Below are 43893 nucleotides of genomic sequence, written 5' to 3' on the forward strand. Positions count from 1 at the left end.
TCATGACAAGCGCTTTATCACGGTCGCCGAAAAACACCCCGATGGCCTTGAAGCGCGCGGCCGCATTCGTATTCGCTATAAGGACGATTATTGGCAACGGCGCTGGCACGACGGAAGCACGTTATCCCTGGCCGATTTACTGCTGCCGTGGATTCTTAGCTTCGAGCGGGCTGATCCGAACAGTCCGTTGTACGACAGCGCCCATGTGCCCAATTTCGAATCCTTTCAGGGTCATTTCCGGGGATGGCGTATCGTCTCGAAACAACCTCTGATCATCGACATCTACAGCGATCAAATCCATCCCGACGCCGAGGTTACGGTTGCCGACAAGAGCCCTAGCGTCTTACCTTGGCATACCTTGGCTCTGGGCATTTTAGCCGAACAAAACGAGCGTCTGGCCTTTTCCTCGCACAAAGCCGACCATCTGCAAATCGACTGGTTGAGCCTGGTGTCCGGCCCTAGCTTGCCGATCATGCAACAATTGCTCGAGTCGGCTAGGCTTGAAGGTTTTATTCCTTTTACCTCGCTGCTGAAACACTACTTGAGTCCCGACGAAGTAGAAACGCGTTACAAAGCACTAAGCGACTGGTATGCCGAACGCGGTCATTTTTGGATCGGCAATGGGCCTTTTTATCTGCATTCGGTGCATCCCCTAGAAGGCAGCATCGTGCTGCGCCGTAACGAAGATTTTCCGGACCCCGCCGACAAATGGCTGCGCTTCGCTCAACCGGAAATCCCCGAATTAGTCATGGGAGGTCCGATCCTCGTCAAAGCCGGTCAGCCTGCGACATTCGACTTGCAAGTCACATATCAAGGAAAGCCCTATCCGAACGACGCCATCGACGAAGTCATCTTTTTATTGTTTGACGGCGATGGCAAGCTTTCGCTTAAAGGTAAGGCTGAACCGTCCGAGAACGGCATTTGGCGAGTGACTTTAACTGCAAGGCAAATTTCTCGACTCGGTGCCGGCGCCAATAGTCTGGAACTGGCGGTTAAATCCAACCGTATCGCGCTGCCGTCGTTCGCCTCTCACGGCTTCGCAACCTTACCCGCCGACGAGCCGATTCCCGAAGGTATCGAACCATGAACGGGTACTTACATAGCACAATGTTTATCATAGAAAAAGCATTTCACCATGAAGATCATGAATAATAGGAAGTTAATTCAATAGCTTATTACGCGTTTGTATAGAACTTTCGCTCACCAAAAAGGTTAGCGAGAAGGATTTGGTAAGTTTTTGGAATCCTTCATGAACTTCATGTGCTTCATGCTTAAACTGCCGAATTCAGGTTTATAGCTTGTTTTTTATTACCATGAAGGGCATGAAGATAATGAAGGAAAGAAAATTGAGTGCTTTATCAACTGTCCCAATACCGTAATATAGAATTTTCAAAACCAGTTAACCTAGAAAAAGTATTTCATCATGAAGAATAGGATATTAACTCAATAACTTATTATGCGTTTGAATAGAGCTTTCGCTCACCAAAAAGGTTAACGAGAAGATTTTGGTAATTTCTTGAAATCCTTCATGCACTTCATGTGCTTCATGGTAAAAAATTAAGTGACATATTTTGGAATCAACACCCCTCATGAACCCTAGTCAAGACCCAAGTATTCCGAAGAAAGCTGAGGGATTGCTTCGCGATCTCAAACTGATGCTGTTGTTGACCGGCAAACGCGTCATTGCGTTGATGCTAATGGTTTTGATCGGCGTCTATCTCACCATATTGATTGCCAACATGGGAGGGCGCGTGGACGAATTGCGCCTGGTGCAAATCCGTAGCGAAATTTCCGAAGCCGTGCGCGGCGACTTGTCTTTCCGCGAACTCGACAGCGAGGAGCGTAATCAACTGATACAACGCCGCGTAGACTTGGAAGTTCAAAGACTAAACCTGGACCGACCTTTTCTGCTGCGTAGTTTCAGTTATCTTTACCGCGCGATGCGCCTAGATCTAGGGCGTGCCGAACAGATGCACAGCGACAAGGGCTCGCGCGAAGTCCATGCCATCATCCTCGAGCGCTTGCCGGCCACCTTGCTTTTATTCGGCACGGCCAATCTGTTGATTTTTTTCTTGTCCGTCTATACCGCCTTATGGCTGTCCCGGCACTACGGCAGTTTCATGGATCGTATCGTCATCGTTTTGGCACCGACTTCAGCGGCACCGGCTTGGTTCTACGGTATTTTTTTGATTCTATGCTTCGCTTTCCTTTTGCCGATACTGCCTGCCGGCGGCATGGTGCGGGCGCCGCCGCCGGAAGACAATTGGAACTATACGCTCAGTGTTTTGAAACACATGGCTTTGCCGGTACTGGCCATGCTGGTGTCGCAAATTTTCATTTCGATCTATTCCTGGCGAACCTTCTTTTTGATTCACTCCAGCGAAGATTACGTGGAAATGGCCAGAGCAAAAGGCTTACCTTCGCGGATGATAGAGCGACGCTATATTTTAAGGCCGACGCTGGCGCCGGTCATTACCAGTTTCATGCTGATGCTGATCAGCATGTGGAGTGGTGCGATCATTTTAGAACGAACCTTCAGCTGGCCAGGCCTTGGCACTTTGATCTTTCAAGCTATCGGCCATCATGATACGCCGGTCATCATCGGCTCGGTGGTGATCTTCGCATATTTGCTGGCCTTCTCCATCCTGGTGCTGGACATCGTGTACGGCATCGTCGATCCGCGCGTACGTATTGGAGTCTCCCGATGAGATACTGGAGCGAACGACTGTGGGAACTGCGCCGTTATCCTTCCGCGTTACTCGGCATGGCGATCATTTTCTGTTTAGTCGGTTTATCGATTGTTACGGTTATCGCAATACCCTATGACGAGGCCCTCGATCGTTGGCGCGGAGGAGACTATTGGCGCATGCATCCGCGAAATGCCGAACCGGTATGGCTGGATCGACTGAAAGGCGGTAATAAGCCTAAAACGTTGATTATTTCCAGCCATGACGCCGAAACCGAATCGGTGACTTTCTCCGGCGGTAGACGCTTGAGAATACCCTTACATTTCGACTATGATTTTTCCGAGTTTCCGAGTGAAATCAACTTGTTTCTGAAGTCGGAAAAGCACACCCGGGAACCCTTTGCCCGACTGACTTGGCATACCCCCGACGGGCGCGAAATACCCTTAGGAGGACGTCGTATCACGGCCAACGACCGTTTTTCGCTATCCCAGGATTGGGCATTGGAACGCCGTCTGGGCCTACTCCCCCATGTGGGTTTGCTGGCGCGGCCCGGCACTGACTCGCCTGACGTTTTGCCCGGACGCTACACGCTGGTCTTGGATGCCGTATTATTCGACGAAGCCGCCGAAATCACCGCCGAACTGGTTGTTTATGGGCACGTTCACGGCCTCGCCGGTACCGATCATCAGCGCCGCGATTTGCTACTCGCGCTGCTGTGGGGTACGCCGATCGCGCTGGCTTTCGGCCTCTTGGCGGCTGTCGGCACGACGCTGACGACCTTAGTGATCGCAGCGGCCGGCGTCTGGTTCGGCGGGCGCCTCGATGCCACCATCCAACGACTCACCGAAATCAACATGATTTTACCGTTGCTGCCGATACTGGTCATGGTCGGAACGCTCTATTCAACCAGCATTTGGCTAATGCTGGGCGTCGTGGTGCTGCTCGGCATCTTCAGCGCCAGCGCCAAAATGTACCGAGCAATGCTGCTGCCGATACGCGAGTCTCCATACATTCAAGCCGCGCAAGCCTACGGCGCCAGCGATAGCCGCATCATTTTGCATTACTTGGTCCCGCGCATTCTGCCGGTGCTGATTCCTACCTTCGTTACGCTGATCCCGGCCTTCGTTTTTCTGGAGGCCTCGTTGGCGGTGCTAGGGCTCGGCGATCCGGTGCTGCCGACTTGGGGCAAGGTGCTCAATGACGCGCAAAACGAAAGCGCTCTGTACAATCACTATTATTATTGGGTGCTGGCTCCGGCTTTGCTGCTAATGCTGACAGGTCTGGGTTTTGCCTTGCTCGGTTTTGCGCTGGATCGCGTGTTCAACCCCAGGCTACGGCGGATCTAATGATGACAGAACCCCTGCTCAAAGTTGAAGATCTGAGGCTTGCCTATCAAACCGAACGCGGCGTCGTCACTGCAGTAGATGGCTTGAACTTCGAAATCCGGCGTAATGAAGCGCTAGTGTTGCTGGGCGAGTCGGGCTGCGGCAAAAGCTCGTTGGCCAAGGCCCTGTTGCGGGTACTGCCGCGCAATGTCTATCACTATTCGGGCCGAGTACTGCTCGACGGTGTCGACATCATGGCCCTAAATCCCGAGCACTTTCGCCGGGACGTTCAATGGCTGCGTATTTCTCTAGTGATGCAGGCTTCGATGAACGCCTTGAATCCTGTCGTGCGAGTCGGCGAGCAAGTTGCCGAGCCGTTGTGGGTGCATCGCGGCTGGTCCCGAAATAAAGCTATGGCCCGTGCCGGTGAAGTGTTCGAGCTGGTAGGCGTCTCCGACGATTTTCTGAAGCGCTATCCTTTCGAACTTTCCGGAGGCATGCGCCAACGGGTGGTACTGGCAATGGCCTTGGTCGCGGAGCCGGAACTGGTGATCATGGACGAGCCGACTTCGGCGTTGGACGTTCTGACGCAGGCCGGCATCATGAATCGATTGAAACGCATCAAGCGGGAATTGGGCACCAGCTTCATGCTGATTACTCACGACGTCGCCACATCCAGCGAAATCGCCGATCGTGTCGCGCTGATGTATGCGGGTCAAATCGTGGAACTTAGCAGTGCCGCACAGTTTTTTGCAAAACCGGCCCATCCTTACGGAAAGCTGTTGATGGATAGTGTCCCTCGCCTGCATCAGACCCGGCAACCCGATCACATTCCAGGTCAACCGCCGAACCTGATGCTGCTGCCTTCGGGCTGCCGTTTCGCCGATCGCTGTCCGGCCCGATTCGACCACTGCGATGAAAATCCTGTGCCGATAGCCTTATCGGAACGAAACGAAGTGCGTTGTTGGCTTTATGCGGACCGCACCGAAACCGACAAGCCGCGAGGATTACATAACACTCCGACTCCCGTTTTGGAAACACGGCCGTTAAGCAAAGAGGTTTTGGTTAGCGCCCAAGACTTGCATACCTGGTTCGAATTGAAGCAATGGGGATTTATCCGGGCGGGCTATGTGCGCGCGGTGAATAGCGTAAATTTCCATCTCTATCGCGGCGAGGCGGTTGCCTTCGTCGGCGAAAGCGGTTGCGGCAAAAGCTCCTTGGCGCGCACCTTACTCGGTCTACATAAGCCGACTCAAGGCGAAGTCGTCTTCGAAGGCCGCCATATGCATGACTTAAATAAGCATGAACTCAAGCAATACCGGGCGCGTGTCGGCTATGTGCAGCAAGACCCTTTCGGCGCGCTGCCGCCCTTCATGACAATCCGTCGCGCCTTGAGCGAGCCGCTGATCATTCACGGCGTAAGCGACTCGAAGGAACGTGAAGCACGCATTCGTGCTGCACTGGAGGAAGTGCGCCTGTCGCCGGCCGACGATTATTTGCCGAAGTTTCCTCACATGCTCAGCGGCGGTCAGCAACAGCGGGTCGTCATTGCCCGGTCGCTGATTTTACAACCGGCGATGATCATCGCCGACGAGCCGGTCTCGATGCTGGACGCCTCGGTACGCGTCGAGATCCTGCGCCTGCTGCGCACGATACAAAGCAAGCGCGAATTGACGCTGGCCTTCATCACGCACGATTTATCCACCGTGCGGCATTTCGCCGATCGCATTTTCGTGATGTACGGCGGTCGTATTGTCGAAGCGGCCGTTGTCGACGATCTACTCGACTTTCCGCAGCACCCCTATACGCAAGCCTTGCTGGCGGCCACCTCCGACCCCGATGCCGAGAATGCCTCTCAAGAACGCGAATTGCCGGGCGGCGAACCGCCCAGTCTGCTGCACCCGCCGCCGGGTTGCAACTTTCACCCGCGCTGCCCGCATGCCATCAAAGGGTTGTGCGATGTCGAAGAACCGCCGGAATTCGAACCGCGCACCGAGCATTATTCGGCGTGTTGGTTGCATGAAGAAAAATAATGCTGCAATACTGTTTGAGTTTAATTCCTCAAGCGAACACTAATGGCCTAACCCACCTTTAACATTTTCTAGTAAATATCTATCATTCGCAAAAATTATTAATTTTTTAACTAATTGATATCATTGGGCTATAAAAATCGACTTCCTCGAAAATGGCTAATGTAGTGCCATAAAATGCCTTAGGCATCTTGCGCCGCCTCGCGGTTTGCGCTAAGTTGACGGCATGTTTATTCGACGCACTCAAACCCGCTGCAGAGCCACCGGCGAACCTCATGAGACTTATCGACTGGTTCATTCCGAACGCATCGGTCAAAAAGTTAAACAGGTCACACTGCTGAATCTAGGCCGGCATTTTTCGATCCAGCCCACTTTTTGGCCGGCCTTATGTCGCCGTGTCCTGGAGTTGTTATCGTTGCAAACGAGTTTATTCGATCCGGACTTACCTCAGACGGTGGCCTTGGCCGCGGAACATATCGCCGCGCGCTTGTTGGCGGAAAGCGCGCCATTGCTCGTGAGGCTTTCGTTGATCCCGACCCCAGCCATGAGTGTCGTCAATGAAGCCGCACAGGCGGCTTCGGAATCGGTCTCGTCGGAGCCACCGGAGTCCCGGACTCCCGCTGAAATATATACCATTGATGCGAACTCGCTGGAATTAGCGAGGCCCCGTTCGATCGGTGTCGAGCAGGTCGGTTTGGCGGCGATGGACTTGGTCAATTTTACCTCGCTGCTGATGGGACTGGGTCTCTCCGGGCCGATACGGGCGGCGGTCGTGGGTTCGATCATCGGGCGCATGGCAGCGCCGGCTTCTGAGGCCGCCACGCACCGTTGGCTAGGTCAGCGCAGCGGTTTGGGCGAGCTGTTGGACGTCGATTTCGAACGCATGAAGCCGATCACGTTGTATCGGGCTTCAGACGCTTTGATGAAGCACCGGGACGTCATCGAACGCACGCTGTTCAACCGGGTGCACGATCTGTTCGGTTTCGAGACCACGGTTACCTTATACGACTTGACCAATACCTACTTCGAAGGCACGGCGGCCGCCAATCCGAAAGCGCAACGGGGCCGCTCCAAAGAAAAGCGCCGCGACTGTCCACTGGTCACGCTGGGCTTGGTGCTCGATGGCAGCGGCTTCGTCCGCCGTTCCCAGACCTTCGACGGCAATGCCTCGGAAGGCAAGACCTTGGCCGAGATGCTCAAAGACCTCGGTGCACCACCCGGCGCCTTGGTGGTCATGGACGCAGGCATCGCCACGGAAGCCAATCTCACCTGGCTGCGCGAACACGGTTACCGCTATCTGGTCGTCAGCCGCGAACGCGCTCGGCAATTCGAAGCCGACACCGCGATCCCGATCGAAACCGCCGCCGGCTCCGCCGTCCACATCCAGCGCATCGACGACAGCGAACACCAAGAAGTGCGCTTGTATTGCTACTCCGAACAGCGCGAACAAAAAGAGCGCGGCATCAATCAACACCTGTGCGAGCGCTTCGAAGCCGGATTACAAAAAATCGCCGACGGCCTCCACAAGCCTCGCGCCGAAAAGCGCCTCGACAAACTGCAACAGCGCATCGGTCGGCTCCAAGAAAAATACCACGGTATCGGCCAGCATTACACGATCGAACTGACCCCGGATGAGACCGGCGAAAAAGTCATCGGCCTGACCTGGTCGAAACAGCCCAAAGCCGGCAGCCGCCTGAGCCATCCCGGCGTCTATTGCCTCCGCAGTAACGAAACGCAATGGGATGCTGAAAAACTGTGGCGCACCTATATCATGCTCACCGACCTGGAAGCGGTGTTTCGTAGCCTTAAATCCGAACTCGGGCTTCGTCCGGTCTACCATCACAAAGAAGTCCGCGTCGACGGCCATTTGTTCATCACCGTCCTGGCCTATCAGTTCGTGCAAATCATCCGCCGGCAACTGAAAGAACACGGCATTCACGACCGCTGGTCCACACTGCGCGACATCTTGTCCGTTCAGCAGCGCGTCACCGCCTCCTTCCGGCGCGCCGACGGCGGTATTCTGCACATCCGCAAAAGCACACAACCGGAAGCGGAATTAGCACGGATTTACCACACATTGGGCCTTGACCCGCTTCCTGGAGGTGTACAAAAAACTCTACTATAGATCGAATTACGCTTAAAAAACGCCTATGTAGTGCCTTACGGTCATTTATGATCCAATAAAATATTGATTCATAAAGAGTTTTAAAGTTAGGTGTCAAACATGGGCTAAGCTATCGAAAAAACCATTTTTAGTTAATTGCTGTGTTTCCGGTTTTTAAACTCAAAATATTTCCTGATTAGCAAGATGCTTCAGCTTACCGAAGCCAAGTGTCCGAGCAGGAGCCAGTCGTAGTCGCAAAAACCAAAAATATGCTGTTACCCAAGCTCCGGCTTGGGTAACCTGTTCAGGAAGCTGGAGCTTCCGGGGGGGGGGGGCTTTCCCAAGCTGGAGCTTGGGAAAGAGCGTGATGTGGGTTGGCCGTTTTAGCTTGACGCGCATGGCTTGCGAACCCCGTCCTGCTATGGATATGCTGATCTTTGGGCTTTAGCTGAAGAAGCTTACTAATCAGTAAATATTTTTGAAATTATTGGTGTTCATAGGCTACTAATCGCCAGGTGTAGGGTGCGCATCGCGCACCTGAGTCGGGCTCTTGACGGCTCGGTACCGTGGAAAGATGCGCGATGCGCACCCTACCAGACTGCACTTACTCTTCCCAGGCCCGACCGTCACGCGCCAGCAATGCGACCGACGCGACCGGCCCCCAACTTCCTGCGGAATAGGGTTTTGGCGCGATTTTTCTACGCGCCCAAGCATCTTGTATCGAATCAACCCAAGCCCAAGCCTGTTCGATTTCCTGCCGACTCAGGAACAAGGTCGGATCGCCGCGCATCGCTTCCAAAATCAGCCGCTCGTAACCGCCGAAAAACGGACTGTTTTTGAACGTTTCAGAAAAGCTCAAATCGAGCTTATTCTGCTGTAATGTGATACTACCGCCGATACCGGGTACCTTATTGAGCATTTCAATTTCGACACCTTCCTTCGGCTGTAAATGAATGATCAACTTATTCGGCGGCAATTCGCGGTAACTGTCCTTAAAGATATTGTGCGGCAAGCGCTTGAAATAAACGACGATCTCGGTACGTTTGTTTTGCATGCGCTTGCCTGTGCGTAAATAAATCGGCACGCCGGCCCAGCGCCAATTATCGATATCGACACGCACCGCGACGAAGCTTTCGGTGGTACTCTCCTTATTGGCACCTTCCTCCTCGGTATAGCCAGGCACGGCTTGTCCTTTCATGTAACCGGCGGTGTATTGCCCACGCACGGTTACTTCTTCGACATTGTCGGCGGTAATCGGACGCAAGGCTTTCAACACCTTGATTTTTTCGCTATGAATGCTTTCGGCTTCCAGCGACGCGGGTGGTTCCATTGTGATAAAGGTCAAGATCTGCAATAAATGATTTTGCAGCATATCCCGTAGTTGACCGGTTTTATCAAAATATTCCCAACGGCCCTCGATTCCGACTTCCTCGCCAACGGTAATTTGAATGTGATCGATGGTATTGTGATTCCAATTAGTCGTGAAGATCGAATTGGCGAAACGCAAGGCCAACAAATTCAGTACCGTTTCCTTGCCTAAATAATGATCGATACGGAATACTTGATCCTCTTGGAAGACTTCGGCGACGGCATCGTTAATTTCCCGATTGGATTTCAGATCGTTACCGATCGGCTTTTCCATGACCACACGCGATTCCCGGGTCAAAATTTTCGCTTTATCGAGTCCCTGGCAAATATTTTTGAACAAAAACGGAGCAACGGCTAAATAATTGACCAGTACCCTGGATTTAGAATCGATGACCGCATTCAATTGTTTATATTGATCGAGCTGAGTTAGGTCGATCATGAGATATTGCATTCGAGCCGAGTAACGCTGCCAGACTTCATCGTCGATCGTTTCGTTCAGATAAGACTGTAAACTTTTCCTCGCGACTTTAACGAAACCGCCCTCTTCGAGAACATGCCGGTCAATACCGATGATACGAGTCTCGGGCTCGATCAATTCGGATTTTTCGAGCCGATATAACGAAATTAATAATTTGCGCGTCGATAAATCGCCTAACGCGCCATATATGACCAAGTCGCAAGGTTTGAATTTTTGATTTGATTTCATTGAATTTGATGAAGAATAAACCGATTTTCGGCTACTTAATTAGATTTGAAAAAATAAAAGAAAAACCGGAACCGCTTCCTTACGTTCATTAATCTTTCCATTTAATATTGCAGCCTATACTCGGTATTTGCTGCGGATCGATTGGTTTGTCCGCCAATAAGTTATCTAAGGCCGCGCGTAAATCGCTACCGGTCAGCGGCACTTCGTTTTTAGGGGTCGATCCGTCCAAGCGTCCGCGATAAACACAAGATAGGGTTGCATCGAATACATAGATATCCGGCGTGCAAGCAGCTTGATAGGCTTTCGCAACAGACTGGCTTTCATCGTAAAGATAAGCGGCGAAAGGGTTGCCCCATTCCCGCATCATTGTTTGCATTTTGTCCGGCGCGTCCTGCGGATAATTGACGATATCATTAGCGCTGATCGCAATCGTGCTAATGCCCTGTGCTCGATATTCCTCGGCAATGGCGATCAATTGATCTTTGACATGCAGAACATAAGGGCAATGATTACACATGAAGAGAATCACCGTACCTTTTTCTCCTTTCAATTCTTGAAGCGTTTTAGTCTTTCCGGTCATGGTATCGGGTAATTCGAAATCCGGCGCACGGGTTCCTAAAGGCATCATATTAGATTCGGTCGCTGCCATTCTATATACTCCTATGTCTTGCTTAGATAATCTTAAACCATCTCGAAAGCGGAATTATAAAGCCTTAGGCTAAGTATGGATAGTTAGGCCGCTTTTCAAATAACCGGTTTTACTTTATGAACCATTAGTCGGCATACTACTTGACTCATCTATGAAATATCTGGACTAATTGACTTTTAATCCCTTCCTTATGAGGGATCGTTCAACTTTGTTTGCTGTGGGGTATGCTTGTCAATGACTACTACCAATGGATAACTGACCCTTTCTGAGCTACCTTGGCGGCCGACGATTTCATCCCAATTCCAAATAATGACAGTAACGATGGACTATGACCCATACGAAACATTATGCCAAGACTGCAGGTTAGTCGAGCTATGTCTTCCATACGGCTTACCGAAAACCGAGCTGGAACAGTTCGAGACAATCGTAAAAAACAAAGCGCCACTGTTAACCGATCAATATATCTATCAACAGGACGACAAATGCCGAAGTTTATTCGTCGTTAAAACAGGGTCGTTCAGAAGTTTTATATACAGTGAGGATGGCGCCGAACAAACAATTGGATTTTATTTACCCGGGGAATTAATGGGGTTTGACGCTTTTCAGCATGGGCGCTTCACAAGCTCGAGCATAGCGCTTGAAACGAGCAAAGTATGCGAATTGCCATTATCGAAGCTTAATGAATTATGCCGGTTGTTTCCTAGTTTGCAATCTCAAATGCTGCGCGTTTTAGGTAAGGAAATCGAATCCGATCATAATCAGATTTTGTTATTAGGTCATCGTTCAGCCAAAGAAAAAATGGCGACCTTTCTATTAAGGCTATCGCATCGATACAATGCCTTAGGTTTTTCGAAAACCGAATTCAATTTGACGATGAAACGGCAAGATATCGCTAATTTTTTAGGTATCACTAACGAAACCGTTAGCCGCTTGCTTGCCGATTTGAACCATCAGGGAATCATTACCATCAATCGACGCAACGTCAAAATTAACAATATGGACTCTTTAAAAGTCATTGTCGAATAATTGTTATTGAACCGAAGCTACCGCATAATCCCTTAAAGAGTAGCGGAAACCTCGGTTAAACTCGCAACGGAAAGTCGTTATTTCAACATCATTTGCGCTGAATTTGCAGAGTCGGACGGTCGGCTGGGACCTTGACCGGATTCGCCGCAAGCGGCTAAGGCTGAAACTGCAATAATGGCTAAAAACAAACGGCTAATAATTTTCATAATAAACTTTTCTCAATTGTGAGTTAAAACGTATTGTTCTGTTGTTCGATCGAACAACAAAACTTAACACCCTTATGGGTGAAGCCATTATCACATTATTAGTTTATCGCTGATTGATATGGATCAATTGGTAACCGATTTGTCGATCGACATTTGCAATTCGGCAACAACACGTTCTACACGCGATCCCTGACCCTCTCTAAAATTTGACGGGCACTCCGAGGCCGAATTTTCATCTACGATGAACATACTTAAGTTGAAGCTTATTGGACACCCCGGCACCGAAATTTAATGAGCTAAAGGTATGAAAAAAATATTTTGAACATTCGGATAAAATACTTATCTCAAATATAAATAGATGAACATATGAGTAGATATTGATATGATTAATTCGCCTGGCCTAGGCGCTAAGGACTGCTGCGATGGGCAAGAGACGCATCCCGAGTTGTTGGCCAAGGCCATACCGGACTTGCCCAATGAGAGCGAAGCCGGTCGATTGGCCGACTTGTTTAAAGCTTTAGCCGATCCCACTAGGGTAAGGATCATTGCCGCACTCCTGCACACCGAGTTATGCGTGGACGATTTGGCCAACTTATTGGATATGAGCCAATCGGCTATTTCACACCAGCTGCGATTGCTGCGTAATCTGCATCTGGTACAGTTCCGTCGATCCGGAAAGCATGCTTTCTATCGACTAGTTGACGACCATGTTCGAGATTTGTTTCAACGCAGTCGAGAACATTTGGATTGTTAAAACAAGGCGTTATCGCTCTTTTAATTTAGGAGATTCCTCCATGAAACATCACATTCACACCGAACACAAGCACGTTCATAACGAACATTGCGGTCATATGCGTATCGAACATGACGGTCATGTGGATTATTTACACGACGGCCATTTGCATCATGCGCATCAAGACCATTACGACGAACACGTCATTGCTGTAACAGAAACCAACCCAGCCGTTTGTGCGCCGTTAGTCTGCGCTTGCGGTCATGAAGGGTGCGGGCACGCGGCCATTCCGCATGGCGATCACATCGATTACATCGTCAATGGACGTTTACATCACCCGCACGGTGATCACTGCGACGATCACGGCCCCATAACGATAATCAACTGACGATACTGAAAATTTCTGTCGAGGTTTCCAATTCACGCCAATCGTACCCGGCGCCAAGATGATTAAAGGAATTCAAATTTAGGTGCCGGGTAATCGAGGTTCGGTTTTCACACGCGATACAAAGGTTCCAACTCATTGTCTACCGGCTTATCGCCGAGTTGCTCCCTGGCTTTATGCTCGGAAAAGGCTTGAAATAACTTTTTACCTTGCCAGTCTAGCCGGTCCGCACTGTAAAGGCATGCATTCAGGTGCATAATCTCGTCTCGTAATCTGGCTTCGCAATGATTGGCCAAGTCGCCTAGACTGGCGACCTTGTATTTTTCCCGGCCCCAACCGATCAAGACATTCTTAGCCGCTTGAGAATCGTTTTCTGCACAGGCTTTTTTCAAGGATTTGGCATATTCAGACAAGGATTGTTGAGTCGGATCTTGCGCTTTTACTTCGGACTTTACCGGACGGCGCAAACCGAAATAAAGTCCGGTTGCTAGCCAGCCGACTGCACAAAACAGCGCCGCCCACATCCAATAATCGAATTGCCTGGATGACTGCGTTGGGCTCTTGGAACTAGCGGTTTCTGCTTGAACTTTAAACTCGGCATTCGATACTGGTGGCGGTAACTCTTGTGCCGTCATTGCGCCTTCCGCAATCAGCGTTGTTTCCGGTAATTTAGCGATTTCGACTTGTCCGGTGCGGGTATTGAACCACGGTATTTCGATCGCCGGCAGTGTGTATTGACCGGCTTTTCCGGTAATAAACGCGATTTTTTCTTCGCGTAGCGCCTTAATGCCTTTAGGATCTTTATTTTCATTCAACACCGGTTGATCCGGATAAGTTTTCAGATCGGTTTGTTTCGGCTGCTTATGCAACTCGGGCAATTGGCCAACCGTCGCGCCTTGAGCGGCAATGCGTAACGTTCGAGTGAGCGGTTCGCCGACTCTCATTCGAGCAATATTGCCGGACCACTCCTGACTCAGACTCAACTTTTCGGCAGCCAACCAATGAGCGCCGGTAAAAGTTTCCGGAACCGGTTTGATCTCGAGGGTAATGGGTTTTGAGTTAATACGTTTCAACTTTGTACTTTGCCGATTAAAAAAACCGTTGAATCGAGGCTGGCCTCCTGTAATCACTTCGGCATCGAGTTGCAAGGGGGCAATCGTCATCGTTCCGCTTTGCTGCGGAAAAATCGCATATTTACGCTCAGTGACTTGATAACCGATGCCGCCGATTTGAGTTGTGTAATTGCTGTCTTCGCCCAGTTTTTCGATAACGGCATTATCTAATTCCGGTTCGGATAACCGGGCTTGCGTGATCGACACTCGGCGATAGAAACGCAAGGTATAGAGAACTTGGGATTGGACATAAGGATTTTCCGGCGTGGCTTCGACTTCCAAAAACAGATCGTCATCAGCGGCCTGAATCTCACGGCTACCGGCTTCGGTCACCATCAAGGAAACTTCATTGCTACGATCTTTGCCGAAAGCAATGGCCGGTATCGTCAATTCGCCCTCGCGTTTAGCCATGACCGACAATTTCCATTGCTGCGTCTTACTGTATTGACCGTTAATGATCGATGTACTACTGCTTTGACTCCGGCCAAGTATCTCGAAATCTTTTTCGAGCGGTGCAAAGTCTGGCTGATCGTCCGGCGTTTCATCGGCAATAAAAGTAATCTGGAACGATTCGTTCAAGCCGACCGGGCTACGATCGACCGTTACATCGATGTTTGCGGCCTGTGCCTTGAAAGTCGCGAATAAGCTAAACACTATCAGCATCAAGAAGCTCTTTATCGAGAGCCTTTTTTTTGTCGCTATCCTCATCGTCGTCACCAAGCTTCGTCTTGTTGCTTTTGCCGGCCGCGGCGGCCGTATTGATATTGGAATTTACGTTTCAACAAGCCGGCCGGATCATCCGGAATACGTTTCAGCCATTGTTCGCTGGCTTGTTTAGCTTCATCGGCCGGCTCGGTTTCTTGGCTTACCGCTTCTTCTTTTCCTTGATCGTCGGGCGTTTCGTCGTTTTGCTCTTGAACTTGACCTTCATCCTGTTCCGGATCGTCTTGCCCTTCTTCAATGTCTTGAGGTTCAGGCGATGAACGTTGCCGGTCTTGACCGTCCTCTTGTTCTTTTTGATCTGGGGGTTCGCCTCCGGACTCTTCCGAAGGCTCGCCTTGTTCGTTTTGTTCGGACGATGGCTCGGAATCTTGCTGTTGATTCTTATCGTTTTGGCCTTGTTGCTGTTCTTGCTGTTGTTTTTCCAATTCTTTTTCGACAACGGATTTATTGAAAGCCGCGTCTTCGTGATCAGGATCGAGCTTCAACGCTTCGTCATAGGCCGTGACGGCATCGGCCAAACGTCCCGATTGCGCTAGTGCATTGCCTCGGTTGTAATGAGTGCGCGCGCTATCGCTATCTTTGAGTGTTTCAAGAACTTGTTCGTACGATCCTGACTTATATTCGGCGACGGCCTTCCATTCCGGATCATTAAACAAACCGGCCGCTCGTTCGTAGTCTCCGGCATCAAAAGCCTGTTGCGCTTGTTGATTCGGCGTTTTCCACAAACTTTGCCAATCCTGCGCCTCGGCCCGGTTCGAAAAAGGCAAAACCAGCAGCATGGCAATCGATAATACGCCTTTCCGGAAACTCAATGCCGCCAACGGCAAAATCAGTAACAGTAGCCAAGGGCCGCGTTCCGCCCATAATTCCAGTAATAAGTCATCGTCCCCGGCATCGCTTTGAACTTGCCGGTTTTCAAATGCACTCAGCAGGGTTTCTATATCGCTGTCGTTCGAGCTGATCGTCCGGTAGATGCCGTTACCGAGTACAGCTAATTTTTCCAATTCGCCGGCATTCAATTTCGGAACGACAATGCTGCCTTGTCCGTCCTTGACGAAACCGCCGCCCGGCGCACCGATCGGCGCGCCTTCGGACGTGCCGACTCCGAGTATCGATAAGGAATAAGCGCCCAGATTTTTTACCGCGGCTTCGGTTTTATCGACATCGGCGCCATCGGTTACCAAGAGAATATGGCCTTTTTGCATACCGGCTTGTTTCAGCAAATCGACCGCATGATTTAGCGCCGCAACGGAATTGCTGCCTTGTACCGGCATGATGTCGGTCGTCAATGCCGACAATTGACTGGCAATCGTTTGCGTATCGGCTGTCAACGGAGTCACGGTAAAGGCATCGCCGGCATAGACCAATAACGCGGTCTGGCCGTCCTTGCGTTGCTTCAGGATGTCCGCGATTTTGAAACGGGCGCGTTCGAGCCGGCTCGGTTTTAGGTCGGCCGCATCCATTGAGCGCGATAAATCCAAGCCGATCACCAACGCCGAATCGTCGCGGAAAACAGGGGAGGGTAAGCGTTCCCAGGTGGGTCCCGCTAAAGCGAAGATCGCAAGCAAAGCCGCCAATGCTCCGGCGGTCAAGGTCATTCTGCTGCGATTTTGTACTTTGTCCTGCAGGATATAAGGCAACAACGGCTCGTCGCAAACCGTCGACCAATTACCCCGATGTAGTTTATGTCTTAGCGTCAACAACAAAGCCGCAAACCAAGGTATTAGCGCCAACAGCCACCACGGCCGGATAAAATGAAAGTATTGCCAGTCGATCATGACATTCTCAATCTTGCCGTTGCGATGATGCCGGCCAAAACTAAGGAAATTGACAGAGGCCAATGGAATAATTCGCTACGAGGCCGAAAATACTGTTTGTCTTTCTCGACCGGTTCGAGTCGATCGAGAATATCGTAGATTTGCTCGAGCTCTTCGGTATTTCTAGCGCGAAAATAGCGTCCGCCGGTTTTTTCCGCAATCTCGGTCAAGGTCTTTTCGTCTAAGTCCATTGATGGATTGACTTTACGGGAACCGAAAAAACTGCGCACGATCATTTCGTCTGCGCCGATGCCGATGGCATAAATTTTAAGATCATGTTCGGCAGCCAATTCCGCTGCTTTCAACGGCGTGACTTCACCTGCGGTATTCGCGCCGTCGGTCAGCAAAATCAATACGCGGCTTGTATCATCTTGGTTTCTTAGTCTTTTAACCGCCAAACCGATCGCATCGCCGATCGCCGTCATTTCGCCGGCCAAACTAATCACCGATTCGTTTAATAAAGTCACGACCGTTTTACGGTCGAAGGTCAAAGGCACTTGTAGATAAGCCTGAGTTCCGAACAAAATTAAACCGATTCGATCGCCGGTTCGGCGCGCGATGAAATCGCCGGCGACCCATTTCGTCGCCGTGAGCCGGTCGACTCGTTGTTTGTTGATGATAAAGTCCTGTTCTTCCATGCTCCCCGATAAATCGACCGCAAGCATCAAATCACGTCCGCTGATCGTTTGTTCGACCGGTTCGCCGAGCCATTGCGGACGCATGCCGGCAAATACCAACAAGATCCAAGCTATTACCGCGATCACCAGCGGCCAGCGCGCCGACTTCATCGATGCCTGCGCCGCGCACACCGAAAAATCTTCCAAAAAAGGGACTTTGAGCGCGGCTTGCTGTTGCGGCGAATCTTGCGGCAGCAACCAACGGACCAACAAAGGCAAGGGTAGTGCTGCAATTAACCAGGGCCATTCAAAATGTATCATCGTTTATTTCGTTTTTGAGCCTTCAGCCAACGCTCGCACAATTCGAATAATTCCGAGACATCGGTTTCCGGCGGTAATTCATTACGGTACGGAATTTCGATCAATTGTCGGCCAATGCCGGTACTAAAGGGTTGGTCCGGCAGCGAAGCGTCCAGGTGGTTCAACCAAGCTTGTCCTGTTAAACCCGCGCTTTGCTCTCGCGGTGCCAGGCTGATCGTTACTCGGCGAAGCAATATCGACAGACGGACGACCTTTTCGGCCGAATCGAGACTCGGGTCTTGCTTTAATTCCGCCAATAATCGGCGCGCCGATTTCAGCGCGGTTTTACGGGTTAAACGACGAATCAACCAAACCATCGAAACCAGTAATACCAAAATACCCAAAGCCGCCAGCCACCAACCGATCGCGGGCGGCCAAAAACCGATCGGTTCCGGCAGATGAATGTCGCGTAACGGAAGCGGCTGCGGATTCATTAACGTAAACTCTGCACCGGATCTTGTACGGTGCTGCATTGAATAAAGGTCATTCGAAATTTTTTTGCGAGGCTTTCCAAATAGCGGCATCGCGCATTGAAACGTTGATGATAATCGCTCAGGCGATCCCGGTCCCGAGTATCGATAACCACATCGCGACGACTATCGGTCAATCGAAATTGTCCGCCCGAAGGCAAACTGCTTTCCAACGGATCGTAGACTTGAATCAACACGACATCGTTATGTTGGGCAAGCCGTCTTAAATGATGTTCTGCGTTGCTTTCAAAGCCTCGAAAATCGCTGATGATATAAATCAAGCTGCCGGGCCGTGCATGTTGCGACAATCTTGCCAAACCGAGTTCGAAATTAAATTCGACCGGATGACCTTCGCCGATTTGCACCAAGCTATGAAAAAACCGCAAAACCGCATGCCTTCCATGTTGCGGCTTCATCTCCATACAGGTGTTATCGGAAAAGACTTGCCCGCCGATGCGGTCGCCGTGTTGCTGCGCAGTCCAAGCCAAGAGCCCCGCCAATTTGGCGGCCTGTACCGATTTGAACACGCCTCGTGTGGCAAATTGCATCGCCATGCGTTTATCGACCGCAATAAATACCGGCCGTTCCCGTTCTTCGCGAAACAACTTGGTATGGGTTTTTCCGGTACGGGCCGTCACCCGCCAGTCTATGCTGCGAATATCGTCTCCGGGTTGATAAAGCCGCGCTTCATCGAATTCCATACCGCGTCCCTTCGAGCGCGATACATAGCCGCCGGTTTGCCGACTGCGGATCGACCAACGATGCAACTTAAGCGACCCAGCCGTTTGTGCAAGATCGACCAAACTTTTCAAACTTACTGCGACTCGATCGTCGGTAGCTGAAGAGGGAGTGTCGGTTTTGTTCGATAGCATCAAGGAACAGCGATCCGGTTGATCAATTCGCGAATGAAATAATCAGGTGTGATGCCTTCGGCTTCAGCCTCATAGGATAGAATCAGACGATGCCGCAAGACATCGAAAGCAATATCCTGGATATCCTCGGGGCCGACGAAATCGCGTTGGGCCAGCCAAGCCTTAGCCCTGGCGCATCGGTCCAATGCAATACTGGCCCTTGGACTTGCGCCGTATTGCAGCCATGATGCCAAATCCTTGCCGTAGGCGCCGGGATTGCGGGTCGCCAAAACGATTTGCAGCAAATAATCTTCGAGATTATCGGCCATGTAGATAGCCAAGACTTCCTGACGGGCTGCAAGTAAATTATGTTGCGTCAAAGGCGTGAATGATTCTGTTGTGCCGTTCTTAGCGTTTTTTGCTTCGTTTCTTGCGAGATGCAAAATACTTTTTTCGTGTTCGGCTTCAGGATAATCGATTTTGATATGCAATAAGAACCGGTCTAATTGCGCTTCCGGCAAGGGATAAGTGCCTTCCTGCTCGATCGGGTTTTGCGTGGCCATGACCATGAACAAGGCGGGTAGGGGATATGTCGCGCCACCGACCGTAATCTGCCGTTCGGCCATCGCTTCGAGTAATGCCGCCTGTACCTTGGCCGGCGAACGATTGATCTCATCGGCCAAAATCAAATTATGAAACAACGGCCCTTTTTGAAATTCGAATGTGCCTTGTTGAGGGCGGTAAATTTCGGTACCGGTTAAATCGGCAGGCAATAAATCCGGCGTGAATTGCACGCGATGAAAATCGCCTTCGATACCCTTGCTGAGTACATTGATCGCTCGTGTCTTGGCTAAGCCCGGCGCGCCTTCGACAAGAATATGACCGTCGCACAACAACGCAATCAGCATTCTTTCTATCAATACATCCTGTCCGATAATTTGCTTACTGATAAAGCTTTTTAGCTTTTGCATCGCACTTTGATTAGTAATGTCTACGCTCATGATCCTGAATGAATGAAATTTAAAATCCTAAATTTTATACTTCGCGCGGCCACATTTGCGGCTTTCTGACGCGTTCTTTTGTCCGGTAGCGGTGTTAACTACATGGATGTAGGTAAGGGGCGTGAGCAGGAGCGGAAGCTTTGCGAAAACAGTTACATAGCTTGCTATGCGCCTGTTTTCGCGCCTTGCTACCGAACAAAATAGCATTGCCATAAAATCCGCAAACATGACCGCACGAAGTATACAAGGCATGCAATTAATACCTTGCCGAATTGCTTTAACAACTTTTACGCCGAAAGGTTCCCATTGTATCCGGATGAGGACTAGCATAGAAGTGTGTAACTTTGCGAATAAACAGTGAGTTTCTTGTGTATTGCTGTGTATAAATTGACCGGGTCGATTTTATCCACAAGCCCTCCACATCTTGAACCGAAGTTTACAGGCAGTTTAGTCATGGAACTAAAGTATTGATAAAAAATATTAAAAATGGTTTATCCACAGATTTCAGCTTGATTAATAGTAACAGTAATTTTAAATCTTTTAATTTGTTATGATTATAGGCAACCGATTCTTCTAAAATCATGTCCCAATATCGCAAAAATCCGCTCAAAACAACCGAACTGCCCTCCGGTATTCCCTTCATCATCGCCAATGAAGCCGCCGAACGGTTTAGCTACTATGGCATGCGCGCTATTTTGGTCGTGTTCATGACCCAATATTTAGTAGATGCATCGGGTCAACCCGATCTGATGTCCGAGCATGAAGCCCAAGGTTATTTTCATTTATTTGTTTCGGCGGTTTACTTGATGCCTTTGTTCGGCGCGTTGCTAGCCGATAGCGTGTTCGGTAAATATCGAACGATTCTCTATTTATCGCTGTTTTATTGTTTCGGTCATTTGGCTTTGGCGATCGACGATACCCGATTGGGTCTTTTGATCGGACAAGCTCTGATTGCGTTTGGAGCGGGCGGCATTAAACCCTGTGTGTCTTCGCATTTAGGCGATCAATTCGGTAAAAGCAATAGTCATTTGATGACCAAAGTTTTCGGTTGGTTTTATTTTTCGATTAACCTCGGCGCTTTTGCCGCGATGCTGTTGATTCCCTGGTTACTGCATGAATTCGGTTCGTCGGTTGCTTTCGGCGTGCCCGGTATATTGATGCTGTTGGCCACGATTATTTTTTGGGCAGGACGTTATCGCTTCGCGCATATTGATCCGGCCGGCATTGGCTTTATCAAGGGCATGCTTGGCCATGATGGTTTGAAGATTCTTGGAAAATTAACATCAATCTATGTGTTTATCGCGATTTTCTGGTCTCTATTCGAACAAATTGGCTCATCATGGGTCTTGCAGGCGCAAAAAATGGATAGAGTCATATTCGGCATCGAGGTGTTACCGTCGCAGATTCAAGCCGCAAATCCCTTGCTGATCATGGTATTGGTACCTTGTTTTTCTTATGGTGTTTACCCATTCTTGAATCGTTATTTCGATTTGACCCCCTTAAGAAAAATCGCGATCGGCTTATTTTTAACCGTGTTTGCATTCGCGATTCCGTCCGCGATTCAAATGCAATTGGATGTGGGACTAACGCCGCATATAGGTTGGCAGTTGTTGGCGTATTTTTTACTGACCGCAGCCGAAGTCATGGTTTCGATTACTTGCTTAGAGTTTTCCTATACACAGGCACCGAAATCGATGAAGTCCTTTATCATGGCTTATTATTTCGTGTTTATTGCCGCCGGTAATTTATTGACCAGTGCAGTTAATTTTTTAATGATGCCTTCAGACGGCTCCGGTCAATTAACAGGCAGTGCTTATTTTTGGTTTTTCACCGGACTGATGTTGATTACCGCATTACTATTTTTAGTGGTAAGCCGGCGCTATCAGGAACAAACTTTTTTACAGGATGAGCAAAGCATTAAAGAGTGACTTATAATTAAGAAAATTTTATTATCGAATAATTTATTTCGATTTGCTGCGGCTGTGTTATATCTGTTAATGACATCCGAAGAGAAAACCATAATGCGAATTTCAATTTTTATACTGGCTATTTCGGTCTCGACTATCACTCACGCCGATGCTTTTAAATGTGTCGATGCTTTGGGAAAAACCATCTATCAAGCCAAGCCTTGCGATGAAAATCACCAAAGTGTCCAGATCAATTTTAAAACCGGCGGCGCGATTGATAAAAACGAGCAACTCAAGAGAGAAGCTCAGCAACTTGAATTGCAAAAACAGCAGGAATTAACCGAGCAGCAATTACAGCAAAAACAAGAACAGTTCTTAGCGAATGCCAAAGAAGAAACTGAAATTAATCAAAACTTAATTAAGAATAATCCTGTTCAATTTACTCCTTATGCTATTCCGCCTTACGAATACGACAAATTAAAGCCCTTGGTGCAAAACTTTCAATCACGCCTCCCGGAAATTGAGCGTATAAGAAGGTTGGCCGCACAAAAACAACTGGCATCGGGACTTTGCGATCGTGTCGAATCCTCGGAGCTCAATGTTAGAAGTACTTCGGAAAACTTGGTTTTTTTGGTGGATTGTAGTAACGGCGAATCGGCTTATTTCAATGAAACCGAACTCCAGTAATCTTAATGTCTAACAGTAAAACAATTTTAATCACCGGTTGTTCGTCCGGAATCGGTTATACGACAGCGCACATACTCAAACAACGTGGTCATCGTGTTATTGCTTCGGCTAGGCAACAACACGATGTTGAGCGACTCAGCCTGGAAGGCTTTGAAACAATAAGGCTCGATCTTGCCGATAGCGCGTCGATTCGACAAGCCGTTTCCGAAATGTTGATCATGACCGAAGGTAGAATCGATGCATTGTTCAATAATGGCGCCTTTGGCCAACCGGGAGCGGTCGAAGATTTAAGTCGTGATGTATTGCGTTTTCAATTCGAAACCAATTTTTTCGGCACACACGAACTGACCAATTTGCTCATTCCGATCATGCGCCGACAAGGGCAGGGCAGAATCATTTACAATAGCTCGGTATTGGGATTTGTTGCCATGACTTACCGGGGCGCATATAACGCCAGCAAATTTGCTTTGGAAGGTTTAGCCGATACGTTACGACTGGAGCTTAAAGGCACCGGAATTAATTTATCGATCATTGAACCCGGACCGATTTTGAGCGATTTTCGTAAAAACGCCTTGGCGCTTTTCAAAAAAAACATCGACCCAAGCAATAGTTTTCATAAGGATCGTTATGCCGCAATGGAAACCCGATTGCAAAAAGAAGGGCCTGCCGTCCCTTTTACGTTGCCGCCTGAAGCCGTTGCCGATAAGGTGATTCATGCTTTGGAATCGAAACGTCCCAAAATCCGTTATTACGTGACTTTTCCTACTTATTTATTTGGCTATCTCAAACGTATTTTACCTATGTCCTGGCTCGATACTCTGCTACTTAAAGTTTGATGTTTAGCGATTTAGAAGAATTGTCGATTCAATGTCCTTATTGCGGCGAAACGATTTCATTATTGTTGGATACCCCTTCCGATTCACAAAGTTATTACGAAGACTGCTCGGTTTGCTGCTCTCCTATTTACGTTCAAATCGAAGTCGATGAAAACGGTCAAGTACATGTTGCTTGCAAACGCGATGAGGATTAAACCTATAATGCAATCATATTCGATTAACTTTTTAAACCAAGCATCAGCATTACCCTACAATTATACTTGGTTGAATTTATACGCTTTGTTTTAATTTGAGTTTGATATTGTGGCAATCTACGATAGAATGACTCCCGCTAAGTAGCTTTAATTTGATGGAATTTCTGCTGCATTGCTGAATAATAGTTACTATGACAACATGAGGACAAGTTAGACATGAAATTTTTAAGAAAGGTATTGTTATCTCTGGCTATTGCTAGCTCTATGGGCGCTGTTGCTACCCCTGTAATGGCTGAAAGCGATCCAGGCAGAATTTCATATGAACCTGCAGAAGCAATCAAATTGACTTCCGAAAAAATTCAAGCTGCGATCGACGCAGTTGCAGCAGGTTCTTCGGCCGATGAAGTCGCTGCTCTAGTCAAAGATGCTCTGGATATGAGCAAAGAAATCAATGCCAATGACAAAGTTGACGTTGCTCGCGCACGCGCGAACGGTCCACTGAAAAAAGCTCGCAGCGCCGCTAGAAAAGGATCTTTGGATGGTGTCGAAGAAGCTCTGCAAAGCGCTTTGAAAAAGTACAGCGAATTACCAGGCTTGATTTAATTATCTAAATTACAAGCTGATAGAAAGGGCGCTTTTAGCGCCCTTTTTTAGTAGCAGTGGTTACGGTTGGCGGAGGGAGAGGGATTTGAATAATAAGTTATTATTAATATAAAACAGTATATTACAGACTTTAACAAAGAAATATACCGTTTCTTATACCGTCTATTAAAAGTGCCGAACATGTTCGGCATCTTCGTATCTGTCAGCTTAACGCACAATGCATACCTCATGTGGCGCATCACACACCTAGACAATAACGGTTCAGGGCAAAATTTTATTGTTCACGATTAGAGAATAATAAAAACACTAGCATGATTTCGTGCCAACTCTACGAAAGCCACGAATAACAAGGCTTTAAGACAGGCATGATAATTGATATAGGCAATAATTTCTAATAACGAAATAATCAGTGATAAGTTTGTTTGTTGTCCGATTTTTGCCGGCGGCACCCATGCCGCGCGCTATTAAATGGCATCTGTACCGTACAAATGTACGGCACAGATTCGTTCCCCACGCGCGCGCGATTAATTCATTATTGCATTACGAGACTGGCACGCTCGAGTTCTCGAAGCATTTCGCGGGTTTGTTCGTTGTCTGGGAATTGGCCGCTGGCGATGCGGCCACCTACGTTGAAATTGACGTTTACTGTTTTTCCGCCTGATGATGGAGATGAGGACCGCTGTAGTTGTGACAGCTCTTTTTGCAGCTGCTTCTCGTAATATTCCGGGTCTGTATAAAATTTCTCGCGGAATCCAGGTCGGAGGCCGGCTGTCGTGCCATTGCTGAAAAAATACTTGTTGGCTTCTTCGGACGCGCGCTGTAGCACCTTCTCGGCATTGCCGCCAAGCTCGTCAATCGCTTTGATCAAATCTTGCTCGGTTTTCGACCAAGCCCGCTTTGATGTCACTGTATCTCGGCGGGTGGTTGGGTTCATGCTAGGGGATACGGCATTGTATTGGGCCTCTTCGGCTGCCGTTTGCATCGCGGCATAGTCATATTTTAACTGCTGTAGGGATGCCGAGTGTTGAGCCGCGCCATCGATGCCGGCACGGTGGAAATCATTAATCGATGAGGTGGCGCCGACGATCGCTTTGCCGGTCTCGTCGTAGGCGATCTTGACGTCGTATTGTGCAGCTTCGTGTTGCAGCGCGGCCGGGACCACGCCGTTATTCGCATCGATGACGGTTTGCGCGTATGCCGTGAACGAGCGTTGTAGGTCTTCGGTAGTCGCGATGCCGCTGGATCTTATTTTCTCGAATGCCGCTTTTGCTTTGTCCGCTGCTGCCTGCAATTGAGCGGAGGATTCTACTCCAAGGTCTGAAAATGCGCGTCGAATCTCTTCGGTTTCGATGTTTTTTAGCGCCTGATTTAGCTCGTCGGTTTTATTGATCTCCGCGTCAAAAGCGTCGATTAATGCTTGTTTAAATGCAGACAAATCGGTGTCTCTGAGTTTTTTTAGTCCTTCAGTTACCGACGTAACAGATTCGTCAGTTCCATCGGACCAAGCCCTAAATTTTTGCAGCGTTATTTCAGCTTCATTGCCTATTTTTGTTAATTCGCCGACGGTTTTACCGGATTCACCAACAAATTCAGCCTGGCTAACGGTCGCTGCAAGCACTTCTGCATTGTAATCGCGTAATTTTTGCGCCGCCGCTGCGATATATCCCTGCTGCTCATCAAAAACGATCGATCCATCTTTGACTGCCGCGTCTAAGCCGGCCATGCTCGTGATAGTTATGCCTGTGGCAGAAGACAATTCCTTGAAACGATCTTGAAGACGTTGGGAGCTGTCTGCTGCGCTAGATTCGGCGTCGGCTAATTTTTCCTTTGCGGGAACCAACTGCAATATTTTCCCACCAACATCGATAATCGAGGCGGCTAATGCCGCATAAGGGATCGCTTTAATTGCCAAGCCTAGCTTAGATACAGCGGCCGCCGCTGCGGTATTGGCTGCTGCTGATGCATTGGTCGCTACTGTATAAGCGGTAGTCCCCTCCGCACCCGATAAAAACGCTTTCGTCGTCGTAACGACAGCAGTTGCGACATTTTTGAACCCGGCGATATATTCGCCGAATTTCAGCATCAACCAAACTTTTGCTAAATTTGTTATAGCCCCGGCGTATTCTTGAATAAACTGGACGGTGCCATTGAATGTGGCGGTAGATGCCTCTGCAAATCCTCGCAAGCTGTTGATCAATGTATCGAAATCTATTTTTTCGACGAATGATAAAAATGCATCACCTGCATTTTTTAACGCCGATGCTAGCAATTCACTGAATCGTGTGATTGCTCCGGAGTCCGAAAGTCTTTGAATAAAATTCGCAAACCGCGTGTTTAAATCAGTCAGTACCGGGATTATTGCGCCCCCGATTTTTTCGCGAACGTCGGTGAAGCGTTTGGACACTAAATCCAGCGCCCCGGCCAAGCCTTTTCCCGCCGCTTCGGCGACACCGCCGACCTGCCCGGACACCGCTTCGAGAATAACGCCCTGCGCCTCGGCCTGACGGCCAGTCTCGACGAGTGATTTGATCAGATCTTTTTGCTGGTCGGTAAAAGTGACGCCCGAACGGCTCAGAGCCGTTAGCCCTTTAACGGGATCTTCCAGTGCTTTGCCGAGCTGCACCGCGTTTGTTTCTACCGAACCGAAACCAGCCTCAGCCAAGTCCAACGCTAACATCAAGGTCGTTTCGAACGCGTCTTTACCGACTTTTTTGAAGGTCAGAAGCTCATTAGCCGCGTCCCGGATTTCCTCAGCATTGCCGTTCGTCGCCTCGTCGAGGCGCTTCGACATATCGACGATTTCATCGGCTGTAAGCCCGGCAGCACCGCCGGTTGCTTTGATGGTCTGATCGAGTTTGAGGTATTGAGTTTCGAGGTTTTTAGCGTCCTCGATCGAGGCCGATAGAAATTTACCCGAGAAAAAGCCGGCTATCGCGGTAGCGATCTTGCCGGCATTGTTTTTTATCGAGTCCAGAACAGAAGATGCTTTATCCTCCGCATTAATTCTAATTTTGAGTGCAAGATCTCGAACAGACATGTTTTTTCCTTTATGTAAAAATTTTATTTAATGAATTGGCCTTTATGCCGCTTGATCTGGGCATAAATTTTGATATAGGTTAAGTTTGTTTGTTGTCCGATTTTCGCCTGCGTTGACCATGCAGCGGATCGAACCCAAGATCACGGTTAGCCTTTGACCTTGCGGCTATTGCATCGAGCTTGTCGTCAAAGTAACCAAGGTGGATTGTTTTGTAACGCACCATTATCGAGGCATGCCATTTGTTTTTGTGCCGGTCCCAAGAGACACCCACAAAGCCAGAGCTATTGCGTTTAGTCATGGCCAGGCTTCGCATATTTTCGATTCTGCTCACCTCTTTTAGGTTGGACCAGGCGTTATTGGTCCCATCTCTGTCTCGGTGCATGATATCGCCGACAGGCCAACGTCCAGTCATGTAGAAAAAAATAAGTCGGCTAAGCATGTAAGCTTTACCTAAAATAGATACTCGTATGTAAGTATGCCCCCTTTGATTAGTAAAAAATGCGCCTATAGGTTTGGCTGCATTTGATTCATTCCAAGCAATACAAGCATCTATTGACGTAAACATATCAGCAGTTCGTTTTCTCCAGGTGAATCTTCCGGTTGCTGGATCATAATCGACAAGTGATTTTAAAAGTTCTTGTGTAAGATCGGGTTTCATACTGGACAACAATTGTTAATAAATAGGAAATAATAAATCATAATGATAGGTCATTATTAACAGCAGGCAGCAGGTAAATTCACGCCTCCTCTCCCGCGCAAAATAAACTATTTTTTTCAACGGTTTACGGCGGCCCTTTTGCATGCCTTAGCGTTAGTGGGGTTTGTCATGGATGTTTAACAATTTTCGACCGTTTTTTGCATGGGTTAAGGTTGATGTTATGTTATAACGCCGCCTTTTGTATCGTGAATTGTAACTTATTGTTTTATAAATCAATGTCTTGAATCTTTAAAGCTTTCGATATTGATTAAGCGAATCTTAAGTCTATTCCGCTTTTAGTGCGTTATGCGGTTATTTTGCCAAGTGTTTTTGATGGAGTCTCGCGGAGGCTTTGTATGATGGCTTTCGGCGTAACACCCAACGAATTAAGGATTGCTTCTTCAAAATAGTCCTTAACAATCGTCGCAAGATCATCTGCGATATCTTCCGTGATATAGTTGCAATGCCACCGATACTCCATTCTGTCTAACCTCAATTGAGGGAATATGAAATTGCTTTGTCCACACTGCCGATCAAAACTTATTGTGGCCTCTACTGAGGAAATTTCAGCGACTAAGCAGAGGCTTTACGTTCAGTGCACAAACGTAAAAGGTTGCGGTGCTACTGGGGTCATGAGCAGCGAGTACGAGCACAACATAAGGCAACCTAAAACCAATACATACCAAGCCGCCGTTGCTGCACTCGACGCCCTGTCCCCGGAAGAGCGACGCGCGGTGCTTGAGCAAATCCGCGCGGAGGATGCGGAGAAAAACGACCTCGAAAATTGAGCGACACGGCGAAAACAGATATTAGGCAATGCACTAGGATGACCTACGCAGCATCTTCCAATTCCGGCTGATTTTTGCGGATTGCGGCGATAACGGCCTGCCTCGCTTGTGCTGCGGTCGGTCTTTCCAGTTTTTTGAATAAATCCTCGCTCATCGCCCGCGACAATTTTTCTAATTGCTCGTTCCTTTTGGAAACATTCCACTGGTCGAATGCCAGGTTATTTTTAACGATGATTTTCGAAACCCATTCGGTTAGCAGTGGAGCTGCTGCACTGATGAGTGCTTCAAGATCGGTTTCGGCCTGCCGTGCAGCAATATTTTTCAATGCAATAGCACCGCCGTTGTGCAATCTGGTTTTTTCATATTGCAGGATTTTCAAGCCCTCCTGCTGCATTTGGCGAGTCTCACGCAAAACCTTGAGCCGCTGCTCAAGCGCCTCCTTGTCTGTGCGTAATGACAGATACTCATCGGTCGATAATCTCCGAAGGGCAATGTCGCGCTGTGCGTTCGCTAGACGTTCGGTTAGTTCGTAATACCGACCTTCCTCTTGCGCGATTTGTGTTTCGATCTCTTTGATGTCCGTCCGCTTCAGGCTCATCATTGAATCGATGTTGGCAATTTCTTGCTGAACTGCCTCCCACTGATCGGGGTTTTTTGCTTGTTTTGTCATGACTATCCTCGTTCGATAAAAGTAAGCGTCGCCGGTCACGACGACGCTTCTCGTTAAATTAAATAGGGGTTGGATTCCTTAGCCAATGTCTCCACGATCGTCTCAATGAGCGCGTCCAGTGCGACTAAGATGGCTTCATGCTCCCGGGAAAATCGAAGGTCGTTGTGATTGCGAAACTCCCTATAATCGGCAATGTTCTTTCGAATTTTGAACATCGCGGCATATTTCGACGAACCCTCTAGCTTCTCGAGGTCAATGAGCGTTTCGATGGAATCTTTAACTCCACTGAACAGCGACGCCATTTGCTTTATTGAGTGATCGCTGGGTTTTCTGGTGTGATGCATTACGGACATTTTTGTTTCCTATAAGGTTGATTGATTGTTTATTAACGAAGCTGTGATCCCGAGGGACCGTTTCCGGTTGCATACGCCAGCGGGTAAGGTCGCCATCCTTCCGGATCGGGACCTCGACAACCAAGCTCCGCACGTTTATCGGCTGGAATCGGCCATAAATAAAAATCCTCGCCGACTTCGACCCGACGTTCCAGTGTTTTCATTTTGTAGCCGGCGAGATCCGGATCGGTCGGGTAATTGGAGCCCATGCTCGGCGTCGAGGGGTTTTCGGTTTCCTGCAAGGCCAATTGATCGACTAGATCCGGAATGCTATCTGTGATCGTTTGATACTGCGCTTCGGTCATTTTTGAGGTTGGCCATGCGCGAACATGGCACCTATAAATGTCTAAGCCCAGCCCCTGCGCCTTGAGTTGGTCTAATGTGGTTGGTGTTTCACTCATTTTCTATACCTTTTTTTTTAAATTGTTAGTGGGTTGTTTTCTGCCTTTAAGACATCGTTCATCGGGGAGCAAATAAAGTCGGAGCAGCTTTTCCAGACGATTAATATCAGTGATATTAAGATCAGCACCCGCTCTCTCCATCGCGCGAATAATTTCCCTACGAGCATACTCCGGATGGACCGGGGAAAATTCGCCCGGCGCCGGGGATCGGATACCCTTTAAAAACCATCGATCGATGTCTAGTGCACTGGAATTCGGTTTGTATCGCATGTGCCACGAGCCGATTAGTGGGGAGAAATACATCTCATGCCTGAGCTTTTCGGCAATGATTTGGGGATTAATTTTGTTCATGCCTGTTAACCATCAAATAAAGTTTCTGCATTAATTACAGCAACACGACGCTTTGTCCCGTTCACTCGACGTGTGACGGTGGATATCACCGAACCGGTCTCCCGCTTCGACGTTGCCACTATTAGTTCTCGCTCAACCATTTGCTTGAGCACTGTATTTTTACTTGTTGTAATCGGTTCCCCCTGCTGCTTGGCAACTGCCTGAGCCGCCGCAAAGGCCGATTCCGGATTCAAATAGATTTCCTCACCTGATACCCAGCCGACTTTTGTTCCGCCTGGCTCATACTGAAAAAATCGGCCATCGACATCGCCGTGCTGAGCATCTAACGTTCTTTCATCAACCGAACGCTTGATAATTCCATTGCCGCGCCGCCAGCCGTAACGCTCGGGAAATTGCGCCGGTATGTGATCGGTTTCGGCGGCTGCCAGATGTGCGGCACCGGACGCCAAAGCAGATGCGAGTAGTGCTATAAATCTGCTGCAAATGTCTGTTTCGTCTTGATAGTCGCGTTGCTCTATGAAGGCCGACTTCAGGTTATTTTCAATATCCAGTATCGCGTCATTGGCGCCGGCGTGGTCGATTGCCTTCGTTTCAACACAAAATTGAAAAAACACATCAATACCCACCATTAAACTTGCAAAAATATCAGGACTGCGCGCGTGTGAATTTGCAAATCCTTGGGCTATAGCGGCAGTTCTTCGATCAACTATTTTCTTATGAAGATTTTCTGAAAGGCTATCCATTTTGCCGGTAAGCCAAACAATATAAAGACTCATGATTTCAGCAAGCTTGCCATCCCTAGCGGCGGATTGAAGTTCTGTTAATGTTTGAACGTCGATGTCGTTTCGACCTATGCTCACCACGACACCGCGTCCCAATGTGCTAGAACTTCCGGACAAATCTTCGCCGGTTATGATGGGCATACCTCTGTTATAAGGCGACGGTCGTTTGGTCGAATCTGCGTTCAGACGATCGCGTCCGCTTTGATTCCCGATCGATTGAGCTATTCTTTCAAAGGTGGATTTCATTCTTGCCGAATCCATTGCTGTGCCGCCGGTGAACTTAAGATCGTCTATGCAATAGGGTGAGTCTTGCGCCTGGTGACTAATCATCTCTATAGCATTCACTGTCGAATTCCAGTTAGCCGGCATCGTGGCACCAGTAAAGTACCCAAGGAAGGAAAGTGCAATAGCCACGACGGAAGATTTTTTAGCACCGGTGGATCCGTAAATAAACAGGAAAAAATCAATCGGGTGTGCGCTGTACAGAACCGACCTCGCCACGCAAGCAAACAAAACAGCGCCTACTTTGGGGTTGCTTTTGCTGACCGATAAAAACTTTTTCAATAGTGAAAAGTCTAGCGTCTTGGGTGGTTCGGGCAGTTGGTAGCGGCCCATGTTACCCGTTAAAATAACGTTTATTGTTTTATCAAGACCCTTTTTCGTCATCGCGCCGGTCGAGGTTAAATATATCCAACCTTGATCTGTTTTCACCCATCCGAGGTAGGATTTTGATTCCACGTAGGGGACCGGGGAATCACAGGTCGAAAATTTGTGAACTGCGGCTGTGGTGTGCCGTAACGATGAATTCGTTGGCTCGACAAAAGCCAGTAAGCCCCAAAACTCCGCTATCCAAGCGCCTGAATGGAACTTGTCGGCGGGAACCTCTATGGTCGGAAGATCTTTCCCACTACAATGTTTACCTTGGATAACATACACAGACCGCCTTTGAAGGCCATCGTCAAATATTTTTACCTCAATGATTTTGGCCTCGAAGTCGCATAACACAGTTTCGATTACATTTTTCGCGGTTGACCTAACGTGGACCAAGCAACCGTTGCTGATTTTATAATTGCCCGCGTACTCTGCTTTTTTCGATTTTCTTTTATCGTCCAATTTAGCAACGTTTGACTTAATCTTCATCCTCGCCTTGCCGGGCTCAGTTACTTCGATGCCGTTAACATTATCCATTTTTTTAATCATCCTCATCTGTATTGAAGTCGGGCTCGATCATCGTTGTAACCAAATTATTACGCACAAAGAGAACATAGATCGCCCCAGCTTCAAGCACCTCACGGATTAGATTTAAAATTCTGTCCGCACTTTCATTCGCTCCGCACTCCCGTATGATTACGCTTCTATTCTGTAATGGCGTCCAATTGAAGTCATTCGGGGCCTGGTCGGCAGGCAGAACAAGTTTCGGGGATCGGCAAAGCCATGTGCTTTTTGCTATCTCCCATGCGGTCGGACCTAGCAGAATAACTACGTCTCGATCAGCGGGCTTGTTATTAAGCCCCCTGGAATAAGGAGGCATTGTTTTTTTGCGATCCATATTTATTAAGCGGAGCGGTAATTCTCAGGGTCTTTCAGATATTCCCGAATGTCCTCAGCGCGCCAGGCGGCTATTCGTCCAATTTTCAGTGGCTTCGGAAACCGTCCGGAATTAACCTGTGACCACAGCATCGTTCTGGACATTTCGCAAACGCCTATGATGCCTTTTTTGCGATCGCCAAGGATTCCATACGCACGGACAAGAGATCCGTCTGGGGGCAGTACGAACGGTTGCAACTTTTTTTCCGGCTCAATGCTTTTGGGGGGGTGTGTTTCGTTTTTCATTTTTAACCTCGTCTTAAAGTTCGGGGTAAATTTTAAAATGGTGGAAAAAGTATTTAGACTTTTAATTAGTACGCTGAAAGGTCGAGCGTACTAATTTTCCAAATTTCGCGGGTTAGAGGACTAAACTAATTAGTACGCTCAGCTTTGAGCGTACTATCGATGGCAATCGATGCCGCTTTTAGCATCCGTTTTGAATCGTTCGTGCGCTATTTTTAAGTGTTTTCGTATAAAGTCATGGCTCACAGCCACGCTAATAGCCGCTATCTGGCCCGCTATGCTTCTTTTATTTACGGCGCCAGATTTTTTTAGATACGCAGGCCCTGTTAATGGATCGCGCTTCCCGTCCCCCGGATACCGGTATTCGAACAAACAGGCGGCAAAGGCCAGCATGACCGTCCGTAGTTCTTCGACTGAATAATCTGCGCGGACGTTATCTAGCGGCTCGAGCAAGATATTAATTACGCTCTGTCGGTTAATCCTTAACTGATAGTCGCCTTGTATTTTGGGCATTTCACCAATTATCCAATCGGCGAATTCTTCAGCTGATTGAGTTTTCCCTAATTCAAATTTGTGAACGAGTGCCATGCCTTTAATGAAATCGATCGCTTTCCTTGCATCCAGCTTGTTCCATTCTTCTGTACCCGGCGTTTCCAATTGAGCCTGCTCGAGATTAGGATCACCTTTGAATGGGAAAGGCACATGTTCAGCAATATCGCACGACTCCAGGTGTTCAACTTCGAAAAACAAATCGCCTCTGTCAGGGATCCGGTTATACCGAACGTCATTCAAATACACGCTGTCTTCCGAACTGCTGGGCATTAGCACGTACAGGTTACTCGGGCATTTTTCGCCGTGCTTGGCAAAACCCGCATCATCAGCCGTTAGCGAGAAAACGCCCTTGACTCGCCGGGACTCGCTGACCGGCATGAACAGCATCATCTTTCTGCTGTGACGCGATTCTCGATAATGATCCTCATCACTCGCGAACCGTTCGAACTGCCGATAGTCCGCACCATCGACAGAGCGCCACCAACGGCCACGCCCGATAAAATAAACTTCAACTGCATCAAAATTCATAGTAAGCCGCCTTACTTAGCCGTCATAAGGTGCGGACGGAAGCGGGTTGACGGCATTCCCGCTTATCGGCCCGTCGGCCTATCCGTCCGCTAACTGGTTAAATCTTTGACGCTGACGCCAAAAGGTGTATTATCGGCATGTCACGTCATCGAGTGGTCGCCGGTCCGGCGTTAAGCCTCGTCATCTAAACTAGCCGGACCGGCATTTTTTATGCCTATTATTCGCTCGAAACCTCCTCAGTAACGTTCTTTCCGTATGCTATATCAAGCAGGCGATAAACAAGCGCATCCTGCTGTTTCATTATCAAATAAGCCAGGTCCCCGGGGCCATCTAAAGTTGCTCCTTCGCTAGTTCCTCCGGCGATGCAAAGCAATTTAGAAAATCCACGGAGCGCTTCGTGCGTTGATTGCAGGCTTTCGGCGAGTTCAATCAATTCTTCGTTTTTAGTTGTAGCCATCTGATTTCCTCTAATCAAGTGATTCGTAAGTGTTCCCGTCAAACCCGGTTGCTATCTGGCGGAAACGTTTTGGATCGGGGTTTTCTTTGGCAATAATTTGCTCTCGGCCGCTGTGACGGAGCATAAACGACTCGGTAATTTTTAACGAAGTCACTGCTAATTTGAAATTCTTTAAGAATCCATCAAGTAGATCTGCCAGTCGTTTTAAAACCGGGCTCAGTATGAGCCAGGTCTGGCCGACCGCTGTTTTCTCCTGGCTCTGCAAAATCAACATGTCCAATGATTCCAATTGTTTGAAAGCATTGTCAATGTGCGGGCTGCGATAAAGTTCAGCAACTTTTTTGGCGTCCGGTTTATCGCTTCGGTAGACTTCGACAACGTGGTTGGCAAATCGCCGGAAAAGCATTGCTACCGGCCTTAGCAATATCGCGAATCGCTGCAATGATTGCCCGTCTTCGCTGGCTGCGTCGGACATTTCGAGCAGTGAGCAGATTGTTTCCAATCGAACGATTTCTGTTTCGATTTCCTCTTGGAAGTTGAGCAAAAAAGTCAACGTCGATTTATGCGGTTGCGGTGCAATGGTGGATTGGGTATTCATGTTTTTTATCTCCAGGGATTGATTTGCTTGGTGTGTTCGCCGATTTTGCTAGGCGTCGGCGCAAGGCTTCGGCGATAGCCCGCGCGGGTGGTTTCTCTGATCGAAAAATTAAACAGATAAACAGGGTCGCATCGATAAAAACTAGCGATTGTATTCCGCTGGCGGTCGGTGTCGGGATTCTTCGCCGGCCTGCGGTGGGTAGTCCTGCCAGTGTTGAACCGCTCCAGGCAATGTCGAGCACTCGGCAGAGATCCTTTGCACATAGCCAAGGTTTGCCGGCGTCGTCGCTTATTATCCGAACGTCAACATGGACCGACCGCAAGATCGATTCAATATCGATCAACTCAGTTGCGGCAAAAAGCCGGTATAGAAACAATGTTGATTCAGTTTTGTGGCTCATCGCTTGCGCTCCAGCTTTGCCCATTTTTCGAACAAATCAGAGCCGTTGGTAAAAAACTGATGCACCTCTTTGATGGTCGCTCTGGCATCCAAACGTAGCACAGACATGCAGTCTTCGAATAGCTGTATGTCTAAGCCCCGTAATTCGGTCAGGTCGAAAGGGAATCGAGGGCCGTTGTAGAGCCCGAGCAGAAATCGTCGTACTTTCGCCGCCTGGCCAGTATCGCCGCCGGCAATTTTCGCCAAACGGCCTAATGCGGGTACTCCTGCTTCTAGTGCTGATTGGCGTTCGGCATCGAACGCGTTTAGCCTGTGTAGAAATTCATTAACGGCTTGGTTACGGTCTTCTTCGTGGGTGTCGGCGGGGTTGTATGCGGCCATGACTTAGCCCTCCAATGGTAGCTGGAGGTTGTATCCGGACTTTAGCAGGATGCTTAAGTCGGCGGCCGATAGAGTTTCGATTCTGAAGCGCGCTATAACGCGATTTCGGCGAACGAGATTAAATTGGAATGTTGATTGATGCGCGGGTGAGGGTGCGCGTGATGCTTGAGTGGTCATAGTGGTGACTCCGTAGAATGTTTAATTCCCGGCAACCACAACGCCAATTATGGGGGCCGGACTGATGAAGTTGGCGTACCGGCTTCTACGAGACCGGCCACTCTTTCGAGTGCCCCATCAGCCCGACATGAAAGCTGATTTTACGCGTAAAAAAACCGCTGTGCAGCGGCTTTACGCCGTAGAAGTTCCGGAACGCCAATTCCGTGCTGATTTGTATTAATCAACGGTTTTAAGATTAGACTTGTTGTTTCTGTTCGTCAAGTCTTTTTTGATACTTTATGCGTCGAGGTGTTTTATTTGCCTTACCTCCACCTGGAACACATTTGTGTTCCAGTAAGGTGATTGTGGTCGATTTTTTGGCTAAAAATACACTAAAAAAACGCCGTTTTTCTGATGGTTTATGGAAAAAAATTAAATAAAAACAGAGCGATAAGAAAAAAGCCACTGAACCTAGTGTAATTTCATTTTACCCCCCCCCTATGTAATTTCGTGTTCCGCGTGTTCCACCCCCTATTTTTTGCCATTTTCCATTATTAAATCAATAACATAGCCGGAACACAGGCAGCAAAATTTTGTGTTCCACCCTAAATTTTGTGTTCCGGCTGAGGGGTGGAACACAAACCGTGTTCCGCGGAACACAAATTTCTCTGCCTGTGTTCCGGCTGTAGCCCTTTATTTATAAGGGATAAAGGGTAAGTGGAACACAAGGAACACAAAAATATTATATATAAGGGTCTTTTTTTTTCTTTTTGGCGAGAGGGGCCTATTTTGCCGAAAAATTGAAGCCGGAATTCCCTTCGCTGGATGCGGATCTATTCAAGACGACTATGCTGTGAATTGTGACGATGTTCTTTTTATGGTGCGGCATTTCCGGACCATAAAAGGTATTGGGTATCGAGCAACCAACTTTGCGATCGGTGTCGGCTGTTCGATCCCTGTCTTATAAGGTAGGTGATGTTCGGGAGGGGGTTATTTGATTAACCGGAAGATGCGGTAAAACTCTTTTTTGGTTATGCCGGCTTGGGCGGCCATGCTTTTGATGAGCGTTTGCGTAAAAGGGGACTTTGGGCAATCGACGGTAACCTTATACAGAGCGCCATCGTGTTCTTTTACCCATTGCTCGTGTGATGTGCCTTTTTGCGGTCTGGCAACGAATCCCAAGTATGCCAGGATCCTTTTAACCTCTTTGCAGGTTAGCGGAGGGTATTGACTGCTCATACAGGGCGTAGAGGTAGGGGGCGTTTTTTAGGAATCTGTACCGTACAAATGTACTGCTCATGCAGGGCGTAGCGGTAGGGTTTCGTCGAATATTTTTTGGTGAGTATGGTAAAGCGCGATTTTTAGCCGAATGATTTGATATCTAAGCCATAGAGATAGCGGTGCGCTTCTTGAGAGTAATTGCGCTGCATAGGGTTTGTCGTCGCCGATAAGTGCATCATGAACGTATTCACGGATCATCGATTCGAGTTTGGTTTTAGCTTCCTCGTATGTGTCCCCTTGAGCGGCCAGGTTGAAATTTAAGCATACGGCCACCCAGCAATCACCTTCTTGTTCGGCATAGCATTTCATAATCAGTTGTTCAGGATTCATGGCGCACCTTTTTTGTTTATTTCGGCTTTTATAGTATAGAGCGGTTTGTTTGTGCACAATAGGCATCGGGATTTTGAATTAAGCACGAGGGCTATTCTTTGCACTTTTCCAAGAAGTTGCCCCAATGCTGCATCATCTGTCGCCGTTCCGGAAGTAGTGTCGATCGATCATAAGCCGCTTTGCTTTTGTTGCGCTCGCTGTGTGCCAGTTGCTTTTCGATCATATCGGAGCGAAAACCGGCTTCATGCAATAGTGTGCTGCCGGTTGTTCGAAAGCCGTGCATCGTTTGACGGCCTTTGTATCCCATCCGTCGAATGGCCATGCCGGGCGCTTCCCGGCATATGTGTTTGTCGCCAGTACCGTGAAAGCTGGCGAATACAAATCGGCTTGATCCGGTGAGCGGTCTGATTTCATTAAGAATTGAAATTGCCTGTGTGCTAAGCGGGACTGCGTGAGGACGACGCATTTTCATTTTTTCGGCATCGAGCTCCCATAGCCTTGTATCGAGGTCGATATCGTCCCACATCATTGAAACCAGATTGCCCGGCCTGGCGAATACATACGGTTGCAGAGCGAGTGCCATTCGGACTAGAAAGGATCCTTCGTAATTATCGATAGCACGAAGGAGTGCTCCCAGCTCTTTAGGGTCTTCAATGGCTGCGAAACTTCCGCGCGTCGGCGCCTTCAGTGCGCCACGGAGGTCGGCGGCAACGTCGCGCGCGGATCGACCGGTGGCAATGGCGTATCGTAGCACCTGCCCAATGATCTGCTTGGTTCTCGCTGCCGATTCGAGCGCACCGCGTTTTTCGATACGACGGAGGACTTCGAGCACTTCGGGTGCTGTCAGTGCGCTAACCGGTCGATTGCCAAGCCAGGGGATAACATCCGCTTCGAGCATGCGCTTGACGCGAACATAATGCGTTTCGCTCCATTCGTGTTCGTGCTGGCCGAGAAATTCAACTGCGATCGCTTCGAAGGTGTTTTTCGTGAGCCCAGCTTTTTCTATCCGCCTGGATAAGGCAGGATCGAGACCACTTTTTACTTGTTGCTTTGCTTCGTGCAGTGCGTCTCTAGCCTGCCGCAACGAGGTTTCAGGAAAGGTGCCCAGTGCAAGTGTCTTTCGTTTTCCGCCAAAGCGGTAATCGTAGCGGAAATATTTTCCACCATTGGGATGCACAAGCACATAGAGGCCGTCGCGGTCGGTCAGCTTATATTGCTTGTCGCGCGGCTCCGCATCGCGTAGATCTTTAACAGTGAGAGTCATTTGACGGTATATCCTTTTTTCGTTGACGGTATACCGTCAAATATACCGTCTTATTATGCAAACTTAAAAGGATTTAATGAACGGAATGTTTAATAAAATGCCTTTAGTATCAATCTTTAAAAACACTAAAGGTTGCCATGAAATGTAGATATGGCGGAGGGAGAGGGATTCGAACCCTCGTGGGACTTGCGTCCCCCACTGATTTCGAGTCAGGGCCGTTCAGCCTCTCCGGCATCCCTCCGCAAAAAATACAGTTTTATCTTACCTTGTCATGTCTAATCTTAGAAGCGGAAATATTCAACGCTATGCAATTCTAACATTTTTTACTCTACGTATTTCAATTATGAAGATCATAACCTAAAGCGTTTAGAGTTCGTTCATAAATAACTTGCCTATTTTTAATGCAAGGTAAGCAGGTTCGGTAACTCGATTAATAAGTGTCGGCGGCAGGGCAGATTTTTTGCTCCTGCAAAATCTGCCTTCATACCATCCATGGCAATCAATTTTCGCCGTTAAGCCTAAATGGACGTATTTACGGTGTCCTGCCAAGCGAGAAATCGTACCCTCTTCCACCCTGAGTGTATCGAAAAGCAATCATTGACTATTTCCTAAATGGTTTATTTAGTAGGAAAGAGAACCGTTTCAACTGCTAACGCGAACATCGTCTTTATTTTCCTATACAAAAGCTGGAAAAGATCAGACCTAGCAAGTCATCGGACGAAACAGCACCAGTAATTTCACCGAGACAATGCTGCGCTTGTCTGAGATCCTCGGCCACTAATTCCCCAGCTTGATGGTTTTGTAATTGCGCTTGAGAACTCTGAACGAACTTCAAACCCTTTTGTAAGGCTTCGATATGCCGTCTCCGAGCTATGAAAACATTGTCGGTTTCGGATTGATAACCGACGCTGTTTTTCAAATACTGTTTAAGAAGATCAAGGCCTTGTTCTTTTTTGACGGATAAATAAATCTGAGTGCCTTGTTCGGATTCTCGAATTTCAGGTTCGATGCCGATTAGATCGATTTTATTGTAGATTTTAGTGACGGGTACGTGTTCGGGCATGTTTTCAATTATTGATTGATGCTCGGGATCTGTGGCATCGATCATCAATAAGACTTTATCGGCCCGATTCATTTCCTCTCGTGCTCTGCGTATGCCTTCTTTTTCAACGGCATTGTCGCTGTCGCGTAAACCTGCCGTGTCGATGATATGCAGCGGCATGCCGTCGATTTGTATGCGTTCTTTCAACACGTCGCGTGTAGTGCCGGCAATGTCGGTCACAATCGCAGCGTTATGGCCGGCCAAGGCATTCAATAAACTGGATTTACCGGCATTGGGTTTACCGGCCAATACGATCGTCATTCCATCGCGTAGCAATCGACCTTGTCGCGCAGTCGACAAGATAGTTCGAAGTTTTTCCGCCAATCGGTCGATACGATTTTGCACAACTCCGTCACCGAGAAAATCAATTTCTTCGTCGACGAAGTCGATGGCGGCTTCAACATAGATTCTGAGTTCGGTTAGTTCTTCAACTAATTCGTTAATTTGCTTTGAAAATGCACCCTGCATCGATTGTTGTGCGGAACGCGCCGATTGTTCGGTACTGCTTTCTATCAAGTCGGCAACCGCTTCAGCTTGCGCTAAATCAATTTTACCGTTAAGAAAGGCGCGTTCGGTGAATTCGCCGGGCCGTGCCAGTCGGGCTCCTAGCGATAAGACGCGTTTGAGAAGTATATCGAGAATGACCGAACCGCCATGTCCTTGCAGCTCAAGAATATCTTCGCCGGTATAGGAAGCCGGGGCAGGGAAATAGATGGCGATGCCCGTATCGATGAATGAACCGTCGCTATCGATAAACGGTGTCAATACGGCATATCTTGGCGGTAACGGACGATCGGTTAATTTAGCGGCAATAATAGAAACCGCAGGTCCCGATATCCGTACAATGCCGACGCCGCCGTTTCCGGGCGGCGTGGCAATCGCGGCAATGGTATCGTTGGTACCGATATCCACTCAGGTTTTACTTAGCATCTTCCAGGTTTTTAGTGATGTACCATTGTTGGATGATCGACAGCGTATTGTTGACCACCCAGTACAAGACCAAACCGGCCGGGAAAAATAGAAAGAATACCGTGAATACGATCGGAAACATTTTCATGATTTTCGCTTGCAACGGATCGATCGGGGCAGGGTTTAGACTTTGCTGAATTTTCATCGTAATGCCCATCAGGATCGGCAAAATAAAAAACGGATCTTGCGCCGATAGATCCTGTATCCACAACGCAAACGGAGCTTGACGCAATTCAACGGTTTCGACTAATACCCAATACAAAGAAATAAATACCGGAATCTGAACCAATATCGGTAAACAGCCTCCTAAGGGATTGACTTTCTCCCGTTTATACATGTCCATCATTTCTTTGTTGAAACGCTGTCTGTCATCGGCAAAACGTTCTTGCAGTTCTTTCAGACGGGGTTGAATTTTGCGCATTTTTGCCATTGATCGGAAGCTGGCTTGCGACAATTTAAAGAACAGCAGTTTGATACATAAGGTCACACCGATAATAGACAAACCCCAGTTACCGACAAAACCATGAATTTGATTCAGTAACCAGTAAATCGGTTTGGCAATAATCGTTAACCAAGCGTAGTCGACGGTCAATTCCAACCCTTTGGCGATTTCTTCCATCATCGGCTGGATTTTCGGTCCGGCAAACAATTGTGCGTTAAATTCCATTTCTGAATTCGGCTCGACCGTAAACGCAGGAGAATAGGAACCGATTACGTAACGCCAGTCTTTGAGGTCTTTAGTGTAAAACGTGTTTTCTTGATCCTTGGGCGGAATCCATGCCGCAGCAAAATAATGCTGAATCATCGCGCTCCAACCGCCTGTCGTTTTGACATTCAGTTTATCGCTCGCCATGTCGTCGAAACTGACTTTTTGATACTTATTCTCTTCGGTATAAACGACGCCGCCGGCATAGGTTCTAATAAAAGTATTCCCTACTTCATCTTTATACGGAACTCTTAACAATTGCTTATATTGCCGGCCGGTCCAAGGTTGTGTCGAATCGTTTGAGACTGTTTGATTGACGCCAATAGCATAACTGCCGCGTTTAAAGGTGAGCGTTTTAGTGACAGTCAACCCTTCGTTATTGGTCCATGTCAACGGTACAGTGATAGTGTCTTGATCTTCACTTAAATAGTATTGATCTTTTTCATAGTTAAATACGCTATGGTGAGTAGCTGCATTTGCCGAACCCTCGGCGGCAATCAAACCGCTTTGCGCCAGAAATAATCTTTCCGCGGTACTATCGAATAAGCGGATCGGACTAAGATCTTTTTCCGGTTTCGAAAAGCCGAATAGATTCCAAACCCATTCAACAGCGGTGTTTTCTTTTTCACGAGGATATTTCAGCAAATCGAGGTTGCGAATCGTGCCGCCTTTGGGATCGATTTCCAACGCAAGAACATCGGTTGTTACAGTGATAATAGCGTCCGGTTCGGTTACCTCGGTAACTATGGGTTTTGCTTCAGCGCGTGACTCGGCTTGCGGTTCGCCGGTTGCCGTGGGCAAGTCTTCCTTAAGGTCTTGCGGCGTTTGTTGTGCGACGGGAGTTTCGCGTTTTGGACCGTAATCGATTTGCCATGCATCATAGAGCATATAGATCAGCATTGCAAAAGTAACGACTAATATAAATCTAATGTTATCCATTCTTTTTACCAAATTTTTTCTGGAACAGGATCAAGCCCGCCTTCGTGAAAAGGGTGACACTTTAATACTCTTCGGAATGTAAGATAGGTGCCCCGGGCGGCTCCATGTTGATGGAGCGCCTCTAAGGCATAGCAGGAGCAGCTGGGATAAAAACGACAGTTTTTACCTAACAATGGACTTATAAAGTATTGGTATAACTTTATAATTGCTATGAGTAAGACTCGCATCGGTTTACCAACCTAAGCCAATGCCTTGCCAATGACTTTTGTAATTGTTCCGGTGATGCATTGAGTGCATCTTTTCGGGCCATGACAACAACATCAATATTGATCAATTCGTGTTGTTGTAGTCTAAAGCTTTCCCTGGCAGTCCTTTTGAGCATATTTCTGTCCACAGCCTTTTTAATGATTTTTTTCGCAATTGCCAGACCCAGTCGAGGATGATTAAACTCATTCCTAACCGCCAGTAATGTGAAATAAGCATCACTCGATTTTACCGGTCTGGTAAAGACTTTTTTATATTCAGAAGGCTTCCTTAACCTTAACTGCGGCGGGAAACTAAATACCTTGTTCGTCAATCAATTAGACTGTTAGTTTGGCACGGCCCTTGGCTCTACGGGCGTTAATGACTTTGCGACCGCCTTTGGTCGCCATTCTGGCACGAAAACCGTGAGTTCTTACGCGTTTAATTTTACTGGGTTGATAGGTTCTTTTCATGGCCTGTAATCCTGGTTCAGATGATTGTTAACAAAAACGGATAAAAAAGATCCGGGATGATAGAATAAACGCCGGTTTATGTCAATTATGTCGGCACTGATTTGATTGCTGTATAGTGGCATATTTTTTTTATAATATCATCTATTTACTCTTCGCTACCTTCTTAAATA

At 48.2% G+C, this 43893-nt stretch carries 44 protein-coding genes and 1 tRNA gene (1 of these 45 cut by a window edge); 14 read left to right on the top strand and 31 right to left on the bottom strand.

What is annotated here, in order from left to right:
* The 5 genes from WJM45_RS20890 to WJM45_RS20910 form a co-directional block, all read left to right on the top strand.
* Positions 1-1087: the 3' portion of an ABC transporter substrate-binding protein gene (locus WJM45_RS20890; protein ID WP_341326933.1), read on the top strand. It extends 1448 nt beyond the left edge of the window; the window shows 1087 of its 2535 coding nt (coding positions 1449-2535); its start codon lies beyond the left edge, outside the window; the stop codon is at positions 1085-1087.
* Positions 1088-1589: 502 nt separating this feature from the next.
* A complete protein-coding gene (locus tag WJM45_RS20895; RefSeq protein WP_341326934.1) occupies positions 1590-2708 on the top strand; it encodes an ABC transporter permease in 1119 nt (372 codons plus the stop codon).
* Complete coding sequence (locus WJM45_RS20900) at positions 2705-4033, top strand: ABC transporter permease (protein WP_341326935.1); 1329 nt, start codon at positions 2705-2707, stop codon at positions 4031-4033. Before WJM45_RS20895 ends, WJM45_RS20900 begins: the two co-directional genes overlap by 4 nt.
* The gene (locus WJM45_RS20905) at positions 4033-6045 is read left to right on the top strand and encodes an ABC transporter ATP-binding protein (protein ID WP_341326936.1); all 2013 of its coding nucleotides are present in this window, start codon (positions 4033-4035) and stop codon (positions 6043-6045) included. Before WJM45_RS20900 ends, WJM45_RS20905 begins: the two co-directional genes overlap by 1 nt.
* 223 nt (positions 6046-6268) lie before the next feature.
* A complete protein-coding gene (locus WJM45_RS20910) occupies positions 6269-8167 on the top strand; it encodes an IS1634 family transposase (protein WP_341325412.1) in 1899 nt (632 codons plus the stop codon).
* A gap of 583 nt (positions 8168-8750) precedes the next feature.
* On the opposite strand, the gene zwf is transcribed toward WJM45_RS20910, so the two are convergent.
* Together zwf and WJM45_RS20920 are read right to left on the bottom strand one after the other, a co-directional pair.
* Entirely contained in the window at positions 8751-10220 is a 1470-nt protein-coding gene (gene zwf, locus WJM45_RS20915) for a glucose-6-phosphate dehydrogenase (protein WP_341326937.1), read from the bottom strand.
* Positions 10221-10308: 88 nt separating this feature from the next.
* Positions 10309-10869 carry a thioredoxin family protein gene (locus WJM45_RS20920; RefSeq protein WP_341326938.1) on the bottom strand — a complete coding sequence of 187 codons (561 nt, stop codon included), beginning with the start codon at positions 10867-10869 and terminating at the stop codon, positions 10309-10311.
* 321 nt (positions 10870-11190) lie between these two features.
* On the opposite strand from WJM45_RS20920, the gene fnr reads away from it, so the two are divergent.
* A complete protein-coding gene (gene fnr / locus WJM45_RS20925; RefSeq protein ID WP_341326939.1) occupies positions 11191-11895 on the top strand; it encodes a fumarate/nitrate reduction transcriptional regulator Fnr in 705 nt (234 codons plus the stop codon).
* A gap of 77 nt (positions 11896-11972) precedes the next feature.
* Here the strand turns inward: fnr and WJM45_RS20930 are convergent, their stop codons facing one another.
* Positions 11973-12101: a hypothetical protein gene (locus WJM45_RS20930; RefSeq protein WP_341326940.1), complete on the bottom strand. Its 129-nt coding sequence runs from the start codon at positions 12099-12101 to the stop codon at positions 11973-11975.
* 382 nt (positions 12102-12483) lie between these two features.
* On the opposite strand from WJM45_RS20930, the gene WJM45_RS20935 reads away from it, so the two are divergent.
* Positions 12484-12855 (top strand): metalloregulator ArsR/SmtB family transcription factor, encoded by a 372-nt coding sequence (locus tag WJM45_RS20935; RefSeq protein WP_341326941.1) that lies wholly within the window; start codon positions 12484-12486, stop codon positions 12853-12855.
* A 40-nt stretch (positions 12856-12895) separates the two neighbouring features.
* Positions 12896-13222, top strand: coding sequence for a hypothetical protein (locus tag WJM45_RS20940; protein WP_341326942.1), 327 nt, complete (start codon positions 12896-12898; stop codon positions 13220-13222).
* 107 nt (positions 13223-13329) lie between these two features.
* On the opposite strand, the gene WJM45_RS20945 is transcribed toward WJM45_RS20940, so the two are convergent.
* Genes WJM45_RS20945 through WJM45_RS20970 form a run of 6 tightly spaced genes read right to left on the bottom strand, consistent with a single transcriptional unit; the run spans position 13330 to position 20158 of the window.
* A complete protein-coding gene (locus tag WJM45_RS20945; protein WP_341326943.1) occupies positions 13330-14994 on the bottom strand; it encodes a BatD family protein in 1665 nt (554 codons plus the stop codon).
* Between the two features lie 50 nt (positions 14995-15044).
* Entirely contained in the window at positions 15045-16832 is a 1788-nt protein-coding gene (locus tag WJM45_RS20950; protein WP_341326944.1) for a VWA domain-containing protein, read from the bottom strand.
* On the bottom strand, positions 16829-17809 hold the full coding sequence (locus tag WJM45_RS20955) for a VWA domain-containing protein (protein WP_341326945.1): 981 nt from the start codon (positions 17807-17809) through the stop codon (positions 16829-16831). The genes WJM45_RS20950 and WJM45_RS20955 overlap by 4 nt, the downstream gene beginning before the upstream one ends.
* Entirely contained in the window at positions 17806-18282 is a 477-nt protein-coding gene (locus tag WJM45_RS20960; RefSeq protein WP_341326946.1) for a DUF4381 domain-containing protein, read from the bottom strand. The genes WJM45_RS20955 and WJM45_RS20960 overlap by 4 nt, the downstream gene beginning before the upstream one ends.
* Complete coding sequence (locus WJM45_RS20965) at positions 18282-19190, bottom strand: DUF58 domain-containing protein (RefSeq protein WP_341328986.1); 909 nt, start codon at positions 19188-19190, stop codon at positions 18282-18284. The genes WJM45_RS20960 and WJM45_RS20965 overlap by 1 nt, the downstream gene beginning before the upstream one ends.
* Positions 19190-20158: a MoxR family ATPase gene (locus WJM45_RS20970; RefSeq protein WP_341328987.1), complete on the bottom strand. Its 969-nt coding sequence runs from the start codon at positions 20156-20158 to the stop codon at positions 19190-19192. The genes WJM45_RS20965 and WJM45_RS20970 overlap by 1 nt, the downstream gene beginning before the upstream one ends.
* A 593-nt stretch (positions 20159-20751) precedes the next feature.
* Between WJM45_RS20970 and WJM45_RS20975 the strand changes: the two genes are divergently transcribed.
* From WJM45_RS20975 to WJM45_RS20995, 5 genes are all read left to right on the top strand, one after another.
* A complete protein-coding gene (locus tag WJM45_RS20975; RefSeq protein ID WP_341326947.1) occupies positions 20752-22098 on the top strand; it encodes a POT family MFS transporter in 1347 nt (448 codons plus the stop codon).
* Between the two features lie 93 nt (positions 22099-22191).
* Positions 22192-22764 (top strand): DUF4124 domain-containing protein, encoded by a 573-nt coding sequence (locus tag WJM45_RS20980; protein WP_341326948.1) that lies wholly within the window; start codon positions 22192-22194, stop codon positions 22762-22764.
* Between the two features lie 5 nt (positions 22765-22769).
* The gene (locus WJM45_RS20985; RefSeq protein WP_341326949.1) at positions 22770-23600 is read left to right on the top strand and encodes an SDR family oxidoreductase; all 831 of its coding nucleotides are present in this window, start codon (positions 22770-22772) and stop codon (positions 23598-23600) included.
* The gene (locus WJM45_RS20990; protein ID WP_341326950.1) at positions 23600-23794 is read left to right on the top strand and encodes a CPXCG motif-containing cysteine-rich protein; all 195 of its coding nucleotides are present in this window, start codon (positions 23600-23602) and stop codon (positions 23792-23794) included. Before WJM45_RS20985 ends, WJM45_RS20990 begins: the two co-directional genes overlap by 1 nt.
* A gap of 216 nt (positions 23795-24010) precedes the next feature.
* Entirely contained in the window at positions 24011-24397 is a 387-nt protein-coding gene (locus WJM45_RS20995; RefSeq protein WP_341326951.1) for a hypothetical protein, read from the top strand.
* 532 nt (positions 24398-24929) lie between these two features.
* On the opposite strand, the gene WJM45_RS21000 is transcribed toward WJM45_RS20995, so the two are convergent.
* Together WJM45_RS21000 and WJM45_RS21005 are read right to left on the bottom strand one after the other, a co-directional pair.
* A complete protein-coding gene (locus WJM45_RS21000; protein WP_341326952.1) occupies positions 24930-27434 on the bottom strand; it encodes a phage tail length tape measure family protein in 2505 nt (834 codons plus the stop codon).
* A gap of 79 nt (positions 27435-27513) precedes the next feature.
* Complete coding sequence (locus WJM45_RS21005; protein ID WP_341326953.1) at positions 27514-28092, bottom strand: HNH endonuclease; 579 nt, start codon at positions 28090-28092, stop codon at positions 27514-27516.
* A gap of 545 nt (positions 28093-28637) precedes the next feature.
* Here WJM45_RS21005 and WJM45_RS21010 point away from each other — a divergent pair.
* Positions 28638-28919, top strand: a complete 282-nt coding sequence (locus WJM45_RS21010; protein WP_046061282.1) for an ogr/Delta-like zinc finger family protein — start codon at positions 28638-28640, stop codon at positions 28917-28919.
* Between the two features lie 43 nt (positions 28920-28962).
* Here WJM45_RS21010 and WJM45_RS21015 read toward each other — a convergent pair whose 3' ends face one another.
* The 20 genes from WJM45_RS21015 to rpmH form a co-directional block, all read right to left on the bottom strand.
* On the bottom strand, positions 28963-29589 hold the full coding sequence (locus WJM45_RS21015) for a hypothetical protein (protein WP_341326954.1): 627 nt from the start codon (positions 29587-29589) through the stop codon (positions 28963-28965).
* Positions 29590-29642: 53 nt separating this feature from the next.
* Positions 29643-29942 (bottom strand): hypothetical protein, encoded by a 300-nt coding sequence (locus WJM45_RS21020; protein WP_341326955.1) that lies wholly within the window; start codon positions 29940-29942, stop codon positions 29643-29645.
* A gap of 32 nt (positions 29943-29974) precedes the next feature.
* Positions 29975-30382, bottom strand: coding sequence for a hypothetical protein (locus WJM45_RS21025; RefSeq protein WP_014150445.1), 408 nt, complete (start codon positions 30380-30382; stop codon positions 29975-29977).
* 3 nt (positions 30383-30385) lie between these two features.
* Positions 30386-30733: a hypothetical protein gene (locus WJM45_RS21030; protein ID WP_341326956.1), complete on the bottom strand. Its 348-nt coding sequence runs from the start codon at positions 30731-30733 to the stop codon at positions 30386-30388.
* A 5-nt stretch (positions 30734-30738) separates the two neighbouring features.
* Entirely contained in the window at positions 30739-32715 is a 1977-nt protein-coding gene (locus WJM45_RS21035; protein ID WP_341326957.1) for a DUF927 domain-containing protein, read from the bottom strand.
* Between the two features lie 354 nt (positions 32716-33069).
* Positions 33070-33348, bottom strand: a complete 279-nt coding sequence (locus WJM45_RS21040; protein ID WP_341326958.1) for an AlpA family phage regulatory protein — start codon at positions 33346-33348, stop codon at positions 33070-33072.
* 153 nt (positions 33349-33501) lie between these two features.
* A complete protein-coding gene (locus WJM45_RS21045) occupies positions 33502-34425 on the bottom strand; it encodes a hypothetical protein (protein WP_341326959.1) in 924 nt (307 codons plus the stop codon).
* 217 nt (positions 34426-34642) lie between these two features.
* A complete protein-coding gene (locus tag WJM45_RS21050) occupies positions 34643-34882 on the bottom strand; it encodes a hypothetical protein (protein ID WP_014150449.1) in 240 nt (79 codons plus the stop codon).
* A 10-nt stretch (positions 34883-34892) separates the two neighbouring features.
* Positions 34893-35480 (bottom strand): hypothetical protein, encoded by a 588-nt coding sequence (locus WJM45_RS21055; RefSeq protein ID WP_341326960.1) that lies wholly within the window; start codon positions 35478-35480, stop codon positions 34893-34895.
* A complete protein-coding gene (locus WJM45_RS21060; protein ID WP_341326961.1) occupies positions 35443-35880 on the bottom strand; it encodes a hypothetical protein in 438 nt (145 codons plus the stop codon). The genes WJM45_RS21055 and WJM45_RS21060 overlap by 38 nt, the downstream gene beginning before the upstream one ends.
* Entirely contained in the window at positions 35877-36260 is a 384-nt protein-coding gene (locus WJM45_RS21065) for a hypothetical protein (protein WP_341326962.1), read from the bottom strand. The genes WJM45_RS21060 and WJM45_RS21065 overlap by 4 nt, the downstream gene beginning before the upstream one ends.
* Positions 36261-37406: 1146 nt before the next feature.
* The gene (locus WJM45_RS21070) at positions 37407-37655 is read right to left on the bottom strand and encodes a type II toxin-antitoxin system HicA family toxin (RefSeq protein WP_341326963.1); all 249 of its coding nucleotides are present in this window, start codon (positions 37653-37655) and stop codon (positions 37407-37409) included.
* 57 nt (positions 37656-37712) lie between these two features.
* Complete coding sequence (locus WJM45_RS21075) at positions 37713-38027, bottom strand: hypothetical protein (RefSeq protein WP_046061723.1); 315 nt, start codon at positions 38025-38027, stop codon at positions 37713-37715.
* A gap of 91 nt (positions 38028-38118) precedes the next feature.
* Positions 38119-39291, bottom strand: a complete 1173-nt coding sequence (locus tag WJM45_RS21080) for an integrase arm-type DNA-binding domain-containing protein (RefSeq protein ID WP_341326964.1) — start codon at positions 39289-39291, stop codon at positions 38119-38121.
* A gap of 151 nt (positions 39292-39442) precedes the next feature.
* Positions 39443-39532 (bottom strand) — tRNA-Ser (locus WJM45_RS21085).
* 426 nt (positions 39533-39958) lie between these two features.
* A complete protein-coding gene (gene mnmE / locus WJM45_RS21090) occupies positions 39959-41305 on the bottom strand; it encodes a tRNA uridine-5-carboxymethylaminomethyl(34) synthesis GTPase MnmE (RefSeq protein WP_341326965.1) in 1347 nt (448 codons plus the stop codon).
* A 7-nt stretch (positions 41306-41312) separates the two neighbouring features.
* Positions 41313-43007 (bottom strand): membrane protein insertase YidC, encoded by a 1695-nt coding sequence (yidC, locus tag WJM45_RS21095; protein ID WP_341326966.1) that lies wholly within the window; start codon positions 43005-43007, stop codon positions 41313-41315.
* A gap of 5 nt (positions 43008-43012) precedes the next feature.
* Positions 43013-43234 (bottom strand): membrane protein insertion efficiency factor YidD, encoded by a 222-nt coding sequence (yidD, locus tag WJM45_RS21100; protein WP_341326967.1) that lies wholly within the window; start codon positions 43232-43234, stop codon positions 43013-43015.
* Positions 43216-43584 carry a ribonuclease P protein component gene (rnpA, locus tag WJM45_RS21105; protein WP_341326968.1) on the bottom strand — a complete coding sequence of 123 codons (369 nt, stop codon included), beginning with the start codon at positions 43582-43584 and terminating at the stop codon, positions 43216-43218. The genes yidD and rnpA overlap by 19 nt, the downstream gene beginning before the upstream one ends.
* Positions 43585-43588: 4 nt before the next feature.
* Positions 43589-43723 carry a 50S ribosomal protein L34 gene (gene rpmH, locus WJM45_RS21110; RefSeq protein ID WP_084685550.1) on the bottom strand — a complete coding sequence of 45 codons (135 nt, stop codon included), beginning with the start codon at positions 43721-43723 and terminating at the stop codon, positions 43589-43591.
* Positions 43724-43893 lie beyond the last annotated feature (170 nt).

Source organism: Methylotuvimicrobium sp. KM2, from assembly GCF_038051925.1.
Lineage (GTDB): Bacteria > Pseudomonadota > Gammaproteobacteria > Methylococcales > Methylomonadaceae > Methylotuvimicrobium.

Excerpts from the sequence above, each read along its gene's own strand:
- rpmH (WP_084685550.1), bottom strand. The coding sequence starts at position 43,723 with ATGAAAAGAACCTATCAACCCAGTAAAATTAAACGCGTAAGAACTCAC.
- WJM45_RS20995 (WP_341326951.1), top strand. The coding sequence starts at position 24,011 with ATGAAATTTTTAAGAAAGGTATTGTTATCTCTGGCTATTGCTAGCTCT.
- WJM45_RS21025 (WP_014150445.1), bottom strand. The coding sequence starts at position 30,382 with ATGAGTGAAACACCAACCACATTAGACCAACTCAAGGCGCAGGGGCTG.
- WJM45_RS20985 (WP_341326949.1), top strand. The coding sequence starts at position 22,770 with ATGTCTAACAGTAAAACAATTTTAATCACCGGTTGTTCGTCCGGAATC.
- WJM45_RS20940 (WP_341326942.1), top strand. The coding sequence starts at position 12,896 with ATGAAACATCACATTCACACCGAACACAAGCACGTTCATAACGAACAT.
- WJM45_RS21060 (WP_341326961.1), bottom strand. The coding sequence starts at position 35,880 with ATGAGCCACAAAACTGAATCAACATTGTTTCTATACCGGCTTTTTGCC.
- WJM45_RS20900 (WP_341326935.1), top strand. The coding sequence starts at position 2,705 with ATGAGATACTGGAGCGAACGACTGTGGGAACTGCGCCGTTATCCTTCC.
- yidD (WP_341326967.1), bottom strand. The coding sequence starts at position 43,234 with ATGCGAGTCTTACTCATAGCAATTATAAAGTTATACCAATACTTTATA.
- WJM45_RS21000 (WP_341326952.1), bottom strand. The coding sequence starts at position 27,434 with ATGTCTGTTCGAGATCTTGCACTCAAAATTAGAATTAATGCGGAGGAT.
- fnr (WP_341326939.1), top strand. The coding sequence starts at position 11,191 with ATGGACTATGACCCATACGAAACATTATGCCAAGACTGCAGGTTAGTC.
- WJM45_RS21005 (WP_341326953.1), bottom strand. The coding sequence starts at position 28,092 with ATGAAACCCGATCTTACACAAGAACTTTTAAAATCACTTGTCGATTAT.
- WJM45_RS20950 (WP_341326944.1), bottom strand. The coding sequence starts at position 16,832 with ATGATCGACTGGCAATACTTTCATTTTATCCGGCCGTGGTGGCTGTTG.
- yidC (WP_341326966.1), bottom strand. The coding sequence starts at position 43,007 with ATGGATAACATTAGATTTATATTAGTCGTTACTTTTGCAATGCTGATC.
- WJM45_RS21015 (WP_341326954.1), bottom strand. The coding sequence starts at position 29,589 with ATGACAAAACAAGCAAAAAACCCCGATCAGTGGGAGGCAGTTCAGCAA.
- WJM45_RS21035 (WP_341326957.1), bottom strand. The coding sequence starts at position 32,715 with ATGATTAAAAAAATGGATAATGTTAACGGCATCGAAGTAACTGAGCCC.
- WJM45_RS21040 (WP_341326958.1), bottom strand. The coding sequence starts at position 33,348 with ATGAAAAACGAAACACACCCCCCCAAAAGCATTGAGCCGGAAAAAAAG.
- WJM45_RS20990 (WP_341326950.1), top strand. The coding sequence starts at position 23,600 with ATGTTTAGCGATTTAGAAGAATTGTCGATTCAATGTCCTTATTGCGGC.
- WJM45_RS20945 (WP_341326943.1), bottom strand. The coding sequence starts at position 14,994 with ATGCTGATAGTGTTTAGCTTATTCGCGACTTTCAAGGCACAGGCCGCA.
- WJM45_RS21075 (WP_046061723.1), bottom strand. The coding sequence starts at position 38,027 with ATGAATCCTGAACAACTGATTATGAAATGCTATGCCGAACAAGAAGGT.
- WJM45_RS20935 (WP_341326941.1), top strand. The coding sequence starts at position 12,484 with ATGATTAATTCGCCTGGCCTAGGCGCTAAGGACTGCTGCGATGGGCAA.
- WJM45_RS21050 (WP_014150449.1), bottom strand. The coding sequence starts at position 34,882 with ATGGCTACAACTAAAAACGAAGAATTGATTGAACTCGCCGAAAGCCTG.
- WJM45_RS21030 (WP_341326956.1), bottom strand. The coding sequence starts at position 30,733 with ATGAACAAAATTAATCCCCAAATCATTGCCGAAAAGCTCAGGCATGAG.
- WJM45_RS21065 (WP_341326962.1), bottom strand. The coding sequence starts at position 36,260 with ATGGCCGCATACAACCCCGCCGACACCCACGAAGAAGACCGTAACCAA.
- WJM45_RS20965 (WP_341328986.1), bottom strand. The coding sequence starts at position 19,190 with ATGCTATCGAACAAAACCGACACTCCCTCTTCAGCTACCGACGATCGA.
- WJM45_RS20930 (WP_341326940.1), bottom strand. The coding sequence starts at position 12,101 with ATGAAAATTATTAGCCGTTTGTTTTTAGCCATTATTGCAGTTTCAGCC.
- WJM45_RS21020 (WP_341326955.1), bottom strand. The coding sequence starts at position 29,942 with ATGTCCGTAATGCATCACACCAGAAAACCCAGCGATCACTCAATAAAG.
- WJM45_RS20920 (WP_341326938.1), bottom strand. The coding sequence starts at position 10,869 with ATGGCAGCGACCGAATCTAATATGATGCCTTTAGGAACCCGTGCGCCG.
- WJM45_RS21070 (WP_341326963.1), bottom strand. The coding sequence starts at position 37,655 with ATGAGCAGTCAATACCCTCCGCTAACCTGCAAAGAGGTTAAAAGGATC.
- WJM45_RS20905 (WP_341326936.1), top strand. The coding sequence starts at position 4,033 with ATGATGACAGAACCCCTGCTCAAAGTTGAAGATCTGAGGCTTGCCTAT.
- WJM45_RS20980 (WP_341326948.1), top strand. The coding sequence starts at position 22,192 with ATGCGAATTTCAATTTTTATACTGGCTATTTCGGTCTCGACTATCACT.
- WJM45_RS20960 (WP_341326946.1), bottom strand. The coding sequence starts at position 18,282 with ATGAATCCGCAGCCGCTTCCGTTACGCGACATTCATCTGCCGGAACCG.
- WJM45_RS20910 (WP_341325412.1), top strand. The coding sequence starts at position 6,269 with ATGTTTATTCGACGCACTCAAACCCGCTGCAGAGCCACCGGCGAACCT.
- WJM45_RS21055 (WP_341326960.1), bottom strand. The coding sequence starts at position 35,480 with ATGAATACCCAATCCACCATTGCACCGCAACCGCATAAATCGACGTTG.
- WJM45_RS21080 (WP_341326964.1), bottom strand. The coding sequence starts at position 39,291 with ATGACTCTCACTGTTAAAGATCTACGCGATGCGGAGCCGCGCGACAAG.
- zwf (WP_341326937.1), bottom strand. The coding sequence starts at position 10,220 with ATGAAATCAAATCAAAAATTCAAACCTTGCGACTTGGTCATATATGGC.
- WJM45_RS20895 (WP_341326934.1), top strand. The coding sequence starts at position 1,590 with ATGAACCCTAGTCAAGACCCAAGTATTCCGAAGAAAGCTGAGGGATTG.
- WJM45_RS21045 (WP_341326959.1), bottom strand. The coding sequence starts at position 34,425 with ATGAATTTTGATGCAGTTGAAGTTTATTTTATCGGGCGTGGCCGTTGG.
- WJM45_RS21010 (WP_046061282.1), top strand. The coding sequence starts at position 28,638 with ATGAAATTGCTTTGTCCACACTGCCGATCAAAACTTATTGTGGCCTCT.
- WJM45_RS20955 (WP_341326945.1), bottom strand. The coding sequence starts at position 17,809 with ATGATACATTTTGAATGGCCCTGGTTAATTGCAGCACTACCCTTGCCT.
- WJM45_RS20975 (WP_341326947.1), top strand. The coding sequence starts at position 20,752 with ATGTCCCAATATCGCAAAAATCCGCTCAAAACAACCGAACTGCCCTCC.